The organism is Streptomyces sp. NPDC056161 (assembly GCF_042268025.1).
Lineage (GTDB): Bacteria > Actinomycetota > Actinomycetes > Streptomycetales > Streptomycetaceae > Streptomyces.
This window is the reverse complement of the sequence record NZ_JBHJUV010000017.1, coordinates 112539-169527: the sequence shown is the minus strand read 5'-3', so window position 1 is coordinate 169527 and position 56989 is coordinate 112539. Positions and strand designations below refer to the sequence as shown.

The following is a 56989-nucleotide window of genomic DNA, read 5'->3' as shown; positions in this document are numbered from 1 at the left end:
CGTCTGATGGATGCCGTGGCCCATGGCCGGGCCGCCGCCCTCGGTCGCCCAACGGCCCCGCCACGGTACGGCGTAGTAGGCGGCGTCCCGGTACCAGGTGGTCTGGCAGTGCGCCACCAGCGGCCTGCCGAACGCGCCGCCGTGCAGCAGGCGGCGCACGTGCCGGGCGCCCGAGCCGAAGCGGTGCTGGAAGACGATGGACGCGTACGGGTCCGCGTCGCCGCCCTTCTCCGCGGCCTCGACGGCGTCGTAGTCGGCCAGCGAGGGACACGGCGGTTTCTCGCACCAGACCCAGGCTCCGGCGCGGAGCGCGGCCACGGACTGCTCCCGGTGCACGGCGGGCGGCGTGCACAACACGACCAGGTCGGGACGTACTTGGGCCAGCATCCCGTCGAGGTCGGTGCTCGCATGGGGGATCCCGAACTCGTCGGCGAACGCGCGCACGGCACGGCCGTCCACGTCGACCGCGGCCACGACCTCCGTCTCCCCCTCCGCGGCCAGCGTCCGCAGGGCCGGGAGATGGCTGGAGCGGGCGATACCTCCTGTGCCGACCACGGCTGTGCGCAGCGGCGCGTTCGAACGATGCGGAGACATACGGTCCCTCTCGTGAGGCAGGCAAGGTGGAGAACGGCGGTTGGCACGACGGCGAGTGGCAGGCGGCCGTGCCCCGAGGACCCCGGCCGTCGTTCCGACTGCGACGGCGCCAGCAACCGCTTGCTAGCGGTTCCAACGTTGTAACTGCCGTGTATCCGGGCGGTCAACCCTCTGTCCGAAAACAGCGGAAGCTCGTCAAGATCGCTGACAGATGCGGCTCGGGCGTGCATAATCGCGGGAAAGGCGAGTGAGGGGACCGTTCGGTGGCAGCAGTGACACTCAAGGACGTGGCGGAGCGCGCGGGGGTGTCGATCAAGACCGTTTCCAACGTTGTACGCGATGCCCCGCGGGTGTCCCCCGCCACGCGGGAACGAGTGATGCGCGCCGTGCGGGAACTCGGCTACCGGCCCAACCCGTCGGCCCGCCGGCTGCGCACGGGGCGCAGCGGCCTGATCGCCCTCGCCGTCCCGGAGCTGACCACCCCCTACTTCGCGGACCTCGCCCACCACGTCCGGACGGAGGCCACCGCGCTCGGGCTGACCGTCCTCATCGAGGAGACGCTCCGGGACCCGGCGGAGGAACTGCGCCTGGCCACCGGCGTCGGCGCCTCCCTGCTCGACGGCGTGATCCTCTCGCCGCTGCACGTCACGACCGCCGAACTCGCCCCGGTCGCGGACGAGTTCCCCCTGGTCCTGCTCGGCGAACGCAGCTACGAACCCGCTGACCTGGTCGTCGACCACGTCCTCATCGACAACGTCGCCGCGGCGCGGGACGCCACCGCGCACCTGGCCGGTCTCGGCCGCACCCGGATCGCGGCCATCGGCGCGGACCGGAAGGCATCGGCGACCAGCCGGCAGCGCCTGGAGGGCTTCCAGCAGGCGCTGCACGCGGCCGGACTGTCCTTCGACCCGCGACTCGCCCCTCCCGTCAAGGAGTTCGACCGCCGCAACGGCCTGCTGGCGATGCGCGCGCTCATCGAGCTGCCCGCGCACGTACGGCCCGACGCGGTCTTCTGCTTCAGCGACACGCTGGCCGTCGGCGCACAGCGGGCCGTGCACGAGGCGGGCCTGGACGTCCCGGGTGACATCGCGCTGGCGGGCGTCGACGGGTCGCAGGAGGCGCTGTACAGCACGCCGTCCCTCACGACCGTGGTTCCCGATCTGACGGCCGTCGCCTCCCTGGCCGTGAAGTGTCTGGCGGCCCGCATCCGTTCGGAGAAACGCCTGCCGTTCGAGGTGCATGTGGCCCCGCACTGGCTGGAGGAGCGGGAGTCCACGGTCGGTGGCAGACGACCGCTGGCGCCTTGAGGCTGTTCCCCGGGGCGGGTCGGCGGCGTATACGCCCGGTCCGCCGCGCGTCGGGCGGACCCCCGGGAGGGTCCGCCCGACACGGGGCCGTTCGGGTCAGCCCACCAGGGGGAACTTCTGCGCCGCGGTCCCGTCGCAGTCGTGGATCTGCAACCGGGTGCCGTTGGCGGTGGCACCGCCCGTGGCGTCCAGGCAGCGTCCGGACTGCGGGTTGAGCAGGGAGCCGTCGGCCTGCTGCACCCAGACCTGGCCGCCCACCGCGGTGTCGCAGTCGTAGAGCTGTACGGGCGTGTTCTGCGCAGTGGCGTTGCCGGCCACGTCCAGGCAACGTCCCAGCGTGGTCAGCCTGTTGGTGGAGGTGTGCACCCAGTGCTGGTCCCGCGCGTAGGACTGGCAGTCCCACAGCTGCGCCGCGGTGCCGTTGCCGCCGCTGTCGTCGCCGCTCACGTCCACGCACTTCTTGGCCGGGCCCGTGATCATCGAGCCGCCGCCGACGGTGAATGCCTGGGCGGCACTTCCGTCGCAGTCGTGGATCTGCAACCGGGTGCCGTTGGCGGTGGCGCCGTCCGGCGCGTCCAGGCAGCGCCCGGACTGCGGGTTGAGCAGGGAGCCGTCGGCCTGCTGCACCCACTTCTGCCCGCCGACCCCGTTGCAGTCGTAGAGCTGGATCTGCGCGTCCTGCGTGGTGACGTTGCCGACGACGTCCATGCAGCGCCCCAGGGTGCGCAGGGAGCCGTCGGCGTCGTGGGTCCATCGCTGGTCGGTGGAGCCGCTCTGGCAGTCCCACAGTTGGACGGCCGCGGTCTTGCCGGCGACGTCGTTGCCGGTCACGTCGACGCACTTGCCGCCGGGCGCGGCGATCGTCGACGGTGCGACCCCGGCGGTGTCTCCGGAGTAGCCGGCGCCGACGATGCTCGACTGGACGGCGTCGTCGGCGGCGTCGGACGGGTAGCCCGCGGTGATCGCGCCCTCGAAGAAGGAGCCGACCGCCCTGTTGCTGTTGTCGCCCCCGGTGCCCAGCACGATGGAGCCCTCCTGCTGCATGGGCGCGTAGCCCGGGGGCAAGGGGCCGTTCCACCATGTCGTGAGGGAGCCGGACTGGGAGTTGCCGCCCTTGAGCGCGAAGGCCGTCTGGCCGTTGTTCTTCAGGAGCGCCGTGACGAAGGGGCTGGAGTTGCCGCCGTTGGTGCTGTGCGCGTTGGTGTCCGCCTGGAAGATGCCGTTCTCCAGGTCGGCCTGCACCCACGGTCCGGTGCCGGTGCAGGGACTGCAGGCGGGGATCGTGGACATGTTGAGCGCGTCCATGTGGCCGGCGCCGGTGTCGTTCGCGACCGCCTCGACGTTGCCGAAGTCGAAGCAGCAGTCACGGTCGACGTGCGTGCCGCTGGTCACCATGTACATGCCTTCGGGCTGCCCGTCCGTGGCGACGCCGGAGCCGACGGGATGGCGGTACCCCATCCCCGGCGCGATGTAGACGCCGTACGCCGAGTGGCCGTTCACGGTGACGTGCAGCGCGTTGGCCAGGGCACCGACGTCGGCGGCACCGGCGGTGCCCGCGCCGGCGATGGGCAGGTCGTTGTGGCGCGGTGACTGGTCGTAGATCTCGCTGATGACGCACGCGGCACCGGTGCAGAAGGCGTTCTGGGCCCCCGCGTCGGCGTAGCCGCCGGGCGCGAGCAGCCCGATGTCGAGCTTCGCGCCGTCCTGCACCCGGGTGACCTGGTACAGGCTGCCGTCGTAGGAGGCGTACAGCGCGCGGACGGTACTGAAGGCGCCCACGCAGGGCGTGCCCGCGTCGCCGTAGACGTCACAGGGCAGGGAGTCGGCGGCGGTCGCGGGTCCGGTGACGCCCAGCAGCAGGCCGACCGTCAGGGCCAGGGCCCCGCAGAGGGCGAGCAGGGCGCGCCGGGTTCGTCTCAGTGCCGAGCGCAGGCGGACTGGTGGTGGGTGTTCGGTCATCGTCGACCCTTTCTCCGTCGGGAGCCAGGCGGTACGGACGTCCGCGGTGCGGACGCGGACGTTCGGGCGCGGCGGGTGGGCGCCACGCACACGTGGTGGTGAGGAGCGGGCGATCTGCGACGAGCGCGCAAGCCGGCGGCGGCCTGTGCCGCGCGGGCGCCGAACCGGTGCTCATACGATTCAGCGGATCTGAAGCTAGAGACGCCGGATCGGGCCGTCAACCCCTCGTACCCGTCGGATCGTCCGCGAACTCCGCCCGGACAAAGGTGCGTCCAGAGGCTTGACGGGGTGTGCGCGGGCACCTACCGTCCAAGGCGCTGAAACGTTGCAGCACTTGATCGACCCCTTTCCTCCGGCCGCCGCCCGGATGCCGGGCCCTGCCGCGCCCACGATCGCCGCCCACGACGGGAGACGTGGCTGGAGACGTGGCAGGAGACGTGGCCGGAGACACGACGGGAGAGGCGGAAAGGGGCGCCCTACGACGGACACGGCCAGGAAACGACTCACCGGAGGCAGGACGACCATGACGGCAGCCGGACGGGCCAACGTCACACTCAGGGACGTGGCGACGGCCGTCGGGATCTCGCAGAGCGCGGTGTCCATGGCACTGGCCGACCACCCGCGCATCAGCGAGCCGACGAAGCAGGCCGTGCGCGCCGCCGCGGCCCGGCTCGGCTACGTGCCGAACTCCGCGGGCAGGACGCTGCGCGCGGGACGTTCGACATCCATCGCCATGGTCGTCCCGCAGACCGGCCAGCACGTCTTCGGGCACCCGTACTTCATGCACCTCCTGGTGGGGGTCACCGCCGAGGCCAACGCGCGGGACGCGACGCTGATGGTGTCGACCAACCCCGACGAGACCCACGGCGTGGCCGCCTACGAACGGGTGCTGCGCTCGCAGGCCGCGTCGGGGGCGATCGTCGCCTCGGCCTCGATCAGCGACCCGAACGTGAAGCGGATGGTGGACGCCACCCTGCCGGTGGTGCTCGTCGGACGGTTCGCGCAGCTGCCGCACGCGGCGAGCGTCGGCGTCGACGAGATCGCGGGCGCCGCCGCCATCACCCGCCACCTGGTGCGGGACCACGGGCTGACCCGTATCGCGCACATCAGCGGACCGCTCGACCACCAGACGGCCGTGGACCGCTACGAGGGCTTCCGGGGCGCGCTCGCCGACTCCGGGCGGCCCTGCACCCACACCCTCGCGGTGGGCGACTTCAACGAGGAGTCGGGGCGGGAGTGCGCGCGGCAGGTACTGGACAGCATGGCCGACCTCCAGGCGATCTTCGCCGCCAACGACGAGATGGCCTACGGCGCCATGCTGGAGATCCGCTCGCGCGGGCTGCGCATCCCCGAGGACATCGCGCTGGCCGGCTACGACGACTTCGGCGTCTCCCGGCTGACCACGCCCGGCATCACCACCGTCCGCGTACCGGCACAGGCCCTCGGACGCAAGGCCGCGACCGTCCTCTTCGACCTCCTCGGCGGCACGGCTCCCGACCCCGCCCACACCGTGCTGCCGTTCGACCTCGTGATCCGCGATTCCTGCGGCAGCCACCCCGACCGGACCGCCGCGGGAGACGGGCCCGTCGCCTCTCCCGCCCCGGACCACCGGTCACCGGACCGAGGGGAATGATCGGCATGAACGCCGGCAAGAGAAGGCATATCCGCGACAGAGAACACGTCAGTCACAAAGGACACCTCGGCCGTCGACGACACCGCGGTCGCGGCACAGCGGCCGCGGTGGTGGCCACGACCGGTGCGGTCGCACTGCTCCTCGCCGGCTGCGGCGACAACGGCGCGAGCGACGGTACGTCCGCCGACGGCGTGGTGAACCTGACGATGCTCACCGGGTTCACCGGGCCCGACGCACCGTCGTACCAGGCGCTGGTCAAACAGTTCAACGCCTCCCATCCCAAGATCCACGTCACCATGACGACCGAGCCCTGGGCCGCCATCGGCCAGAAACTGCCCGCCGCGTGGGCCACCGGTCAGGGCCCCGACCTCGCCACCCCCAGCTCCGACCCCGGCTCGATCTACACCTACGTCCGGACCAAGTCGGCGCTGCCGTTGGACTCCGCGGCCGGCACGGGCGCGCACGGAATCGACTCGGCGGCCTTCCCGCCGGCCGTGAAGTCGGCGTTCACCGTGGACGGCAGGCTCTACGCGGTGCCCGCCAACATGGCCACGCTGGTGCTCTACTACAACAAGCGCATGTTCTCCGCCGCGGGCATCACCGCGCCGCCCGCCACCGAGGCCGAGTTCGTCGCCGACGCCAGGAAGCTCACCACCGGGCCGGGCGACAGGCCCAGCCAGTACGGTCTCTCCCTGGCGGACAACAACACCATCCAGATGTGGCCCGTCCTCCAGTGGATGAACGGCGGCGACATCGTCGACGCGGACGGCTGCGCCGTGGTCAACAGCCCGGCGAGCATCGACGCGCTGACCAGGTGGAGCCGGCTGGTGCACGCGGACCACGTCAGCCCCGTCGGCCAGGCGGGCGCCGACGCCGACACACTGTTCGCCTCCCAGAAGGCCGCGATGGAGATCAACGGCCCCTGGGCCGCGGCCGGTTTCAAGGCGGCCGGTGTCGATCTCGGCATCGCGCAGCTGCCGGTCGGCCCGGCCGGGCCCGTCACCCTGGCCTCGACCGCCCCGCTGATGATCGAACGCACCACCAAGCACGCCGCGCAGGCGAAGGAGTTCCTCGCCTGGTACACCGGCAGGACCGCCCAGACGCGGTTCTCCGAGATCTCCGGGTTCCCGCCGGCCAGGACCGACCTCGGCGGCGCCGTCTCGGGCAACCCCACCACCGCCGAGTTCGTGAAGGCGCTGCCGCACGCCAAGCTCTACCTCGCCGGTCAGGCGAACGCCACCCGTATCGACACCGACGTCTACGTCCCGCTCATCCAGAGGATCGAGCGCGGCGCCGACGTCAAGTCCGCCGCCGCCTCGGCGGCGAAGACGATCGACTCGCTCACCGGATGCCACAAGGACTGAGCCCTACGATGTCGAGCCCTCCCCTCCTCCGCGCCCGCCCGCGCGCCCGCACCCGGCGCCCGCGCCTCAACAGCGCCTACCTCTTCGTCCTCCCGAGCGTCGTCCTCATCGGCGTCTTCATCGCCGAGCCGATCGTCCAGTCCGGCTGGATGAGCCTGCACGACTGGATGATCGGCGACTCCCACCACCCGTTCGTCGGCCTGGACAACTACACCGCCCTGTTCCATGACTCGCGGTTCTTCAACGCCCTGCGGGTGACGGTGGTCTACACCGTCGCCGTCACCGTCGGGCAGACGCTCATCGGTCTGGCGATCGCCTCCCGCCTGCGACGGACCACCTGGTACACCGCGCTGTTGCGCACGGCGTACTTCTTCCCGTTCATCGCGTCCCTGGTGGTGAGCGGAATCGTCTGGAAGTTCCTGCTCGACCCGCGGGTCGGGCTGGTCGACGCCTGGCTGGCCAAGGCGGGCGTCACACCCCCGGAGTGGCTCCAGTCGACCTCGCTCGCGCTGCCGACGGTGATCGCCGTGGGCATCTGGAAGAACGTCGGCTTCACCATGATCGTATTGCTGGCGAGCATGCAGCAGACCCCGCCGGAACTGTACGAGGCGGCGGCGATCGACGGCGCGGGCCCCTGGCGGCGCTTCTGGCACATCACCCTCCCCGCCCTGCGGCCGGCCCTGCTGTTCACCACGCTCATCGCCACGGTCATCGGACTGCAACTGTTCGACCTGGTCTTCGCCATGACCGGCGGCGGGCCGATCTTCCACACCGAATCGGTGGTCATGTACCTGTACCAGAAGGGTTTCGTCGAGTTCCAGATGGGCTACGCGAGCGCCATCGCGTGGGTCCTGCTCGCGGTCATCCTCGTGATCTCCGCGGTCCAGCTGCGACTGTCGAGGTACCGCGATGTCGACTGACGCCTTCCGGCCCCGTGCCTCCCTGCGCACCGGCGGCTTCCGCGCCGACGGCCCCGGCTCCCCGCGGACGGCCCGCCTGCTGTCCGCGGGCCGGTTCCTCGCCCGTGGCGGCGCGGCCGTCTCCTGGATCGTGGTCACCGTCGGCGCCCTCGCGACGATCGTGCCGTTCCTGTGGATGCTCGGCGTCGCGTTCCGCACCAGCGCCGATCTGTACGCGGACCCCGCACGCCTGGTGCCCGCGCACTGGACCCTGCACGGTGTCGATGCCGTGCTCCACCAACTCCCGTTCGGCCGGCTCCTCGTCAACACCTTCGTCTTCGCCGGCGGCTCGACCCTGCTCCTGCTGCTGTTCGACTCGATGACGGCGTTCGCACTGGCCCGGCTGCGGTTCCGCGGCAGCAACGCGCTGTTCCTGCTGATCCTGGCCACCTTGATGGTGCCCTTCCAGGTCACTCTGGTCCCGGTCTTCCTCACCCTGTTCCACCTCGGTTGGCTCAACTCCTACCAAGGGCTGATCGTGCCCCGCGCGACCAGCGCGCTCGGCATCTTCCTGCTGCGCCAGTTCTTCAGGCAACTCCCTCGTGAGCTGGACGACGCGGCGCGGATCGACGGGGCGAACGACTTCACCCTGTTCTGGCGGATCATCCTGCCCAACGCCAAGCCCGTCCTCGCCTCCTTGTTCATCATCCAGTTCGCCGCGCTGTGGAACGACTTCCTGTGGCCCCTGGTGGTGGCGAACAACATCAGCATGCAGACGCTGCCGGCCGCCCTGACGGTGTTCTCCAGCCAGTCGGGCGTGGACCACGCCGCCCTCATGGCGGGCGCCGCGATCTCCCTCAGCCCCCTCGCCGTCGCCTTCCTCGTCCTCCAGCGCCACTTCGTCCAGAGCGTCGCGACCACCGGTATCAAGTGACCTTCCGCCCGTTCGGAGAGAAATCGGAGCCAGGTGTGTTCACCTGCACTGCAACCATCGACCCCGCTTTCACCATCGCGCCGGTGCCGCCGCGCCTGTTCGGATCGTTCGTCGAGCACATGGGACGCTGCGTCTACGGAGGGGTCTACGAACCAGGCCACCCCGAGGCCGACGTGGACGGCCTGCGGCTCGACGTCATCAAACTGACCCGGGAGCTGGGCATCAGCACCGTGCGCTACCCCGGCGGCAACTTCGTGTCCGGCCACCGGTGGGAGGACGGCGTCGGTCCCCGCGCGGACCGCCCGGCCACCCTCGACCTGGCCTGGCGGTCCGTCGAACCGAACACGTTCGGCCTCAACGAGTTCATGGCGTGGGCACGGCAGACCGACATCGAACCGATCATGGCCGTCAACCTCGGCACCCGAGGCGTGCAGGACGCCTGCAACCTCCTGGAGTACGCCAACTTCCCGGGCGGAACCCACTATTCCGACCTGCGTATCTCCCACGGTGTGCGGGAGCCGCACCGCATCAAGACCTGGTGCCTGGGCAACGAGATGGACGGTCCCTGGCAGATCGGGCAGAAGACCGGCACCGAGTACGGCCGGCTGGCCGCCGAGACCGCCAAGGCCATGCGGCGTATCGACCCGACGATCGAACTCGTCGCCTGCGGCAGTTCCAACGTGCGGATGCCGACCTTCGGCACCTGGGAGGCCCAGGTCCTGGACGAGGCGTACGACGTGGTCGACTACATCTCCCTGCACGCCTACTTCGAACAGCACGGCGACGACCGGGTCGGCTTCCTCGCCTCCGCGCAGGTGATGGACTCCTTCATCGAGGGCGTCGTCGCGACCTGCGACCACATCGCGGCCAAGCGGCGCTCCCCGCGCAAGGTGAACCTCGCCTTCGACGAGTGGAACCTGTGGTACGAGAACCGGTTCACCGGCCAGGACGAACCGGAGTGGGCCCGCGCGCCGCGGCTGATCGAGGACGAGTACACCGTCGAGGACGCGGTCGTACTGGGCAACCTGCTGATGAGCCTGCTGCGGCACAGCGACCGGGTGACCATCGCCTGCCTCGCCCAACTCGTCAACGTCATCGCGCCGATCAGGACGGAGCCGGACACCGGGGCCTGGCGGCAGACCATCTTCCACCCCTTCGCCCTCACCGCCCGGCACGCCGTGGGCGAGGTCCTGCGGGTCGAGCCGGTCTCCCCGATGCTGCACTCCACCACGCTCGGCGACGTGGCCGCGGTCGACGTGACCGCCACCCGCAACCCCGAGACGGGCGAGACCACGATCTTCGCGGTCAACCGCGACGAACGGCAGCCGGCCACCCTGCGGCTGCGGATGGCGGGCGAGGAGCACGAGGTCGTCGAGCACGTCCTCCTGGGCGGGCAGGACCTCCTCGCGACGAACTCCAGGACCGCGCCGCGCCGGGTCGAACCGCGCAGCTCCACCCGTCACCAGGTGGAGCCCACCGGTCTGTCCGCGCAACTCCCGCCGGTCTCCTGGTCCATGATCCGCACAGCACCGCGCGCCGTCGCGGCACCGTAGCCGCGTACCGGGCCCCACGGCGGCCGGGCCGTACCGTGTCTGCCGGCGAGCAGCCCTCGCCGGCAGACACGATCCGCCGGGAGCACCACGGGGCCCGGTACGGCACGTGTTCCCGCTACCGACGAGCGCTACCGACCACCCCTACCGACCACTTCTACTGACAACACGGTTTCTACTGACAACAGGGTGTCCGCTGGTCAGCGACCGCGCCTCAGCCGGTCGACCCAGCGGCCCACGCCCCGTCGTGACCGGCGAGGACGCTGCTGAAAGGGTCGCCGATCCGCTGCCCCCGCATGACCACCCATTGACGTCCCGGCAGCGCAGCTGCCCCGGCCGGGCCGACGACGCCGGGGCGAGGGGCGTGACCACTCTGCGGACGGCGGTGGCGGCGGGAGTCAGCGCTCCGACAGCGTGGCGAGTCCGGCACGCAGGAAGGCCATCGCCGACTCGATGTCGGCTGTGTCGCGGGTGCGGAGCAACTCCGCGACAATGGCGGCCGCCGCCGCGGCGACCATGCGCGGCCCGAAGTCGTGGGGCGTGCGCCCCGTCTCCTCCGCGAGGCGGCGGGCTCCTTCCTCCACGACCTCACTCACCCGCGCGTTGGCGATGGCCTGGAGGTCCGGGTTCAGGTCGAGCATGCGCTTGCAGACCTCGTCGAGCGCGTTGCCGCTGGTGAGTTCCTCACGCAGCCAGTGTTCGAGCGTGTCGAGCGCCATCTGGTCGACATGCCGGACACGCAGAGCGGCGGCCAGACGCTCCGTCATCGATGTCACCTGGGTCAGCGCCAGGTCGAGTTTCGACGGGAAGTACAGCGTGACCGTGCGTGCGGACACTTCCGCGCGCTCCGCGATGTCCGCGATGGTCGTCGCCTCGAAGCCGCGCTCCGCGAACAGCGTGATCGCCGCCCGCAGAATCGCCTCTCTGCGCCGGGCCTTGCCCAGCTCTCTCACCCCGTCGCTCATGACCCAAAGTTTACCATCGAAAGCGAATTTACCATCGAGTGTAAAAATACCTTAGGGTGTAACCGGAGATGCTCGCACTAGACAAGGACGAGGACAGAACATGGCGTCACGCCTCTACACCTGGGCGCGCTGGGCGACACGGCGGCGCGGCCGGGTCATAGCCGTCTGGCTGCTGCTGCTCGCCGTGGTCGGTGGCCTGGGCATCACGCTGCACGGCAAGGTCACCACCGACTTCACCGTGCCGGGCATCGAGTCACAGCGTGCCCAGGACCTGCTCAAGGACAAGTTCCCCCAGGCAGCCGGCGGCACCGTCAGAGTCGTCTTCGCCGCGCCGAAGGGCACCGAACTCACCGGGTCCGGGCCCGAGAACGCCGTACGGGCCAGCCTGAAGAAGGCCGCCGGGGTCGGGGGCGTCGTACGCGTCACCGATCCGGTCGAGACCCGTACGATCTCGCCGGACGAGCGCATCGGCTACGCGGACGTCCTGTTCAAGGATCCGGCGCCCGACGTACCGCAGAGCGCCAAGGACTCCCTGTCCGACGCCATGACCGCGGCGCGCCAGGCCGGTGTCGAGGTCGAGTTCGGCGGCTCCGCGATGCAGCCCAAGACCGAGGTCGGCGGCCCCGCCGAGATCGTCGGCGTCGTCGTCGCCTTCGCCGTCCTGGCGCTCGCCCTCGGCTCGCTGATCGTCGCCGGACTGCCGCTGCTGACGGCGCTGGTCGGCGTGGCCGTCGGTGTGCTGGGCGTGCAGTTCGTCTCCCGCTTCGTCGAGATGACCGGCACCGCCACCGTGCTGGCGCTGATGATCGGCCTTGCCGTCGGCATCGACTACGCGCTGTTCATCATCTCCCGCCACCGCGAACAACTCGCCGACCCCGAGCAGGAGGTGGAGGACTCCATCGCACGAGCCGTGGCCACCGCCGGCAGCGCGGTCGTCTTCGCCGGTGCCACTGTGATCATCGCGCTCGCGGCCCTCGCCGTGACCGGCATCCCCTTCCTGACCGTGATGGGGCTGGCCGCCGCCGCGACCGTCCTGATCGCCGTCCTGGTGGCCGTCAGCCTCGTGCCAGCCGCGCTCGCCCTGTTCGGCGAGCGGCTGCGCCCGCGTCGTCGCCGCGACAAGGACCGTACCCGCGACTCCTGGGCCATGGCCTGGGCGCGGGCCGTCACACGCAAGCCCGTGATCGTCCTCGTCGTCGGCGTCATCGGGCTGCTGGCCCTCGCGGTACCCGCACGTGAGCTGCGCCTGGGCCTTCCGAGCTTCGCCTCCCAGCCGGCCGACAGCACCGAGCACAAGAGCTATGACCTGCTGACCGAAGGCTTCGGCCCCGGCTTCAACGCCACGCTCAGCGCCATCGTCGACACGGCCGCGATACCCGGCGCCGAACGCGAGTCCACCCTGACGCACCTGCACACGGCACTGGCCGCCGAGCCGGGCGTCGCCACCGTCTCCGCACCGGTCACCAACCCGGCGCACACCGTCGCGGTGATGGCCGTCGTGCCGAAGACCGGCCCCGACGCGCAGGCCACCACAGATCTTGTCCACCGCCTGCGCGACACCGCGCCCGACATCGCGAAAACGGGTGGCACCCTCTACATCGCCGGTTCCACCGCCGCCGGGATCGACGTCTCCGGCAAACTCTCCGGCGCACTGCCGCTGTTCGTGGCCATCGTGGTGATCCTCGCGCTGCTCCTGCTGGCCGTCGCGTTCCGTTCGTTGCTGGTCCCCGTCAAAGCCGCTCTCGGCTTCCTGCTCTCGGTCGCCGCGTCGCTCGGCGCCACCGTATGGGTCTTCCAGCAGGGCCACCTGAGCGGCCTGCTCGACATTCCGTCCGCGGGCCCGGTGACCAGCTTCCTGCCCGTCCTGCTGATCGGCGTCCTGTTCGGACTCGCCATGGACTACGAGGTCTTCCTCGTCAGCCGGATGCGCGAACACCATGAGCACACCGGCGACGCGGCCGACGCCGTCGTCCACGGGGTGGCCGCGAGCGGCAGGGTCGTCAGCGCGGCGGCCCTCATCATGGCCGCCGTCTTCGGCGGGTTCGTCTTCAACCACGATCCGATCATCAAGTCCATCGGCTTCGCCCTCGCGTTCGGTGTCGCGGTCGACGCGTTCGTGGTCCGTATGACCCTTGTCCCCGCCGCGATGGCGCTGCTCGGCCGGCACGCCTGGCGCCTCCCCCGTGCTCTGCGGGCCCTCCTCCCGCACGTCGACATCGAAGGCGCCAAGCTGCCCGCACGAAGCACGCCGAGGCGAACCGACACCGAAACGGCCGACATCGAAACGACCGACGCGAATGAGTTTGACCAGCAGCAGCATCCGACGATCGCCCGTTGAACCGCGGCCGTCCCGGGCGCAGTAGAAGGCAGGAGAAGGCAGTAGAAGGCAGGAGAAGAAGGCACCTGTGTCGTGGAACGGGGCTCACGGAACCCGGCACAGGTGCTCTACTCCTTGAACGCCCGCTGTCCACCAGGGACTTCGCGAAGTCCTCGCGCTTGGTACCCGATCGGGTCGTCCAGGAGCCGGCCGAAGACCCGGTCGCCGGTCTGGAACCGGGTGACGTCCTCCCCGACGGTGCTGACCGTTCCGGCGGCGTCGAACCCCAGGATCACCGGGAAGACGCGGGCACGGCCGTCCGCCCGCCCATGCTCCGTAGGAGATCCTCCAGCCCATCGGGTTGACGGAGGCGGCCTCCGCCTTGAGCTGGACCCGGCCCGCCGCGGGGCCGGGGTCACCGGCCGATGGCGTCCAGTTCCGCGACCGCGTCCGCGGGCAGGGTCAGCTCGGCGGCGGCGATGTTCTCGCGCAGGTGGGCCACCGACGACGTACCGGGGATCAGCACGATGGACGGCGAGCGGTGCAGGAGCCAGGCCAGGGCGACCTGCTGGCGGGAGGCTCCCAGGCGGTCGGCCACGTCGGTCAGGGTCCGCGACTGCAACGGATTGAAACCGCCCAGCGGGAAGAACGCGGCGTAGGCGATGTTCTCGGCGGCGCAGCGGTCCACCAGGGCGTCGTCGGCGCGGTGGGCCACGTTGTACAGGTTCTGCACGGTGACCACGGGGGCGATGCCCTGGGCCTCGGTGAGCTGGGCCTCGGTGACCCCGCTCAGCCCGAGGTGGCGGATCAGCCCCTGCTCGCGCAGCTCGGCCAGAGCGCCGAACTGCTCCGCGACGGAGTCGCCGTTGCCGCCGTCCAGAGCGGCGGTGCGCAGGTTGACCACGTCCAGGGTGTCCAGGCCGAGGTGCTGGAGGTTCTCGTGCACCTGGGCCTTGAGGTCGGCGGGCTCCAGCGAGGGGATCCAGCCGCCCTTCTCGTCCCGGCGGGCGCCGACCTTGGTGACGATGTGCAGGCCGGCGGGATAGGGGTGCAACGCCTCCTTGATCAGCTCGTTGACCACGGCCGGGCCGTAGAAGTCGCTGGTGTCGATGTGGGTGAGGCCGCGCTCGACCGCCTCGCGCAGTACGGCGACGGCCTGGTCGTGGTCCTTGGGCGGTCCGAAGACGCCCGGTCCGGCCAACTGCATGGCGCCGTAGCCCATACGTGTGATGGTCAGGTCGTCGGCGAGGGTCAACGTCTGAAAGGTCGGGTTCGTGGTCATCGCGGTGTCCTTAGAGGTCTGCCGTCCAGTCGTATCTAACTGGATAGATACACCGTAGGCCGGGTGGCCGTGCAAGTCAAAAACTAGTTACTTACGCTAGGTTGGAATCATGACGACGCGACCGAACGGCACGGACCGGCAGGCCCCCCGCCCGCGCGATTCCCGGGCGACCAAGGAACTGCTGCTCTCCGCCGCCACGGCCGAGTTCGCCCAGTACGGTCTGGCCGGGGCCCGGATCGATCGCATCGCGGAGCGGGCGGGAGCCAACAAGCGGCTGCTGTACGTGTACTTCGGGGACAAGCACCAGCTCTTCGACGCGGTGCTCCAGCACGAGGTCGGCAAGCTGGCCAAGGGGACACCGTTGGTCGACGGCGACCTCGTCGCCTTCGCGGCCACCCACTTCGACTACATGCTCGCCCACCCGCAGACCGCCCGGCTGGCCGCCTGGCGCCGCTTCGAGCGCGACTACCTCACCCCCTCCGAAATCGCTGGATACCAGGTCAAGGTGGACGCTGTCGCCGCCGCCCAGCGCGCGGGCCGCATGGACGACTCCCTTCCCGCGGTCGACCTGTTCGCCATGGTGCTGCGGATCACCGAGAGCTGGCTGGACGCCCCGCCCGGCCTCCAGGCCGTCGCCGGCCCGGAGCCGCGCGCGGCCGAACGCCTTGCGGAGCACCGTGCGGCACTGATCGAGGCCGTACGCCGCATCACCGCGCCCCACGGTCGCGCCGCGCCGGACGGCGCCCGAGGCGCCTGAGCGGCGCTGGTGCCGCGCCGGACGGCGTCCGAGGCGCGTGAGCCGTGCGGGTGCCCCCGCACTCCTGATGATCAGGAGCTGTCCTCCCGCCGGGCCGGGCTCTGCCAGATGCGCCGTGGTCACGTCACAGGGTGGGTCGAGAGACGGGTTCGCTTGCCGCCCCGATATGCCGGGTATGTGAAGTATGGGAGGCGAGATAGACCATGAGTGAGAACAGTAGAGCGTCGTCCACGTCCCGATCGGCGTCCCTGTCGCCGGCGGAGATGCTGCTGCGCCCGGTCGACATGGTGAAGACGACCGTGAGTCACGTGCCCGGCGCCGCCACGGTCAAGGGGGCTTTCGACAGTGTCCTGGACACGGTCGGCATCGTCTCGCCCCGCTCGCGCCGGATCGCGGCCTACGCGGGCGCGGGCGTGCTGGGCGCGGCGGGGGTGGTCGAGTGGCCGGTGGCGGCCACGGGCGCCGCAGTCGTGTGGCTGACCCAGTCCCGCCCGGGTACCGGCGGCAAGGACGCTCCGAAGGCCGGGGCCAGGGCGGCCGAGACCCGTCCCGCGGCGGCGAAGCCCTCAGCCGGGCGGCGTGCGGCGGCGAAACCGGGCGAGGCCCGGACGACGGCGGCCCGGACGACGGCGGCCAAGACGGCGACGACCAGGACGACGAGGCCGTAATGATCCCCCGCCTGCTCACCCGGCTGCCGGTGACGGGTCTCGACCTCGCGCTGGCGGCACCCGTACGGGTGACCCGGCGGGTCGTGCCGACGGCAGGGGCCGCCGTGCGAGGAGTGGTCGATGCCGCCGAGGCAGGCGTGCGGACGAGCACGCGCGGGGCGGCCGCGGTGTCGGCGTCGGCGGCGCGGGTGGGCCGTGTCGGCCTGAACGCGCTCACGCCCGGCCGCGGGTACTGGCACGCGGGTTCCCGGCTACAGCTTCCGTTGCGCCCATGCCGCGGCGCCACCGTCCAAAACGTGGAGACAGCGGCACGGCAGGTGGCGGCCGCGCTGGCCAGGCGCCCGGACGTGCTCGCCGCCTACTGGGACGGCGGCCTGGCCCGGCTGGTGGTGCAGACGACCCAGGACGCGGTCACCGACCGGGTGGTGGACCGGGCGACCGAGCTGGCGGCCCGGCAGAAACTGGAACGCCCGGACGAGGACGTGCTGGAACCCGTGCACCCCGGCCACACCGGCGGCATCCGCTCCGGTGCGCTCGCCGTGGTCTGCGACATGGTGGGCATCACGACAGCGGTCGCCGCGCGGACCGTCCGCCTCAAGAGCACGCCGCGCCTCGTCACCGCCGGTGTCACGCTGATGCGTGAAGACCCCCGGGTCCGGGCGGTGCTGCGACACCGGCTCGGCCGCTCCGCCACCGACCTGGTGCTCGCCGCCGCCAACGCCGCCGCGCACGGCATCGGGCAGTCGCCCACCTCCCTGGCGCTGGACGCCGTCCTGCGGGTGAGCCAGCTGACCGAGGCCATCGCACGGGCCGCCGCCTTCGACGCCGCGCACGACACGGTCTGCGCGGCCGGGCGGCTGAGCCTGGCCGGCCGACAGGTCGCCCGCCCGCCGATCCACCGCTACCCGGGCGAGCGGTACCGGGACCAGGCCATCACCGGCACCCTGCTCGGCGCGACCGGAACGCTGCTGCTCACACGCGATGTGCAGGAGACCGCGGAGGCACTGCTCGCAGGCAACCCGAAGGCCGCCCGCTACGGTCCGGCCGCCTTCGCCGCGGCGCTGTGCACCGTGCTGGCCCGCGAAGGCGTCCTGGTCCGCAACCTCGATCGGCTGAGGCAACTGGAGCTCGTCGACACGGTGGTGCTCCACCCGGAGGCGCTGCGCGGCACCCGCCGTACGGTCCTGGACGCCAACCCGAACGTGGCCGACTGGGACCACGACCGGCTGTGGCAGGCGGCGACGGCCGCGCTGGGGCAGGGCGGGGAACTCGACCTGCGCCCGGTACCGGACCGGGGCGAGCCGGACACCGGGCTGATGATCGCCTCGGACGCCGGGAGGGACATCGGCACCGTCCTGGTCGGATGGGAGATCGACCCGCTGGCCGAAGCCGCCCTGGACGCGGCCCGCCGGGCCGGCCTGTACGTGGTGGTGCTGGACGACGGCTCGCTCGGTGACTTCGGCGCGCTCGCGGACGAACTCGTCGGCGCCGAGGTCCCGTTGGCCGAGCTGGTCAGAGAACTCCAGCGAGACGGCCGCGTCGTACTGACGGTCGCGCATGTCCGCAGCGGGGACGCCAAGGTGGAGCAGCAACTGAGCGACGAGAGCCGCGAGGTGCTCACCGGCCTGCTGCGCAGCGACATCGCGGTCTCGCTCACCGACGACCGCAGCGCGGTGGTGTGGCCCGCGGACGTACTCCTGCTGCACGGGCTGCGGGGGGCATGGCGGCTGCTGGACGCGATCCCGGCGGCACGGACCGTCGGCAGGCACTCCAAGACCTTCGCCGAGGCGGGCGCGGCGCTCGCCGGGCTGCTGGTGGTCACCCGGGGGACCCGCGCGAAACGCCTCGCCTTCCCGCTCGGATTCCGGGTCAGCCCCGTCAACGCCGCCGCGGCGGCCGCGCTCCTGTCCGGCTGGCGCGCGGCCCTGCGCGTGAGCGCCGACCGCGCGCCGCACCCGCTGCCCCGGGTGGCCTGGCACGCCCTGCAACCGCAGGAGGTGCTGACCCGGCTCAAAGCCCGCGCACGGGCGGCGCATCCGGGCGCGCTCGAACCCGTCAGGGAGACCCTCGTGCGGGCATACCGCCTGCCGGTCCTCACCCCCGCCCGGCTGACGGTCCGGCTGTTCGCCGCGGTACGCGGCGAACTGCGCGATCCGCTCACTCCGCTGCTCCTGGTCGGGGCGATGGCCTCCGCGCTGCTCGGGTCCCCCGTCGACGCGCTGATGGTGCTCGGGGCGATGGGCATGAACGCGCTCGTGGGCGGGCTGCAACGGCTGCGCGCCGAGCGAGCGCTCTCCGGGCTCAGGGTGGGGCAGCGCCAACAAGCCCGCCGGATGGACGACTTGGGCGCGGACGAGGCCCGCCTGGTGGAGGCCCGACGGCTGGCGGCGGGTGACCTGATCGAGCTTTACACGGGCGACGTGGTACCGGCCGATGCCCGGCTGCTGGCAGCGGACGATCTTGAGGTCGACGAGTCCTCGCTGACCGGCGAGTCGCTGCCGACCGCCAAACAGGTCGATCCCACTCCCCAGGCTCCGGTGCCCGATCGCCGCTGCATGGTCTTCGAAGGTACGACGGTGGTGGCCGGCCACGGCCAGGCGGTGATCGTGGGGACCGGCGACGAGACCGAAGCGGGCCGGGCGGCGCATCTGGCCTCGCGCGCCCAGCCGGCGCCCGGCGTGCAGGCCCGGCTGCACGAACTGACCAGCCGCATGCTGCCGTTCACCCTGCTGGGCGGCGCCGCCGTGACCGGTCTGTCGCTGCTGCGCGGTCGACCGGTACGGCAGGCGGTCCGCGGTGGGCTGGCGGTCGCGGTGGCGGCCGTACCCGAGGGCCTGCCGCTGGTCGCCACCGTCGCGCAACTGGCGGCGGCCCGCCGGCTCAGCCGGATCGGCATCCTGGTCCGCACCCCCCGTGCGCTGGAGGCGCTCGGCCGGATGGACACCATCTGCTTCGACAAGACCGGCACACTGACCGAGAACCGGCTCCGGGTGGTGCGGGTCGTCGCCGGCGACGGCACCGAGCACCCGGCCGACGCCGCCGAGGCGGCACCGCTGCTCCACGCCGCCGCGCTGACCTGCCCGACCCACGGCCAGAACGCGGGCATCCACACCCACTCCACCGACGAGGCGGTACTCGTCGCGAGCCCGCCGGGGTCACCCTGGACACCCGAGGAGATGCAGCCCTTCGAGGCCAGCCGCGGATACGCCGCCGCCGTCGGCGCCGACGCGGACGGCGAGCGTTTCCGGGTGGTCAAGGGCGCGCCGGAGGTCGTGCTCGCGGGCTGCCGGGACATCGACGGCGACAGTACCGTGCGGACCCTGGCCGCCGAGGGACTGCGGGTACTGGCCGTGGCCCGTGACCGGCTGAAGCCCCACGAGGAGCCCGACGAGGTACTCGGCCGGCCACTCGCGGACATGGACCTGCTCGGTTTCATCGCCCTGGCCGACACTCCGCGCCCCAGCTCCGCGCCGCTGGTGGCCGACCTGCGCGAGGCCGGCGTACGCCCCGTCATGCTCACCGGCGACCACCCGGAGACCGCCCGCGCGGTCGCCGTACAACTCGGCTGGCCCGATGACGTTGCCGTGGTCACCGGTGAGGAACTGGCCGCCCAGGACCGGTCCGGGCGGGCCCGCCTGCTGCGCGACTGCGGCGTGGTGGCCCGGGTCGCGCCGGAGCAGAAACTGCACGTGGTGGAGGCGCTCCAGGAGGCCGGTCAGGTGGTCGCCATGGTCGGGGACGGCGCCAACGACGCCGCCGCCATCCGCGCCGCCGACATCGGGATCGGTATCGCGGCACGCGGTTCGGCCGCCGCCCGCAACGCGGCCGATCTGGTGATCACCAGCGACGACCTGTCGATGCTCGTCGCCGCCGTCGCCGAGGGCCGCGCGCTGTGGCGCAGCGTCGCGGACGCGATCAGCGTGCTGATCGGCGGCAACACCGGCGAGATCGGCTTCTCGGTGCTCGGCACACTGCTGTCCGGCTCCTCGCCGCTCTCCACCCGCCAGATCCTGCTGGTCAACCTGCTCACCGACATGTTCCCCGCGATGGCGGTCTCGGTGACCCCGCGGGACGAGACGGCCGACGCGCGGGCGGGCGACGAATCCGCCCTGGCCGACAGCATCCCCGTGGGCCTCGCCGCGCTGGGCGATCCGCTGAGCCGGCAGATCAGGAACCGGGGCGTCGTCACCGCACTCGGCGCGAGCACGGCCTGGCTGATCGGCACGGTCACACCGGGCTCCGCGCGCAGAACGAGCACGATGGCCCTGTGCGGGGTGGTCGGCGCCCAGCTCACCCAGACCGTGACCGGCCGTCGGCACAGCCCGCTGGTGCTGCTGACCGCCCTCGGCTCAGCCGCCGTCCTGGCCGCCCTGATCGAGACACCGCTGGTCAGCCAGTTCTTCGGCTGCACTCCGCTCGGCCCGGTCGCCTGGGCCGGCGTCGCCACCGCGCTGGTCGTCGCCGTACTGGCACCGCGCGTGATGCCGTCGATCGAGCGGAAGCTGTCGGGGCTCGGCGTGCGGCTGGGCGCGTAGTCAGGCATCCGCACCGCCTCATCGGGGGGCATCCGCGCCGCCTCATCGGCCCACACCTTCCGTGGTCTCCCTCTACAATCAAATTGAAGAGTTTTTCAATTGGTAAGTTGCTGTGGTCCCTAGATCCACTGTCCGGAGGTCGGAGTGAACGAGGTCGCCGAGGCGTTGCTGGCGCGGGTTCGTGTGGCGCGGGCGGCCCTGACGGCCGCCATGAGCGCCGGGGACGCGTATGAGGTCGCCGTGGCCCAGGACGAGTTGGAGGACGCGGTGCGGCTGGCGCGGCGGCACGGGCTGGACGTCGATGAGCCAGAAAGGGAAGAGGGGTGATCGGGATGCCGGTTCCGCTGTACGAGGCGAAGGCGGAGTTGTTCCGGATGCTGGGCCACCCGGTGCGCATCCGGGTACTTGAGCTGTTGCAGGACGGGCCGAAGCCGGTGCGTGACCTGCTGGCCTCGATCGAGGTCGAGCCGTCGAACCTGTCCCAGCAACTGGCGGTGCTGCGCCGCTCGGGCATCGTGACCGCGACGCGTACCGGGTCGACGGTGGTGTACGAGCTGGCCGGGGGCGATGTGGCCGAACTGCTCGCCGCCGCCCGTCGGATCCTGGCCACCCTTCTGACCGGCCGGCAGGACCTGCTGGACGAACTGCGTGCCGCGGGGCCCGCGCGTTGAACGGCGGCGGAGAGCCGTGATCATGACGGCCCGTTCGGGTGGGTGCGGTTCGGCATGCCGTCGTAGGGGCGGGGGACATCAGCGGATTTCATGGGAGAGCAGGGAGACGACACGGTGACCGACCAGGCATCGGACCAGGCATCCGACCAGGCGCCGGACCAGGCATCGGACCCGTCCGCGGGTAGGAGGCGGAAACCGAAGACCAGGGACAGGGAGCAGTGGATCGAGCGGGGCGTCGCGATCCGGGCGGGCTTCTACATCTTCGGTACGCATCTGCTCGCCGGGTTCGTGTGGCTCTTGTTCCACCTGGGCGAGCACGCACAGAAATGACCCGACGTGAAGGCGCGCGCACCGTACCGCGGGCTTCACCGTCCGGGCGGGGCCGGGCGGGTGCAGCCCCCGCCCGGTGGTGCGGACTTCGCGCAACAGGCCCCTGAGTTCCCTCCCCGCCACGGTGAGGACCTGCCCGCGGACTGACCAACGAGCCGTCCTGTGACCGGAGTTACGACGTTGTCGCCGGCTCCGCCACTGCGGCGTACCCGCGCCGACCGGGGAGGCGGCCGTCCCCCCATGCCGTAGGGCCCTGTCCGGTTCCGGGGGAGACGGCCGCCGGTCACGAGGCCGTCGCTACGACGGCGGCTTCGCCTCTCCCTGCGCGGCCCGCAGATCGGCGAGAAGCTCGGCCTGCCCGGCCAGCACACCGGACAGGATGGTGCGGGCCACCCGCAGCAGCTCGGCGACGTGCGGGCTGGTCAGCGAGTAGTACACGGTCGAGCCCTCCTTGCGGCTCACCACGAGGTTGGCCCGGCGCAGCACGGCCAACTGCTGCGAGAGGTGCGCGGCCTCGATGCCCACCTCGGGCAGCATCTCCGCGACCGCGTGTTCGCGCTCGCTCAGCAGCTCCAGGACCCGGATGCGGGCCGGGTGGCCGAGGGTTTTGAAGAACTCGGCCTTCAGCTGGTACAGCGGCGTACTCACCGTGCCGTCCCCTTCCCGATACAGCGGCACGGCACTACCGGCCGGGCCTCGGCGCCTCGCATCCACCCACTCGTCAAGAACATGCGCCCCATCCTCGCCCGTGGCACCGGCCAGGCCGAATCCGTACCGGGAAAGTGGCCCGCCGAATCCAGCGGTGACGACCCGGCCGACCTCGGATTCCGTCGGCCGGCGGGACCCGGGGGAGGGGAGTCCCAGGCGCTCGGGTCAGAGGGGGAGAGTGATCCAGACGGCCTTGCCCTGACCGTCGGCGTCGGCGCGGACCACCGCCGTGCCGTCCGCCGCGAGTACGAGTTCCATGACGGTGGCCAGGCCGCCCGTACCGGTGCGGGCGACCGCCTCGTACAGCGCGGGCCGGTAGGGGTGGCGGTCGTGGACGGCGAGGGCCAGACGGTCCGGGCTCGCCGCGTAGACCACGGTGACCTGCGGGGAGAGGACGGCGGTGTGGCGGACGGCATTGGTCACCAGTTCACTGAGGATCAGCAGGGCCGGGCCCACCACGGGGTGGCGCAGGCTGATCCCCCACTCGACGAGTGCCTGCTCGGCCGTCTCGCGGGCTGTCCGTACCGCGGACGGCTCGGTGGGCATGGTGAGCACGTGCCGGTAGGGCAGGGCCCCCAACTGCGTGAACATCAAGCCTCCGCCCCGGAGACCTCGACCATGCGCGGGACGGCGGCCGGAGTACTCATCGCGGTGCCTGCTGGACGGAGGCGCGGGGCTCGGGCGCGGGAAGGGCGGACCAGACTCCGGCCGTCTCCAGGTGATCGCGGGCGGCCCGGATCGCCTCGGGGGTGGTGGCGTACTCCCGGCCCTCGTCCCGCAGCAGGTCCAGCGCGCCCACGGAGTCCAGGACCCGGCGCTGACCCGCTCGTACGCCCGAGGCCAGGACGACGATGCCGCGGCGGTGCAGCTTCGCCACCGCGTCCTTCAGGACCAGGGCGCCGGTGGCGTCCATGGTCGACACCCGGGACATGCGCAGGATGACGACACGGACGTCGGCGACCTCGGTCAGCTCCAGCAGGAAGCGGTGGGCGGCGGCGAAGAACAGCGGGCCGTCGATGCGGTAGGCCACGATGTGCTCGGCCAGCAGCGCCTGTTCCTCCATGCTGTGGTCGCCCCGGTCCAGGGGCACCTGGTCGAGCCGGGCCTGCTTCGCGACGGCGCGCAGGGCGAGGGCACCGGCGGCGGCCAGGCCGATGATCACGGCGTGGACCAGGTCCAGAGCCAGGGTCGCCCCGGCGGTGAGGACCAGGATCAGCGCGTCGGAGCGCGTCGCCTTCACCATGGCCCTCAGCGAGCCGACCTCGACCATGCGGACCGCGGTGGCCAGCAGGACCCCGGCGAGGGCGGCCAGCGGGATCCGGGAGACGAGGGGTGCCGCCGCGAAGACGATCACGGCGAGGACGGCGGCGTGGACGAGCGCGGCGAGGCGGGAACTCGCGCCGGTGCGGACGTTGACCGCGGTGCGGGCGATCGCGCCTGTCGCCGGGACCCCGCCGAACAGCGGGGCGGCGATGTTCGCCAACCCCTGCCCGAACAGTTCCCGGTCGGGATCATGCTGCTGACCCACCGTCATACCGTCCGCGACCGAGGCGGACAGCAGCGACTCCAGGGCCGCCAGGGCGGCGACCGCCACCGCGGGGGCGAGCAGGGAGCCGAGCGAGCCGAGGTCGAGGAACGACCACGACGGCACGGGCAGCCCGGCCGGCAGGTCGCCGATCGGCTGCGCCGCGTCCAGGTGGGCCAGCCGGGCCACGGCCGTCGCGGCGATCACGGCGACGATCGAGAACGGCACGCTCGGCCGCCACCGCGCCCCGACCAGCATGACCGAGGCCACCGCGACCGCGAAGCCGACGGCCGTCCAGTTCGGGGACTTCACGAACTCCTCGGCCGCCCGCCAGGCCACCACCAGGACCCGGTCGCCCGTCGGCTTGGGCACGCCGAGCGCGTTCGGGACCTGCTGGAGGCCGATCACGCAGGCGATGCCGAGGGTGAAGCCCTCGACGACCGGGGCGGGCACGTACCGCATGTACTTCCCGGCACGCAGTACGGCCAGCGCGACGAGCAGGACGCCCGCCAGCAGACCGACGGTGAGCACACCGGTCGGCCCGTACTCGCCCACGAGGGGGACGAGGACCACCGTCATGGCGCCGGTCGGGCCGGACACCTGCAAGTTCGATCCGCCGAAGACCGCTGCGAGGGCGCCCGCGACCACGGCGGTCGCCAGTCCGGCCTCGGCACCCAGCCCCGAGGAGACGCCGAAGCCGAGCGCCAGCGGCAGCGCCACGATCGCCACCGTGAGGCCCGCGAGCAGATCTCGGCGCGGATCGCGCCGGATCTCCGCGAGATCGGCGCGAGCGGGCAGCAACGCGCCGACGCGAGCCCGCACCCGGCTCAATGGCATGGTCATCGCGCCGTGACCTCGGCTTCCCGTAGCTCGGTCAGCAACTCGTTGCGCCCTGCCGTCAGCCCGGTGAGGATGCGCCGCGCGGCCTTCATCAGGTCGGCCACGTCCCCGCCGGCCGGCGCGTGGACGACCGTCGAGCCCTCCCGCGTCGAGGTGACGATCCCCGAGCGGCGCGGCACGGCCAACTGCTGGGAGAGGCGGGAGGGTTCCACCTCGACGGCCGCCGGCAGCTCCCGTACCGGCAGCGGCCCGTCCTGTAGCAGTTCCAGCACCCGTATCCGTACGGGATGCCCCGGCATCCGGAAGAACTCGGCCTTCGCCTCGTACAGCGGAACGGACACGATCCCTCGGCTTCCCCTACGAGCCCCACCCGGGGCGGACACCAAAGGCCGTGCCCACGACTACCTACAAGCACGGCCAATACAGCATCTAACCAATTGCGAAATTTTGCAATTCGGCATCAGTGCCTGCCGCAGTCAGCGCCGCCGCCTCCTGCGGCCCCACACGGTGGTCCGTCAGAGTCGGTACGCCGCCGCGATCCGCTCCCGGAACGGGCGGCGGCGTACCGCCTCCGCCACCTCCGTCAGTAGATCCGCCAGCGGCATGGAGAGCTCCGCGTCCAGCTCCACCATCGCCGCCACTGTCGCGTCCCACTCCGCCTCGATCTGCGGCAGCAGGGCATGGGCCTTCGGCGTGAGCGCGATCAACCGGCGGCGGGCGTCCCGCGGGTCGGGGGTGTGGGTGACCAGGCCCGCACGGGCCATCTCGGCCGCCGTCTGGCTCGCGGCGGAGTGCGTGACACCCACCGCCGCTGCCAAGTCGCGGACCGGGAGCGGGCCTTCGGCCAGGAGGGCCCGTACGACCGGAGAGAAGCGGGGCCGGTACTCGGCGATGTCCTGCTCCTGGTAGACCTTGGCCACGTCGCCGTCGAGCAGTTCGAGGACGTGGCGGAGCAGGGTGCCTACGGCGGCCGGGTCTGGATGATGGCTCACGCTGTTAATGTAACAGCGCTGTCATATTCACGGGAGGCGCGTCTCACATGGCCGAGTTGTATCCGCCCATCGAGCCCTACGAGCACGGCATGCTCGACGTCGGCGACGGCAACAGCGTGTACTGGGAGACCTGCGGGAATCCCGCGGGCAAGCCCGCCCTCGTCCTGCACGGCGGGCCGGGTTCCGGCGCGGGGCCGTTCTGGCGCCGCCTGTTCGACCCCGCGGCGTACCGCGTCGTGCTCCTCGACCAGCGCGGATGCGGGCGGAGCACGCCCGACGCCGCCGATCCGCGGACTTCGCTCGCCGCCAACACCACTCCTCATCTGATCGCCGACATCGAGCTGTTGCGGCAGCACCTCGGCATCGAGAAGTGGCTGGTCATCGGCGGCTCCTGGGGAGTGAGCCTGGCGCTGGCGTACGCCGAGCAGCACCCCGGACGCGTATCCGAGTTGGTCCTCTTCAGCGTCACCAACAGCACCCGCCGCGAGGTGGAGTGGGTGACCCGGGACATGGGGCGGATCTTCCCCGAGGAATGGGCCCGGTTCCGCGAAGCCGTGCCGGAACCGGAGCGCGACGGCAGCCTGGTGGACGCCTACGCCCGGATGCTCGCCGACCCCGATCCGGCCGTACGGGAGCGGGCGGCGCGGGAGTGGTGCCGGTGGGAGGACGTGCACGTGTCCACCCACCGGGGATACAGGCCGGATCCCCGCTACGAGGACCCCCGCTTCCGGCTGCGCTTCGCCCGCCTCGTCACGCACTACTGGCGGCACGCCGGCTTCCTGGAGGACGGGGCGCTGCTGCGCGACGCCGGGAAGCTCGCCGGCATCCCCGGCGTGATGGTCCACGGGCGGATGGACATCAGCGGGCCCCCGGACGTCGCGTGGCGGCTGGCCCAGGTATGGCCGGACGCGAAGCTGGTACTGATCGGCGAGGAGGGGCACGGGCTGTCGGGGGACGCCACGACGAAGGCCGTCCTGGCGGCTACGGACCGGTTCCGGCCGGTCCAGGAAGGGACGGCCGGCGTGGTCTGAGTCATCGATTCGGACCGGGGGAGCATGGGTCAAGTCCTGTGGAGCAGTCGGGCTGCGTGGGCTTCGGGGCGTTCGACGAGCTGTCCGTGTTCGAGGCGGGCTCCGGTGCGGTGGAGGGCGGCCACGCGTACGGTGCTCAGTGCGCCGGGGTCGGCGTCCTTCGGCGCGGTGCCGAGCAGGGCCGGGTGGGGGGCGCGCAACTCGGCCCAGCCGGCGTCCCCGAGGGTGACACCCTGAGGGTGACACCCCTCTCTCCCCGGGATCAGTGCCGTGGCCGGCCGGTGGCATGGGCGTCGGCGAAGTCCCAGAGGATCGGCAGGAGTTTCTCGGGCGTCTCGCTCTGCGGCAGGTGACCGGTGCCCTCCACCAGACGGAACTCCGCGTCCGGGACGGCCTGTGCGTACGCGCGTCCGTAGTCGGCGTCCACGACCTGGTCGCTCGCGCCCCACACGACCTGGACCGGGTGGGTGACCTTGGCGAGACGCTCGGGCAGGGTGGGGTCGGCCATGGCGTGCGGGCCCGCATACACCAGCAGGGCGGTTCGGTTGGCGGCCATGACCGCGCGCTGCGCGTCGGTCAGCGTGCCGGGGTCGAAGCGGAACTTCGCGGGATCGTGGAAGGAGAGGCGGGACAGTTCGAGGGGTGTCAGGGAGAAGGTGTCGGCTATGGGGTGGCCGGGGACGGGGATGCCGACCGCGTTGACGAGGGTGACGCTGCTGATCCGGTCGCTGCCCACCGCCGCCAGTTCCGCGGCGGTCCAACCGCCGAGTGAGTTCCCGACGACGGCGACGTCCTCCAGACCGAGCGCGTCGAGCAGGTGCGCGTACACCTGGGCCAGGGTCGTGACGTCGGTCAGCCATTCGGGGCGGACCGTGCCGTCGAAGCCGGGATGGACGGGGGTGAACACCCTGGCCGGGCGCTGTCCGGCGAGGAGACCGGCGAACGGGGTGACGGTCTGCGGGCCGCCACCTCCGTGCAGGAGCAGGAAGGGGTGCCCCTGCTCGCCGTGGACGTCGACGGCGATGTCGAGGGCGCCCTGGTCGAGCGTGAGGGTGTGGGTGCTGCGAGTCATTTCCGTGCTCCTTGAGCGGATGGTCCGAGCGGAAGTCGGGCCGCGGTCACGCGAAGTCGGTCGCGGGGACGGTGGCGTAGCGGCTCATGATCGCGACTGTCGACTCAGGGGTCGGTTCCCGGCCGTCCGCGATCATGTTCCGCAGGTCGCGGAAGTACTGCACGTACAGGTCCGGCGTGAAGGTGTTGACCATCACCGCCGGCTCGTCGCCGAGGTTGGCGAAGGTGTGCGGGGCGCCGGGCGGGATCATCGCGAGGGTGCCGGCCGGCGCCGCGTGGACGGTCTCCCCGACGGTGAAGTGGACGGTGCCGGAGACGACGTAGAAGCCCTCGTCGTGCTGGGCGTGCCGGTGCTGCGGCGGGCCCTGGGTGTGCGGGGCGAGGGTGATCTCTGCGATGCCGAGGCGGTGCGCGGTGGTGCCGCCGTCCTCAAGGATGCGTATCTGTGTCGGTCCCAGCCGGATGGTCTCGCCGTCGTCCGGGCCGACCATGGACACCGTGGTCATTGCTCCTCCTTCGTGAGAGCTGACTCTCACGACATTAGATAGTTCGATCTCGTCATGCAAGTGAACTCTCATAAGGAGAGATTGCTGCTATTCTGCCGGGAGTCGACAGGAGGGGTCGCGCGATGACGGCGCAGACAGGTGCCGGCCGCACCAACCAGAAGCAGCGCACCCGGATGGCGATCGTGGCCGCCGCCCGTGAACTCATCGGCACGGGTGCCGAGGTGGCCATGCCCGCGATCGCCCGCGCGGCCCTGGTCTCCGAGGCCACCGCCTACCGGTACTTCCCGGACCTGCCCTCTCTGATAGCGGAGGCGCTGGCCGGTGTCTGGCCGCCCCCCGCCGAGGCGCTCGCACCGGTGGCGGACTCCGCCGACCCCGTCGAACGCGTCGCCTTCGCCTGCGAGTTCCTGCTGCGCGGCGTCCTCGCCCGCCAGGGCTCGGTGCGGGCGATGATCGCCGCCACCATCACCCGGCCCGAGGCGGTGCCCATGCGTCCCGGTATCCGCTTCGGGCTCATCGAGCACGCGCTCCTCCCCCTGGAGGAGACGCTCGGCGTGACGGACCCGGACGCCTTCACCCGACTGAAGCGTGACCTCGCGGTGGTCGTGAGCGCCGAGGCGCTCTTCACCCTCACCGATCTGTGCGGGCTGGGCCCCGACGAGGCTGTCTCCAGCGCCGTACGGACCGCGTCCACCCTCACCGCAGCCGCGGTGCGGTCGGCCAGGTAGCGAACCAGGAGGGCGGTTGGTCTCTCGATCGAGGGACGGTCGTCCTCTCGGTCGAGAAGAACGGCTGGTCACTGACAACAACGCCGGATGCGAAGTGGTCTTTCCAGCAGGAACGACTCTTCAGGAAAGCCTTTGCGCGGGTCGCCGTCCGGATGATGGGGTGGCACGGTGTTCAACCACGATGAGGCTGCGACTGTCCGACCGCTGACCCTGGCCTGGGTGGGCCGCCACCTGGAGGTCGGCGAACGGATCGTCAGGATCGAGGCGCTGCACGGCGGCCTCGCCGCCGAAATGCGGCGGCTGACCATCGGCACGCGGGACGGAGACACCCGTGACCTGGTGCTGCGGACCTTCGTCGGCGTCGAGCACGCCGAGGACTGGCTGAACAGGGAGGCCGGCGCCCTTGCCCTGCTCACCGGGACCGACGTGTCGGCCCCCGGACTGGTCGCGGTCGATCCGACCGCCGAGCACTGCGAGTATCCCTCGCTCCTCATGACACACCTGGCGGGCCGGACGGTCCTCGCCGACGAGGGAGTGGAGACACGCGTCCCGCTGCTGGCCCGTCAACTCGTGGCGATCCACGCGCTCAGACCCGTCGAACGGCCCCGGGCGTACGTGGCGTTGACGACCGCCGACACCGTCGTGACCCCGAAAGGCGCCGACGCGGCGGCGTGGGCCGCCGCGATCGACATGATCCGCAAGCCCCCGCCGCCCTATGAAGGGCGGTTCCTGCACCGGGACTTCCACCCCGGCAACGTGCTGTTCGACGTGCCGTCCCCAAGTCCGGCAGATGCCCGGATCACCGGCGTCGTCGACTGGGCGGCGACCTCCTGGGGTCCGACGGATCTCGATGTGGCGCACTGCTGCACCACCCTCGCGCTGCTGCACGGCCCGGCGTGGGGTCTGCGGCTCGCCGAGGAGTACGAGGCGGCGGGCGGGGTGCTGGCCGCGACCGCGAGCGAACGGCTGTACTGGCGGGTGCGGGACGGGCTGGCGTTCTCGGAGGAAGTGCGGTTGGTGTCGCGGCCATGGCGGGAGGCGGGCAGGACGGAGCTGACGACACGAGCCGTGGAGGAGCGGCTCGATGCCTATGTCACCGCGCTGATGGACGCGCTGGGCTGAGCCGAGGCGGCCCGGGGCGCGGGCCCGGCGGCCGAACAGACGGCGCCGTCAGGCGGGTGTGGGGACCGGGATCGCGTTGGTGTGCACCAGATGCAGCGTCTCGCGCGCGATGTCGCCCACATCGACGGTGCCGCCGCTGTCGACCCACTTCTGCAGGATCACCTCGATGACGTTCATGGTCCCCGCGGCGGCCAGCGCGGCGACCACGTCGGATCCGGTGTCGCCGATCCGGCGCAGGATCTCCCGGGTCAGTTCCTGACGCCAGCGCCAGTTCTGGTTGGCGAGGCCCGCCCGCAGCACGGCGGTCCGGTTGGTGATCTCGTACAGCGCGATCAGCCGTCCGGAATGGGCCGTGATGGTGTGCTGGACGCTGTCGATCACCGCGTGGAGCGCCTGCGGCAGTGGCAGGTCGTCGGGCTGTTCGAGGAACACCGCAAGCGCTGTGTTCAGGCCCTCCTCCACGAAGTTGATGACCAGCGATTCCTTCGTCGGGTAGTACCGGTAGAGCGTGCGGGTGCCGACTTCGGCCGCGGCGGCGATCTGCTCGACCGTCGTGTTGTCGTAGCCCTGCGTGACGAACAGCTCGAACGCCTTGTCCGCGATGAACTGCCGGGTGCGTTCCATCTTGGTTTCGCGCAGTCCCATGTCCCCCACCTCCGCCCGCGACGACCGCGGCGATCCTAGCACTGTCAAGTGGCAGTCGCTGTCACCTGACAGTGGCGTGAAATGCTTCCTTGCGGCAGTGTCTGCCCCCTGACAGTCTTGGCCGTATGGCAATCACTGCCACTTTCGGCCGAGGAGCTGGGCACCATGAGTGAGACGACCACCGACATCCCCGCTGCCGTGGGCAGCTTCCCGGTCACGCGGGACGGGACGTGTCCGTTCGACCCGCCCGCCGAGTACGCCGAGCTGCGTAGCCAGGACGGCCCCATGGATCTGCTCTCCTGCCCGGCGGGGATCAACGCCCGGGTCGTCAGCACGTACGACGACGTACGGTCGGCGCTGATCGACCCCAGGCTCAGTTCGCACGCCGCCCCGTCCACACACGTGGTGGTCGGCGGCGACGTCGACAGGCCGGTGGCTCCCGGCTCGATCCTGAACATGGACGGTGCGGAGCACGCGAGGCTGCGCAGGCTGCTGACGCCGGAGTTCACCGTCAAGCGCATCGAGGCCATGCGCCCCTACATCCGGCGTCTGGTCGACGAGCACATCGACGGGATGCTGGCCGGCACCGGGCCGGTCGACCTGTATCACGACTTCGCGCTGCCCATCCCCTCGATGGTGATCTGCGAGCTGCTGGGCGTCGCCTACGCCGACCGGGACCGGTTCCAGCGGCAGACCGGCGTGATGCTCTCCGTGGACCGCGACCCGGCCGAGCTGGAGCAGGCGTCCGCCGAGGTCGTGCAGTTCATGGAGCAGCTGGTGGCGGCCAAGGCGGCCGAGCCCACCGACGACCTGCTGGGCAGGCTGATCGTGCGCGCCAGGAAGACCGGCCAGGAACTGACCATCGAGGAACTGACCACGCTGAGCATCTCGCTGCTGGTCGCCGGGCACGAGACGACCGCGAACATGATCGGACTGAGCACGCTGGCCCTGCTGCGCCAGCCCGACCAACTCGAAGCGCTGCGGGCGGATCCGGGGCTGGCCGGCACCGCCGTCAACGAGATGCTGCGCTACATCTCGCCCGTGCAGTTCGGGCTGCTGCGCCACGCCACCGAGGACGCGCAGGTCGGTGAGGGGACACTCAGGGCCGGGGAGTGGCTGGTGGCCGCTCTGGCCTCGGGCAACCGGGACGAGTCGGTGTTCCCCGACCCCGACCGGATCGACCTCGGGCGCCACGCCACCGCACACCTGGCCTTCGGCTACGGCATCCACCAGTGCCTCGGCCAGCAGCTGGCCAGGGTCGAGCTGCAGGAGGTCTTCGCCCGGCTGTACCGGCGGATCCCCACGCTACGGCTGGCCGTGCCGTTCGAGGACATCCAGTTCAAGGACAACGCGCTGGTCTACGGCGTGCGCGCGTTGCCGGTCACCTGGGACAAGCCGGGTGTTGCGGAGGGCGACGCATGATGCGGGTCAGTGTCGACGTGGAGGTGTGCGTCGGAGCCGGGCAGTGTGTGCTGGCCGCCCCGGACGTCTTCGACCAGCGTGACGAGGACGGCATGGTGGTCCTGTTGCTGGAGAACCCGCCCGCCTCCTTGGCAGCGGCCACGAAGCAGGCCGCGCTGCTCTGCCCGGCGCTGGCCATCCGGACGTCGGACGAGTAGGCGTCCGTGGACAAGATCGTCATCGTGGGCGCCTCGGCGGCCGGTCTGACCACCGCCGAGGCCCTGCGCCGAGAGGGTTGCACCGGGCAGCTCATCCTGGTCGGCGACGAACAGCAACTCCCCTACGACCGGCCGCCGCTGTCCAAGCAGGTGCTGGCGGGCACGTGGAAACAGGGCAGGACACGGCTGCGCCCGGACACCGTCTACCGCGACCAGAACATCGAGTTGCGGCTGGGCACCCGGGCGATCGGCGTGGACCTGGACAGCCGCACGGTGGAGCTGTCCTGCGGGAAGGAACTCGGCTTCGACCGCCTGGTCATCGCCACCGGGGTGACCCCGCGCAGGCTGCCGTTCGGCCATGACCTGGCCGGTGTGCACGTGCTGCGCACCCTCGACGACACCCTGGCGCTGCGCGCCGATCTGCTGCGCTCGTCCTCGCTGGTGGTCGTCGGCGCCGGGTTCCTCGGCTCCGAGGCCGCTGCCTCGGCCCGCCGACTGGGGCTGGACGTGACCCTGGTCGATCCGCTGCCGCTGCCCCTGGTCCGCCAGTTCGGCGACCGCATCGGCCGACTGGTCGCCGATCTGCACCAGGAGCAGGGGGTGCGGGTGCGCACCGGCGTCGGAGTGGCCGCGTTGCTCGGCGAGGACAAGGTGTCCGGAGTCGAGCTGACCGACGGCACGGTGGTGCCCACCGAGGCGGTGCTGGTGGCGATCGGCTCGACACCGGCGACCGACTGGCTGACCGGCAGCGGGATCCCGGTGGAGGACGGCGTGCTGTGCGACGCCACCTGCCGGGCCGTCGAGGGGGTGTACGCGGCGGGCGACGTGGCCCGCTGGTTCAATCCGCACTTCGGCACGCGCATGCGGGTCGAGCACCGGATGAACGCCACTGAGCAGGGCATCGCGGTGGCCCGCAACCTGCTCGGCGCGAGTGTCCCGTTCGCGCCGGTGCCGTACTTCTGGACCGACCAGTTCGACGCGAAGATCCAGGCGTACGGCATCTTCCCGGCAGGCGGCGAGATGGAGATCGCGCACGGTGAACCGGCTGACCGGCAGTTCGTGGCGCACTACCGCGTGCGGGAGCGGATCACCGGGGTACTGGGGTGGAACATGGCCAGGCAACTGCGCCAGGACCGGCTCCTGATCACAGCACCGGACGGCGGATCCGCCGGAGGCCGTCCGCTCCGTGGCCTTTGACCCCCAGGCCCAGCGGGCGCGGGGGGCCCGGGCCCCCCCCCCGGCGGGGGGGGCCGTGAGGGTGGCCGGCGCTAAGATTTAGGACGGGGTACCGGGCGGGGGGCCCGGCGGGGGGCCGCCCCGCGGGCGGCGTGCCCCCCCCCCCCCGGGGGGGGGGGGCCCCCGGCCCCCCCGGGGCGGGGGGGCCCCCGATTCCGTGTCCCGGCCGATACGTTCTCGACGGCGTACCGGTGTGGACCGCCGTGAAGGAGGACGCAGAGGGTGAAGACAAAGGTGTGGCTGCAACGGCCGTTCTGGACGAGCGAGGGCGAGGCGTCGGAGCCGGACGACGGGGGAATACGCCTGAAGATATACGTAGCCGACGCCACTCTCCGTGCCCGCGAAGCCCGCGAACAGGCCACCGCGTTGGCGTATCCCGAGCGGGTGCTGCCACCCGGCGGTGCGGAGGAGTACTGCAAAGCCCGCGAAGAGGGCGTTCGGACCTTCGTCCTCTGGGCGGACCGTCACCGGCAGGGTGTCCACGCCCGTGTCGTCACCAGATCCGCCGCGAAGGGCAGGGCGGCGACGTACGAAGTCCTCGGCACGACCGGTGAGTCGGTGGCGCTGATCGTCCGCGAACGGGCACTGAACGGTGGATTCAGGACACGCTGGACCGTGCAGCCGACCGGAGGCCCCACCGCCGTCGGACGCAAGGGCAACCCCTTCTGGTGGGGCATGTGGTGGCTGCTCCTGCCCCTGCAAGCCGTCTTCTTCGTCGGCATCGCCCTCGCGGGCCAGGGTGACCTGATGGGAACGCCGCGCCGCACCAAATGGCGGGCCGGCGGCAGGACCGTGCTCGACTGGGCGAGCGGGGCCGGCGCCTTCCAGCTCACCGTGGCCGACGACCGATGGGACCCCCGGGTCACCGCGGCGTTGGTGCTCCTCCTCGACAGCCACAGCGGCCCCTTCGGCAGCTCCTGGGACGGCGGTCTGCGGGACTGACCCGCCCCCGGGTCCGGTCGCGCCCGACGGGCGCCGACGCGTGGGTCGTGCCGCCGGGTCTCGTGCACGTCCGGTCCTGGCGGCGAGCATGCGTCAGGTGGCTGCTCCCGCGGCCGGGCCCGCCCTCATTCCAGGTGGTCGGCCGTCGCGAGGGTGCCCTCGATGAGGTCGCGGAGCTGGGAGCGGGCGGTGATGCCCAACTTGGGGAAGCTGCGGTAGAGGTGCGAGCCGACCGTGCGCGGAGAGAGGAAGAGTTTCTCGCCGATCTCGCGGTTGGTCAGTCCACGGGCGGCGAGCCTGATGATCTGCTGCTGTTGCGGGGAGAGTGCGGCGAGCGCGTCGGGAGCCGTGTCCGTGACGCCGAGGCCGGCGGCACGTGATTCGGTTCGGGCGCGCTCGATCCACGGACGTGCGCCCAGGCGGCGGAAGGTCTCCAGGGCCTCGGTGAGCGGCGCCCGCGCCTCGGCGATGCGCCGCCGGCGTCGCAGCCGTTCGGCGAGGTCGAGGAGGGTCTGGGCGCGTTCGAAGGGCCAGTGCTCAAGGGCCGGGTCGGCCAGGGCGGCCCGGAAGTGCGGCTCGGCGTCCTCCGGGTCGGCCAGCAGACCTCGGGCCCGGCTGATCAGCGCACGCAGCCGGGGCGAGGCGTTCTCCGCGAGCGTGCGTGCGCAACGCTCGACGATCGTGGCGGCCTCCTCACGACGGCCGCAGCGGACAGCGGCGGCGGCCAGATCTGCGAGGGCCGGGTAGGAGGCGTGGTAGTGCACGGGCGCGCCGTCCGCCGTGAAGGCCATGCGGAGGTGCTCGTACGCGGTCTCGTACGCGCCTTCCGCGGCTGCCGCGGCACCGAGCGCACGACGGGCATAGACACGGACCGAGCGGCTCTCCAGCGGATCGATCAGGGCGAACGCCTCCTCGGCACGGGCGCGGGCCGCGGTCGCGTCACCCCGGTAGGCCAGCAGAGTGGCGTCCACGGTGGCCGCACAGGCCACGGCGTGGTCGAGGCCGGCTGCCCGGCCGACCGCGATGACGCGGGCGCAGGCAGCACGGGCCTGGTCCCACCGTCCTCGTTCCACATAGGCCCAGGCGACCGCGCCGCTCAGCCCCTCCGGCAGGGTTCCCCGCGCCGCCCAGCGGTCGAACGCCGCGTCGAAGGCGCGGACGGCCCGCGGGGTCTCGTCCAGCAGCCACGCCATGATCCCGACGGTGGTGAGCAGCTCCGGCCGGGCTTCCGCCGCGGAGAGCGACTGGGGGAGCAGGGAGAGGAATTCGGCCCGGTCGTGGAACGGGTCGGACACGGCCCTCACCCAGGTGCGCAAGCCGGCGGTCGAGGTGTCCTCGGGAAGGCGCCCCAGGATGTCGAGGACGCGGTGGCGCCGGCTGTCCTGTCCGGAGTAGAAGCGGACCACGGCGGCGCTCGCCAGGAGGTCCAGTGCGGCGGCGGGCCGGACGGCCGCCAACTCCTCGGCGGCGTCGGTCAGCCGGGAGAAGACCACGGTGTGGCGCACGGTCAGGACCGCCAGCCGTCCCGCCTGCACGGTGGCGGACGCCAGCAGCGAGGTGTCGTCCGTGCGCGCACGCGCCGCGGCGGTCAGTTCCTCGACCCAGGCGAGGTCTCCGGTGAGCACGGCCGCCGCGGCGGCCTCGACCAGCAGCCGTGCGCTGTCCTCGCGTCGCGGCGCGAGTTCCGCCGCGCGCTGGAGGGCCTTGGCCGCGGCCGCGTGGCCGCCGCGGCGGCGGGCCCGTTCGGCGGTCCGCTCCAGCTCCGCCGACACGGCCGCGTCCGGCCCCGGACACGCGGCGGCCAGGTGCCAGGCACGCCGGTCCGGTTCGTCCCGCAGCAGCTCGGCGAGTGTGAGGTGGGCTTCGCGCCGCGTCGCGAAGGGCGCGGAGTGGTATACGGCGGACCTGATCAGCGGGTGGCGGAACCGGAGGTCCCGGCCGGTCCGCCGGACCAGCCCGGCCTGCTCGGCGGGCCGCCAGGGGTCGTCCTCGGCGTTCTCGGCGTTCTCGGCGTTCTCGGTGTTCGCAGGCCCGGCCGGGACGGCGATCGGGGAGTCGACGCTGTCCATCGCGGCCAGGAGCAGCAGGGCCGAAGCCGTGGCGGCGGGAAGGCCGTGCAGGCGGGCGGCGAAGACCCGCTCCAGATGGTCGCTGAGGGGGAGCGGGCCTTCGGACCCCGACCACACGGCCGCGTCGTGGGCGGTGGCCGCTCTCGTCAGTTCCACCAGTGCCAGCGGGTTGCCGCCTGCCTGGTCGAGGATCCGCGCCCTGGTGCGGCCGGTGGGGCGCTTCGGCTGCCGGTCCAGCAGCCGGCCGGCCGCGGCCTCGTCGAGCGGTCCCAGGGTGAGCGTGGGCACGTGCCGGTCGAATCCCGGCAGGTGATCGCCGGCACGTGCCGCGATCAGCATCGTGATCGGTTCGCCCGCCAGCCGTCTGGCGGCGAAGGACAGCGCGTCCAGGGAAGCACGGTCGAACCACTGCGCGTCGTCCAGCACCACGAGCACGGGACGCCGGTCGCCCAGGGCCGACAGCAGACTCAGGACGGCGACCCCGACCAGCATCAGGTCGGGTGCGCTCGCCTGCCGGGGGACGGCCGGTCCCGTGCCGAAGGCGGTGTGCAGGGCCGCCCGCTGTCGCTCCGGCAACCCCTCCACCTCGGCTGGCAGCGGGCGCAGCAGCTGATGCAGCGCGGAGTACGCGAGGCTCGACTCCGACTCGCTGCCCTCGGCGCGCAGCACGCGAGCACCGCCGGCCGCGGCCCGGCGCACCGCACGGTCCAGCAGCGCGCTCTTCCCCGTGCCCATGTCACCGACCAGCATCACCACCGGGTCGGCCGACGCCGGGTCCACCGCGCGAAACAGGCTCGCCAGCTCCGTGTCCCGGCCGACGAGCGGCTCTCCCGGATCCGGTCCCGTGACCGGGCCGAGGTCGCCTGCCTGCTCGTCCACGGGGTCTCCAGGAGGTGTGGTTCTTCGCACGGGAGCCGTCTGCCCCGCCCACCCAGGCTACAAGCGGCCGGACGCGGTGCCCGGAGCGCGCGCGGGTGCAGTCACGTTACGGATACCGCCCTCACCAGGGCCGCTCGTACGGTTCCAGGAAATCCGCCACATTCCCAAGGACGCGCCATGGACCACATCACGCTCGGCGACATCAGCATCATCCGGGTCTGGGAATACTTCGGCTCCGTCGACATGACACCCGACACCTTCTTCCCGGAGAGCCCGAAGCACGTGTGGGACGACGGCGCCTCCTGGCTGACCCCGCATTTCCTGGACGCCGGGACCAACACCGTGAATTCCGCGATCCAGACCTGGCTGCTGCGCAGCGAGGGCAGGACCATCCTCGTCGACACCGGCGTCGGCAACCACAAGGAGCGCCCGTACGCACCGGTCTGGAGCCACCTCAAGACGGATTTCCTGTCGAATCTCGCCCGGACCGGGGTCGAGCCCGAGGACGTGGACATAGTGATCAACACACATCTCCACATCGATCACGTCGGCTGGAACACGTATCTGGACGGCCGGCAATGGGTGCCGACTTTCCCCAACGCCACCTATCTGATGCCGAAGGACGACTTCGACTTCTGGAACCCGGAGAACGGCCACGAGCCGCTGCTGGGCCGCGGCAACCAGAACGTCTTCGAGGACAGCGTGGCCCCGGTGCACCAGGCCGGCCGGACACGGTTGTGGGAGAACAGCCACCGGATCGACGCCGGCCTGCGCCTGGACGCGGCTCCCGGACACACCCCCGGCTCCTCCGTGCTGACCCTCACCTCCGGGACGGACCGCGCCGTGTTCGTCGGCGACCTGCTGCACAGCCCGGTGCAGATCCTCGAACCCGACGCCAACAGCTGCTTCTGCGAGGACCCCGCCGGTGCCCGCGCCACCCGCCGCAAGGTGCTGGGCTGGGCCGCCGACAACAACGCACTCGTGATCCCCGCACACCTGGGCGGCCACGGTGGGGCCGAAGTGGTGCGCGAGGGAAGCAAGTTCGCCGTCAAGGGCTGGGCGCCCTTCGCCCCGTACACCGAGCGTGCCTGAGGCCCGCGGAAGGACACGAGACATGAGCAGCCACTGTGACCCCGTCGTGACCACGGCGCAGGGAGCCGTCCGCGGCCTGCGCCGGGGCGACACCGCCGTCTTCCTGAACATCCCCTACGCCGCCCCGCCCCGGGGCGCCGCCCGGTTCGCGGCGCCGCGGCCGCACCAGCCGTGGGACGGCGTACGAGACGCCACCGTGCCAGGACCCACCGCGCCGCAGTCCGAACGCAGACTCGGCAGCATCGACATGTCCCCCTACTTCGGGGCCGGTTGGAGCCGCGGCGAGGACCACCTCACGGTCGACGTCTGGACGCCTGCGGCCCCCGAACCCGGCCGGCCCGTCATGGTGTTCGTCCACGGCGGCGGATTCGTCGCCGGATCGACGCGGTCCGCGCTGTACGACGGCTCCGCCTTCGCCCGCGACGGCGTCGTCCTCGTCACCCTCAACTACCGGCTCGGCATCGCCGGTTTCCTCGATCTCCCCGGCGCGCCCGCCAACCGCGGCCTGCTCGACGTCGTCGCCGCGCTGCGCTGGGTCCGGGAGAACATCGCTGCCTTCGGCGGTGATCCGCACAACGTCACCCTCTTCGGCCAGTCGGCCGGGGCGACCGTCGTCGGCGGCGTCCTCGCCGCCGCGCAGGCTACGGGCCTGTTCCGCAGGGCGATCGTGCAGAGCGGCAGCGGCCTGGGCGCGTTCACCACCGAGCAGGCCGCCCGCGTCACCCGTGCGGCGGCCGGGATCCTGGGCATCGAACCCCACGCCGACGCCTTCGCGGAGATCTCCGACGAGCGCCTGGTGGCGGCGGCCTCCCGGCTCGCGGGCATCGACCTGCGGACCGAGACGCACCACGACCCGCTGATCGGACTCAGCCCCTTCAGCCTGGTCCTCGACACCCAGCCCGCCCACTCCGTCACCGCGGGCGCCGGCGCCGATGTCGACCTGCTCATCGGGACCAACACCGAGGAAGGGAACCTCTACCTGGTCCCCGTGGACAAGTACGCCACCTCGACCGCCGAGGACGTCGAGGACACGGCGGCGCGCTCGCACCCGAATCCCGCGCGGCTCGTCGAGACCTACCGGAAGACCCGCCCCGGCGCGTCCTTCGGCGCGCTGCGCTCCGCCATCATGGGCGACGCGCTGTTCGGCGCGGGCAGCTGGGCCCTGGCCGACGCCCATGCCGCGCATCCCCGGTCCGCTACCTACGCCTACCGGTTCGCCTGGCGCTCCCACGCCCTGGACGGGGAACTCGGCGCCACCCACGCGGTCGAGCTGCCCTTCGTCTTCGACGTCGCGCACCAGCCCCGGCTCCACGGTCCCGCCGCCCTGCTCGGCCCGGACGAACCCCCCGCCGGTCTTGCCGCCCGGATGCACGAGACCTGGGTCCGGTTCGCCAGGACCGGCGACCCCGGCTGGGCCCCGTACGACACCGAGCGCAGGCCCACCATGCGCATCGATGCCGAGTGGACCCAGGAGGACGACCCCCGCGGCCAGGAACGGCAGGCATGGAACTGACCCCCGTACACGCCCGCCCACACCCCCTCAAAGGACAGACCGTGCCCAGAACCGTCATCACCACCGAGCACGCACCCGCCCTGCCGGCCCCGCTGTCCCAAGGCATCCGCAAGGGGCCCGTCCTACAGGTCTCCGGGCAGCTCCCGCTCCACCCCGTCACGGGCGAGGTCGTCGGCACCACGGTCGCCGAGCAGACCACACAGACCCTGCGCAACGTCACCGCCGTACTCGACGCGGGCGGCGCGGGCCCGCAGGACCTCGTGATGCTGCGCGTGTACCTCACCGATCCCGCCCACCTGGCCGAGATGAACGAGGCATACGCCGCGGCCGTCAGCGAGCCCTTCCCCGCCCGCACCACCGTCTACATGCGGCTCCCGCCGGGACTGCTCGTGGAGATCGACGCCCTGGCAGTGCTGGAGGACTGACAGTGCGCTCCGCCAGTTGCCGTGGCCGGCGGGACCCTCTCGTACGCGTCCGGACCGGCGGGCTCGGCTGCGGTCACCGGCTACGCCCGCGGGTGCCTGCCGGTCGGGTCGGCGGAGCGGGCGTAATCGGTGGGGGTCTGGCCGTAGTGCGCCTTGAAGGCCCGGGTGAAATGGCTGCTGTCCGCGAACTGCCAGTAGGCGGCGAGTTCCGTGACGGTCGCGCCATTGGACGGTGCGGCGAGTGTGAGCCGCGCCTCTTCCAACCGCCGGTGCCGGATGTACGCGGCCACGGACTCTCCCCCCGCGGCGAACGCCCTGTGCAGAGTGCGCACCGAGACGTGGAGCTCACGGGCCAGCATCGCCGGCGACAGTTCGGGATCGGCAAGCCGGCGCTGGGCGAGATCCTTCGCGGCCTGGGCCAGTGCGGGCGCCAGCAGAGGCTCCGCGCCGTCGAACCGGCCCCCGGCCACTCCTTTGGCCAACTCGATCAAAGTGCTGTGCGCGGCCTGCACACCGGCCGGGCCGAGATCGTTCACGGTGGAGTTGACCATTTTGGTGTGGGCCACCAGCAGCCGCACCTCGGCCGCGTCCGCCGACCCGGTCGCCGTCCGGTTCCCGAGCAGCGGCACCAGTGGGGGCGCGGGCAGCACCGCGACCAGCGCCGCCGTGTGCGGCACCGTCTCGAACGGCGACGACCGTCCGACATGCCGGAGCAGGAACTGCCCGGCCGACACGGTCTGTTCGGCGTGGTCCCGCGAAGCGCCCAACGTCCACGAGCCGCGTCGCACCACGTACAGCCGTACCCGGTCCTCAACACCGTGCGGAGTGTCCGCGGTCCGCATCGGCGACTCGCTGTGGGCCTGGACGATCGCCACATCGCGCACCCGGGCGGCACGGGCCCTGACCCGGTAGTCCCCTGCCATGGCCGGGCTGAAGGCCGGCATCGGGAAATCATCGCCGATCTGCGTCTCCCACGCGTACAGGAACGCGTCGAATCCCTGCGGCACGGCACGCCGGGCCATGGTGTCCAGGGAGAATGCGCCACGCGACTCGTCTGCCTGCTGCCTCGTGCTGGTCATCGGCGGGCCACACTCCTCACGCTCGCGTCACACGCGTTTCGTACTCGTTGCTCCGGCGCCAACGGGTGGCACTGATCTTCCGACCCTATGACGCTGTCGTCCAAGTGTGCCGCCGGCCGGACGTCCTACGCTGCTCGGAAAGGGATGGTGCCGGACCGTCCGGCACCACCGCGAAGAACCGGAATCAACCGGAACTAGCCGGAATCAACCGAAAAGAACCGGAAAGAACCGGGAAAGAAAAGGGAATAATGGACCTGCACTCCTCCGATCACGCGAGCACCGGCGAGGGCGTCGCGTCCGGGACGATCGAGATCGCCGGGAAGACCGTCCACCGGCTCGGCTTCGGAGCCATGCGGCTGACCGGCCCCGGCGTCTGGGGCGAGCCGGCCGACCGCGGCCCGTTCATCCAGCTCATGAGGCGCGTGATCGACTTGGGCGTCGACTTCATCGACACCGCCAGCGTCTACGGGCCCCACGTCAGCGAGGAGATCATCCGCGCGGCGCTGCACCCCTATCCGGCGCACGTGCTGATCACCACCAAGGGCGGCCAGACGCAGTCCGGCCCCGGCTCCTACGCCACGCTCGGCCGCCCGGAATACCTGCGGCAGGAATGCGTACTGAGCCTGCGCCGCCTCGGCGTCGACCACATCGACCTGTACCAGCTGCACCAGGTCGACCCCACCGTCCCGTTCGAGGACCAGATCGGCGTGATGAAGGAACTCAAGGACGAGGGCAAGATCGCCGCGATCGGCCTCAACGAGGTCACGGTCGACCAGATCGTCGCCGCCCGCCAGATCGTCGACATCGCCTCCGTCCAGAACCAGTACAGCGTCACGACACGCAAGCACGAGAACGTGCTCGACCACTGCACGCGTGAAGGCATCCCCTTCATCTCCTGGTTCCCCCTCGACATCGGCGCGCTCGCCCAACCCGGCAGCCCCCTCGACGCCATCGGCGCGCAGACCGGCGCCACACCGGCCCAGATCGCACTGGCCTGGCAACTGGCCCACTCCGAGAACCTGGTACCCATCCCCGGCACCGCCTCGATGGCCCACCTCGAAGAGAACGTCGCCGCGGCGACCGTCCGGCTGAGCCCGCAGCAGATCGCGGAACTCGACGCCCTGGCCGGCTGATCCCTGACCGCCTCGACGCAACCAAGGAATCCAGTGGCGGCGACGCGGCGGCGGTGGGGCCCGGCCGGCCACGTCGCCGTGCCGAGGGTCAGCCCACGGGGTGACCCCGCACCGCTTCGCTCAGGAGCCGGACACGACCGTCACCGGCCCGGACTCGACGGTGCTCGACGTGCTGTCGGCCCACGTGCCGGTCACCCGGACGGTCACCGTGTCGTGGAGGTACTTTCCCACGAGGTGGAACCGGGCCCGGTTCGCGCCCGCCACCGGCTCGCCGTTCACGAGCCACTGGTAGCTGAACCTCGCGTCCGGCACCCACCTGCCCGGGTCGGCCGTCACGTACCCGCCGACCTTCGGCGAGCCCTTGATGACCGGCGTGCCCGTCACCTTCAGCCGGTAGTGATAGAAGGTGACGTTGCCGGGACCGTTCGGATCCGGCTGCTCCCGGTTGAGGATGTTGAGGGTCAGACCGTCCCGTGTCTCCAGGAACGACAGGCCCTCGACCTCTTGGTCGTAGGGAACCTTGAGGTCGAAGAGGACCTGGACCTCGCCGGTCGTCAGGTTGGCGCGGGAAATGTGCTTCCCCTCGTCGTCCGAGGCGAAGTACATCCAACCGTCGTGGATCTTGCCGCCCTGGGCCTGGTCGATCGTCTGCGACAGCGGGATGTATCTGTTGAACGTCCAGTCGCGCAGGTTGTAGACGGCGATCTCCGTCGCGTTGTCGTAGGCCATGCCGTAGGCGAGGCCCTTGCGCGCGTCGACGGCCACCCAGCTTGCGATGTCCTGCACGCCATGCGGTGGGTTCAGGGCGGCGGCCTGGCCGGTGAAGCTCAGATCGGCCGCGTTGTAGACGGCGAACACGGGCGTGTCGTAACGGCTGCCGGTAACCGCATCGCGCGTGCTGGTGTCCAGCGAGATGTAGAGCTTGCCGTCGGCGTAGTCGATGTCGCCGATGTGGTTCAGGCCCTTGTGGGCGAGCGGCGAGGGGTCGGCCAATGCGGACGGAATGGCCGGCGAGCTCTTGAAGAGGGTGTTGTACTGCATGTCCGTGATCTCCAGCCCGTTGGTGCTGGAGAAGTACCAGTGGGTGCCGTCAGTGGTGACGCCCTGGCCGCGCGAGCTCTCGGCATCGCCGGTGAACACGTCCTTGCCGATGAACTCCCACGTCTCGACCTGCGCGGGTGTCGCCGCTGCCACCGATGCCACCGCCACCGGTCCCGCCGCCACGGCAGCGCCGACCAGGGCGAGTCGGCCGATGAACTTCCGTCTGGTGAAACTTCCCATGATGGCTCCATGTGATCCGAGGGCGGACGACTCGTGTCCGCCGTGTCGGCCTCAAGTCGTATGAGGGCGAGTTTGCGCCGCCGCGGCGGCAGCATGACCACGCGCTGAACCTCGATTCGCCGGCGGCCGCGCGTGCGTGGCGCGTCCCGTCGTGCTACCTCTGATGAAGCCCGAGTTGACAGCGGAACGCGCTCAGGGACGGCTTCCAGCCGGCTTCCGGTGTGGAGAAGGCGAACTCGTACGGAGCCCAGTCGGCGATCCGGCGGTACCCGAGGCGCTGGTAGAGGGCGTTGCTGGTGGGGTTGCCCGCGTCCGTGAACAGCACGACCTCCGTGGCGCCCGCAGCGAGCGCGGCCCGGCTCACCGCTGTGGTGACGGCGGCCGCGTAGCCGCGCCCCCTGAGGTGGGCCGGGGTGTAGACGGGGTCCACCCGGACCATACCGGCGGTCATCGGGTTGAGCCCTGCCATGGAGACGGGGGTGCCGTCGGGGGTCTGCCAGAAGGTGTAGCGCTTCTCGGCGAAGCGTGTGCCGGCCCAGGACTCGGCGTTGATGGTGACGATCTCGCCGAGGTCTGCGGCGAGTTCACGGCACCAGCGCATGAGGTGCTCGTGATCCTGCTCGCCCACGGGGCGGCTGTGGCCGTCCGGGTGCGGCGTCGCAGGGGTGAGTGCGTCCAGGCGGTACAGGTGCATCCGGACGGGGAGCGTCGGCGTCGCGCCGGTGTACCCCTGCCAGGCTTCGGCGAACGCGGTCGCGGTGTCGTGGTCCGCGGTGACGCCGGTGAGGGTGTGGCCGAGGCCGGCGAGTTGGGCGGCGAGGGAGTCGGCCCGCTCGGGAGAGAGCGGGGTGAGGGTCAGCCGACGGGACGCAGGGCGGTAAAAGATCGCCTGGGTATCGCCATCAGACTCCAGTCGGCCGAAGAGGACGGTTCCGGGAACGAACGCGCCGGGGTGGGTTCGCCACTTCTCCAGCACGGTGAGCGGCGTGTTGTGCAGGGCGGGGCGGGAGCGCAGGAAGTCTGCGGCACGGGCGTGGAAGTCGTCGATGTCTTCGGTGAGGTGCCAGGTATCTGGGCGCATGGCTCATGATCCCGTGATTCCCTGAGCCCGCACAGGCGTCCGCGGACGGTCCCGCCGTCGACGGCCGGTCGGGGAGGAAGGAGCCGGCTTCCTCTCGTGGGAGCGGGGTCGGGGTAGCGCCGGCCTGCCGAGTCGAAGCGTCGTCGGGCGACGCGGACCCGGGGGCGCGCATGCTGAAGAACGCCCCGTCCCTGATCCCGGCGGAGCAAGGACCGCGCGGTCCGCCGGAAATCAGAACTGTGTGCCGGTGGCCCAGATCGGCTGTTGGTCCAAGGAGATGACGACGTTGCCGTCGGATTGCAGGGTGAGGACGGCGCCATAGTGTCCAGCGGTGTCGGTGGCCCATACCGGCGTGTCGTCCTTGTCGTAGACGACAAGGTTGCCGTCCTCCTGGAAGACGGCGTACGAGCCGGACCCGCTGGTGTTGCTGGCCCACACCGGCTGGTTGCCGTTGTCGTAGACGACCAGGTTCCCGTCCTCCTGCATGATCAGCTTCTCTTTGGTGTTCTCGACGGACTCGCTTCCCTTCAGGGTCGTCGGCCCGTTGACCACGGTGACGTCCCCGGTTTCGTCCGGGCCGTCCTGGCCCTCGACGGGCGGGGATGCGTCGGGATCCTCGTCCGGGGTCGCGGACGGCGCGCCGTCCGGCCCCTCGGCCGTCGTACTGTCCGGCTGAGGGGTGTTGACGTGGCCGCTGTCCGTGGGGGCAGAGCGTGCGAGGGAGACGCCCTTGGCGTGTGTGTCGCCCTGCCCGGAGTCCTGCGTGACGATCACCACGGCCGTGACGGCGACCACGGCCGCCGTGGCCGCGGCCAGGAGGTAGCGGCGGCCACGGCGCTGACGGGCGGGGCCTGCGGGCGCACCCTGCTCGGGGAGATTCGGGTCTCCGCCTGGAACCGCGAGGACCGCTGTGGCCGGCAGGGGGCCGGCGGGCGGTACGGCGGCGGGCAGCACCGTGGTTGCCGCGTCGGGTCCCGACGGTGTCTGTGGCGGTATCGGGGTGTGCTGGAGCACGGTCGGATCTTCGCCGGGGACGACCGGTACCGACGGTGGCGTGGACAAGGGTGTCGTGGTGGGGAAGGACGTGAGGACGTGTTCGTAGGCGGGATGCTCCACGAGAGACGCCTGCGCCGGGCAGCGTGCGACGATCTGGTCCGGACGCGGGCGTTCCCGCGGGTCACGCGCGACGCAGGCGGAGATCAGTTCCGCGAGGGCTGGATCCACGCCCTGAAGGTCGATGTCGCCATGGACCGTGCGGTAGGCGATGGCGGTGGGGATGCCTTCGCCGTACGGGGCTCGTCCGGTGGCGGCGAAGGCGAGGGTCGCACCGAGGGCGAACACATCGCTGTCCGCGCCGACCTGATTGTGCGTCAGGGTCTCCGGCGCGGTGTAGCCGGGGGTGCCCATCGCATGGCCGGCCTGCGTCAGAGCGCTCTGCTGCGAGCTGCGGGAGATGCCGAAGTCGATGAGCTGCGGGCCGGTCGGGGAGAGGATGACGTTCTGCGGCTTGACGTCCCGGTGCCAGATCCCGAGGTCGTGGATGTCGCCCAGTCCCTCGGCCAGGGCGGCCAGCAGCGCCCAGCACAGATCGGTGGGCAGCGCGCCGCCCCCGGCGACCACCCGGTCGAGGGTCGGCCCCGGCACGTATTCGGTGGCCAGCCAGTAGGGCGGAGTGGTGATACTGGCGTCGATGAGGGCCGCCGTGTAGGCGCTGCGGACCCTCCGCAGCGTCTCCGCCTCGCGCCGGAACCGCTCCAAGGCCGCTGGATCGGCACGGAAGTGATCGCTGATCACCTTGACGGCGGCGGGACGCCCTCCCGGTGTCCGGCCGAGGTAGACACTGCCCATCCCACCCGCGCCCAGGCGGCCGACGAGACGGTAGCGGCCGATCTCCCGGGGATCGGACTCATCGAGCGGCTGCATGCGGCGACCTCCAAGTCGCTGTCACAGGTCGCCCGGCTCCGCACGTGCCACGACCCATCGATTCTCCGACGACGCTGGTCGCATCAGGTGCGGCACCCGCGGAACATGCAGCGTCGAGTGACGGATCTGCATGGTCTGATCATAGTCACCTCGCGTGCCGGCCGTACGACGGCTCCGGCGCCCCAAGTCGCCTGCGGCTGGGCGGAGTTCGCGCGCGCGGACCACGTCCATTCGGGCCGTACCTGTACCGGCGGGGGTCAGCTTCCTCGCCGGGGTCGTGCGAGGAGGCGGGTCAGCCACTGGGTGCGGGCGTGACGGGCCTGGTGCGTGAGGGCCGCGGTGGGGGCGAAGGAGTCGAAGCCGTGGAAGGCACCGGGCCAGACGTGGAGTTCGGCGTCGCCACCGGCACGCCAGATCGCGTGCGCGTAGGCGATGTCCTCGTCCCGGAAGGTCTCCGCCGAACCGACGTCGAGATAGGTGGGAGGCAGACCGCTCAGGTCGGTGGCACGGCCGGGTGCGGCATACGGCGACAGGTCGGGGGCCGCGTAGCGCTCGCCCAGGTACGCCTGCCAGCAGACGCTGGTCGAGGACCTGTCCCACAGGCCGATCCCCTCCAACTGGTACGCGGAGGGGGTGTCGAGGCGGTCGTCGAGCATCGGGCACAGCAGGAACTGCCCGGCAGGCGTCGGCCCGTCGTTCCGGTCCCGGTTGAGCAGGGTCAGAGCCGCGGCGAGCCCCCCGCCCGCACTCTTGCCCCCGATGATCACACGCTCCGCGTCCAGACCGAGTTCGTCCGCGTGGGCGACGGTCCACAGGAGTCCCGCGTGGCAGTCGTCCAGCGGTCCCGGATAACGCGTCTCCGGCGCCAGCCGGTACTCGACCGACACCACGGCCATGCCGAGGGGAGCGGACCAGTCGCGGAGGATCTTGGGCAGGACGGACCAGGCATTTCCCATGATCAGCCCGCCACCGTGCAGGTAGTACAGCACCGGCAGCTGACCGGTCGCACCGGCGGGCCGCGCGTACACCAGGGTGACGTCCGGGCCGCCCCCGGCGCCGGGCACGCTCAGTTCCTCGACGGCGAAGAGACCCTCCGCACGAAGCTCGGCCACCGTCGGCCGGGGTCGGCTCGCGACGTCCCGCCGCCGATGCACAGCGAGGTTCTCAGGAGTGAGCCGTTCCCGAGCCAGGTCATTGAGGGCCGCCAAAGCGGCACCCAGCTCCAGGTCGAACGGTGGAGGCGTCCGTACCGCGGCTCTCCGGGAGACCGCGGAGTCCCGGCTGCCGCTCACGAAGCGCCCCCCTGACAAGCAGTCACACAGCCACGGCCGCCACCCGGCTCCCGCCTTCCGAGGGACACGGCCGCGACACCGGGTATCGATGTCGTCGAGATCATGAACTCAGCAAACCACAGCCGGCGCGGGGAAGTTGGTGCGACCGCGCCGCGGACGTCACCGTCGCGGTCCCGCGACGGCGTAGGCCGCGGTACCGGCGACCGCGAGGACCAGGGCCGTCCAGGTGCCCACCGCCGTACCGGCCGGCAGCAGCATCCAGCTCGCCACCCGCGTCGCCGCACTCGTCGGGGGCGGGGCGATGAACGAGAACGACAGCCAGGCGAACGGCAGCGTCCAGGCGTACTGGCCGCCCCAGAGCGCCGCGCCCAGGGCGACGAGTCCCATCAGGCCCGCGCTGTCCCGGACGACGAACGCCGTGCTCGCCCTGTCCTCGCCCAGCGCCTGCGTCGCCAGCAGCACCGTGCCGACGACCGCCCCGCCGAGCAGCACGTGTGCCGCTCTGCGGGGCGCCCAGCGGATCGCGGCCGTCCGGTCCAGCGCGAGGTCCTGCCCGCTGAGCCCGACCGAGGCCGCCATCGCCCCCGTGGCGAGGACGAGTACGGGCAGCCGCGGATCACCGGGCCCCCCGCCGCCGTCCCGGGCGAGCGCGCAGACCGCCACGGCGCTGATCACCACCGCGGCGAGCGACGCGGGTACCTGACGTGAGCGCGCGTACAGCGTCAGCCACCTCATCGGGACGCCCCGCGCTTCAGTACGTCGAACGGGTCGCCCTTGCAGGAGATCGCGGCGGCGCGCATCGCGTTGATCCGCGAGAGCTGCTCGGCCCGCGGCAGCGCCGTGAGTTGCTTCCACACCGGGCGGGTCTCGGCCTCGGCCTCGCGGCGCAGACCTGCCGACAAGGCGGTGGGAAGCGGCTTGAGGTCCCCGAGGACCCAGCCCGCCGCGACGGCCTGCGCGAATTCGTCCACCCCGAAGCTGCTCCAGCCGGCGGGGGCGCACCCCGGCACCATGCCCTTGGCGATCAGCACCCGGGTCAGCTCGTCGCCCTTCGCGGCGGCGATGATGTCGTCGTCGAAGTCGAAGAGCACGGTCGTGCGGGACCACCGCGGCGTGGCGCCGTCCGGCAGCATGGTGGCGTTCTCCCGGACCGAGACCGGCGCCTGGCTGCCCAGGGCACCGCGCAGCAGGCGCAGCGCCTCCTTACCGGGGCCCGCGAGGTCGGCGAGTCGCGCCTGCTGGGTCTTCGTCACGCACACCGGGCCGTCGCAGACCAGCTTCGCGGCGGCCTCGTCGACGACATAGATCCGGCGTGGGTCGGAGGGAAGGACGAGCAGGGCGATCACCGCGCCCGCCAGCAGGGGCACCAGGGCGATCAGCCGGGTGCGCGGGGTCGCCGCGACCAGCAGCGCGAAGCCCGTCGCGGCCATGGCGAGCAGCCAGATCGTCTGCCCGACGTGTACGGAGGCGGAGAGCGTGACGAACGCGTCGCGCACGTCCGACAGCGCCGGTGACAGCAGGGAGATCCGGTTCGGTTCCGTGCTCGGGAGCCCCGTCGCCGAGGACGTCTCCGTCCGGCCCAACGACATCTGCATGAGGGCCGTGAACACGAAGGCGCCCATGGCCAGCGCGGGCGGGGTGAGCACGGACGGCAGGGCCCGCCCGGCCCCCATGCCCAGCACGGCCCCCGCGACCAGGGAGAGCGCCCCTACCAGCGAGATCGGCAGCCACCCGAGGTGCGTGTACTCGGTGTTGGCGACCACCTGGACCGCGCCCACGAGGACGAGGAGCGCGAAGGCCGCGGCCAGCGTGATCGCCGTGGCGCCCGCCAGCGCGGCCGCGCGGTGCCGGGCCGGCCGCGGCGTGCTCGTCAGCAGCTCGGCCATCTTCGAGCGGCGGTCGCGCAGACCTTGCAGCGCCCCGAGCCCCACGGCGAGCGGCCACAGGTAGAACAGCACGGAGCGGGTCCACAGGGCCATGGTCGTCCACTGGGCCGTCCACGCCGTGGTGCCCGTCCACCACGATCCGGAGATCAGGTACAGGAACGCCAGCGCCGTCGTCAGGACCACGGCGCCCGCCCACGGGGCGACGGAGCGTTTCAGCTCGATGTGCAGGACGCGGACGTTCACCAGGTGCCCCTTCCCTGCGCGGGGTTGAGCAGCAGCGCCGAGTAGCCGCGCTCCAGCGGGCTGTCACCCGCGTCCTCGGGGCCGCCCATCGAGGCCAGTTCGTCCGGAGCGCCCTGGAAGACCAGCCGCCCCTCCGCGAAGACCATCACGTCGGTGCAGGCGGCGGCGACGTCCTCCACCAGATGGGTCGAGACGAGCACGCAGGTGTCCGTACCCAACTCCTGCACCAGCTCACGGAAGCGCAGCCGCTGCGCCGGGTCCAGGCCGACCGTCGGCTCGTCCAGCAGCAGGATCGCCGGGTCGTTGACGATGGCCTGGGCGATGCCGACCCTGCGCACCATGCCGCCCGACAGGGCCTTCATCCTCTCGTCGGCGCGGTCCGCCAGACCCACCCTCTCCACGGCGCGCTGCACGGCGGCGGGGATGTCCGCCTTGGGTACCTCCTTCAGCCACGCCATGTACTCGACGAACTCGCGCACCGTGAAGCGCTTGTAGTAGCCGAACTCCTGCGGCAGGTAGCCGATCCGGCGGCGCACCGCCCGGTGCTCGCCCACGCCGCCCGCGGACTCGCCGAACAGCTCCAGGCTGCCCTCGGTGGGGCGCAGTACGGTGGCCAGTGTCCGGATGAGGGTGGTCTTGCCCGCCCCGTTGGGGCCGAGGAGTCCGTGGACGCCGGTGCCCAGCGACAGGTCGAGTCCGTTGACGGCCATCCGGTTCCTGCCGACCCTGACCTTCAGCCCGGTTGCCTGGATCTGCCAGGCGTAGGCCGTCGGTGCGAGGTCGGCCGCGTTTACCGCGGACATGTCGTGGTGTTCCTTTCCGATGGTCATCGATGGGCTCCCAGCACGGAGTAGGCGCCCCTGCGTGCGATCACGACGGCGGTACCGAGCGCGAGGACCAGTCCCCACACGGGCAGGCTGCCCGTCTGGAGGGCGTAGGCCGTACGGCTGGTGACCAGGGTCGGCGCCGGGACCGCGGCGGCCCACACGGCCGTCAGCGCGACGGCGGCGCGGGTCACGCCGACGACGCCGCCGAGCGCCAGGGTCGTCGAGGTGAAGGCCAGCGAGGGCAGCAGCCACTGCGCGGCCGTCACACCGGTCACCCATCCGGCCACCAGCAACGCGGGGACGACCACGGCGAGTACGGACGCGGTGCGCCGCAGTACCAGGTACAGCCCCGCTCGCGGCGCGGCGGCCGTCAGTTCGTATGCCGGGTCCAGGCCGCGCGACCACGACGCCGCGACGCCGAGGACGGGCAGGATCGGGGCGAGCAGCAGCACCAGCGACACCTCCCCCGGGCCGGTGCCGACCAGGTCGAGCAGGAGCGCGAGCAGCGTCACGCCCACGACCATGGCCAGCCACGGCACCATCGTGGGTGTCATCCACCTCGACAGCCACGCCGACCAGCGCCGTCGGCGGGGCATCGTGGCGGTGGCGGCCAGTCGGGGTTCGAGGCCGGACCACACGGTGCCGACCAGCGCCGCCACGGCGGGCGCCTCGGCGGTGACGGCGGCCGACAGCCGGTCACGGCACACCCCGCACGCCTCCAGATGGGCCTCCAGGGCCCACACCTCGTCGGCGGCGATGTCCGTGTCGCCGCGTGCGTAACCGTCGATGATCCGCATCGACGCGTGTTCCACGCTCATGCCAGCGCCTCCCGCATCGCGATCCGGGCCCGGCGGGCACGGGTCTTGACCGTGCCCTCGGGCAGCCCGAGCAGGACCGAGGTCTCCCGGACGGACAGCCCGTCGAGCACCATGGCCTGTAGTACCTGTCTGAGTTCCGGCGCGAGGCGCCGCAGCGCGTCGCCGACGTCACCGTCGACGGTCGTCGCGAGCGCCTCCTCCTCGGCGGCGGGCGCCGCGTCGGGGAGAGCGGCGGCCGTCGGCGGCTCGGCGTGGTGGGCCCTGCGCCGGAAGGCGTCCACGAGGCGGCGTGCCGCGATCGTCCACAGCCAGCCGGCGGCCGTCCCGCCCGCCGAGGCCCCCGCGAACGCGCCCGCCGCGCGCCACACCGCCAGATACGTCTCCTGCATGACCTCGGCGACGATCTGCTCGTCGGCGCAGCGTCGGCGCAGCCGCAACGCCATCCACGGCGCGGTGCGCCGGTACAACTCTTCGAACGCCGCGCGGTCGCCCTTGGCCACCAGCTGGACGAGACGCTCCTCGTCCAGCTCGCGCGGTGCCTTCCTGACTGATCTCACACCGGCTAGACGCCCGGGTCGGGCCGCAGGTTTTCCTCCCCATGTGATCCCCATCACATGGGGGGAGAACTCGTGGGCCCCCCGACAGACGTTTCGCCGCAACGCAGGGGTGGGCGGGCCCAGGTGGGGGACCGGCTGCGGAACGCGTGGTGGGCCGGCGCCAGGCGCCGGCCCACCATCGGACACCGGCGTCAGCCGGTGCCGCAGATCGCTGCCGTCAGTGAAGATCAGATCGACGGCGAGGCAGATGCTGTCGTCCGTCGAAGCCCGCAGCGGGCGAACCGGTCGTCGAAGCCTTGGCCGGCTGGGCCAGTTCACGGTGGATGGCGGCCAGGCCGGTGCCGGCCGGGGCGAGGTCGATCGTCTCGCCGACGGAGGTGTCCAGCTTGATCGTGGTGCCCGAGAGCGTCCCCCTGCGGACACCGTCGGCGTAGTACGCCACGGACCGGCCGGGCCACGGGTTGGTGACCGTGAGCTGCCCGCCGGACCGGCTGGTGATCCGGACGTACTCGACGGTGTTGTCCCGGATGCTGCTGGAGACCTGGAAGTTGCCGTAGGCGAGCAGGCCGCCGAACTTGGCGTCGGAGTCGGCGGGCCAGTTCGGGAAGACCTTGATGTCGTGCTGGAACGACTGGAGGAGCATCTCGTCGAGCCCCGAGGTGGTCACGTTGAGGTTCTCGACCCCGCCGCCGTAGTGGTGCACCGCCATGTTCGGGTACGAGTAGGAGGTGGCCTCGGCGTGCAACTCCTTCATCAGCGTGCCCGGGTCGTACCCCACCATCGCCGCGGCCGCGTACAGGGTGGCGGGGGAGTTGTCGCTGTGCCAGTTGTTCAACTGCGTGACGGTGTTCCGTGCCGTCTCCAGCAGGTCGGCGCCACTGTTCAGCCCGACCTGTAGACCGGGGTACACGGCCTGGACCGCGATGTCGTTGCCGTCGCTGACCCAGCCGGAGCCTTCGGAGGTCTGCCGGAAGACGGTCTGCCCGTTCCTCGTCATCGTGGGCAGCGGTGCCAGGTTGCCGTCGATGTGCTGCCAGGTGGGGAGGAGCGACTGGTTGACGCCCAGGTCGCGGCTGATGTCGATCAGCCCCTGGAACAGCAGGTGCACCAGACCGAGCGAGAGGATGCTGTTGGTCTGCGGATAGACACCGCCCTCCTGCGGCGCGTCGTTGTGGATGTTGTACGTGTGCGTGGCCTCGTCCCAGGTCAGGTAGTCCTGCCAGAACAGCCCGACCTGTTCGAGGTAGGGAAGGACCTTGCGCGCGTAGGAGGCACTGCGGGTGTACTCGTACTTCATGACCATGTCGCTGGCCAGGTTCACGGCGTTGGACTTCTGGTTGTACAGGTCGTCGGCGGCGCTGGTGCCGTTGGGCGAGATCCCCACCGGGTACAGAACGCCCTTGTAGCCGCCTGCCGCGGCCTTCGCCCTGCCCCTGGGCATCCAGTCCAGAACGGGATCGTCGTAGGAACCCATCTGGGCGATGTGGTTGGTCGACAGCGCCGGGTAGAACGCCGCCTCGTAGTTGTAGTTGGCGTGGTAGTCGCCGTACCAGTTCATGTTCCCGGTGATCCAGTTGCCCCACAGGCCGGGGGCGTACTTCCCGGCGCGGGAGGCCGAGCCGAGCAGATAGAGCGAGCCGTACCAACTCTTCTCGACGGCCTGGTCGGGGATCTGGACGAAGGACCGGGACCAGTACTCCCGCCACCAGGACTCGTGGGCCGCGTACAGCCCCGCCAGCGCACCACCGGTCAGCGAGGAGGCCGCCGCGTGCGCGACGGACTGGTAGCGGGGTGTGTCATGGCTGCTCCGTATCGCCGCGGCGACGGTGTAGGTCACTCCCGGCTTGAGGGTCAGGCTGATCCGGTTGCCCGACACCCGCGCGGATCCGCCCCGCACGGTCGTGGCGATCCGCGCCTGGGGGTTCCCGGGGGCGGCGGCGGTGCCGGCCTGCACATCGGCGTCGAGTACGGCGCCCCCGCCCGACGCCGCCGGGGTCTTCCCGAGCCCGTCCTGCACGGTGAGGGTCGCGTCCTGCGAGCGCGAGCCGGAAAGCCGCAGGGTGGTGACGAACAGGTTCTGGGTCGCCGCGACAAAGCTCCTGGACGAGAGTTGCTCGCCCCCCAGGGTGTAGGTGCCCTCGACCTGCGCCCGAGCGATGTTCTGTACGACGTGATGACCGGCGCCGGCCAGGCCCGGCACGGACAGCACGATCCGGCCCAGCGGTTCGATGCCGTTGGTGGCGGTGGAGAAGAAGTCGTTCTTGCCGATGTAGAAGGTCTGGTCGTCGACGGAGCCACCGACCGCGACACCGACGTCGCCGTTGCCCATCAGCGGGGCGTCGACCGTCCCGCCGTTCGCCAAGGTGGTGGGCGGGGAGTCCCACACGCCCTGGAACTGCGCCACGGTGCGCAGGGCCTGGGCCGGGGTGGCGTCGCTGACGGTCTGTGCGACGGCGGACGAGCCGCCCTGGACGGTGGTCAGGCCGAGGGCCACGAGGGCCGAGGCCAGCAGGGTGCTGATGCGTCTTTGGTGCCGGAGTGAGGATGCCACTGCGGTGTGACCTTTCTTCTCGTCTTCTCGATGGGCGTTTCAGAGGGGTCCGGGAAGGCCGTGCGGCCGACCGCACGCCGTGGCCAGGTAGGCCGCGCCGAGCAGCGGTGCCTCGGCCGGCTGTTGCGCCGCTGTGATGACGATGCGTCCGTTGCGCGCCCGATCGGCCGCCGTGAGCCCGGCTCGCAGGGGTTCGGCCACCAGATCCCAGGCCCCCGCGATGGCGCCCCCGACCACCAGGACCGTCGGTTCGAAGGCCGCGAGCAGCGGTCCCAGCACGCTCCCCAGGGCAGTGAACGCCTCGGCGAACACACCGACCGCGGCCCGGTCGCCGCCCTGCCGTGCCCGCCGGGCGATCTCCTGGACGTCGGGCGGGGACGCGCCGGTCGCCCGCGCGTAGGCCCGCCGCAGGGCACGCCTGGACACCGTCTCCTCAAGCGGCTCGCCCGCGTACCGCAGGACGTGGACCCGCCCGTCCGGCGGGACTCCCGGCCCGTGCCGCAGGATCCGGCCGTCCCGCAGGAAGCAGGAGCCGACGCCGCTACCGAGGGTGATCCCGACGACGGACCGGTGCCCGCGCGCCGCCCCGGCCCACCACTCACCGAGTACGAACGAATCCGCGTCGTTCCAGAAGCTGACCGCGGCGGCACCGGGCAGCGACGCCGTCAGGGCGGCCCGGAGATCGAACCCCCGCAGCGCGTCGAACTTGCCGACCCCTTCGTACTGTCCGATCCCGCGCGCGTAGTCGAAGGGACCGGGCAGCGCCACGGCCCATCGCACCGGACCCCGCGCGGGCACGTGGGCGGCGGCGCGGACGAGGGCCGACACGAAGTCCCCGGTACTGCCGTCGCCGTCCACCACCTCGCGGAAGGACCGGCCGAACCGGAGGCCGCGGGTACCGAGGTCCACGCTCGCCGCGGTCACATGGGTGCCGCCGACCTCCATCACCGGCACGACGCTCCCGTCGCCCGGACTCATCGCACCAGCGCCTTCACGTAGCGCACCGGCCCCGCGCCGAGGGCTCGCACGCGGTAGGCGCCGACCGACGCGGGCAGCGTCAGGGTCTCGGCGTAGGCCAGCACCTGACCTTGTCCGCCGCTCGTCTCCCACCGGATTCCGTCGCCCTCCACCACGTTGATGACGTGGAAGCGGTGGTCCGTGTCGTCGTCCACGACGGAGTCCGGTGCCAGTTCCAGGCGCCGGACCTCGAAGAACATCTCCGGGAGCCGGCCGAGAAGGTCCTCGCGCCAGCCCTCGCCCGAGCGCAGGGTCCGCGGCTGCTGGACCAGTTCCCTGGCCACGGTCTCCCCCGACCTGGCGGGGTCGAGGTTCTCGAACGCGTGGCCCACGTGGACCGGCCGCGGCTTGCCTGCGCGGTCCTTGCGCAGCCAGTCGTAGAAGCGAAGGCTGTACAGGTACGGCGTCGCACTGATCTCCAGTACGACATTGCCCTCGCCGCTGCCGTGCGGGGTGCCGCCCGGGATGAGGAAGAGTTGGTGCTGCTCGGCCGGGAAGGTCTGGACGTAGCGCTCGATGTCGAACGGCACCCCGTCATGGACCGCCCGGTCCGCCTCCCGCCGGAACGCCGTGAGGTCGGCGTCGTCGCGCAG

52 protein-coding genes (2 of these 52 only partly in view) are annotated in these 56989 nt (G+C 71.6%); 24 read left to right on the top strand and 28 right to left on the bottom strand.

Annotated elements, in window-relative coordinates; translation table 11 throughout:
- Positions 1-594: the 5' portion of a Gfo/Idh/MocA family protein gene (locus ACFC09_RS18320; RefSeq protein ID WP_376529156.1), read on the bottom strand. It extends 555 nt beyond the left edge of the window; only the first 594 of its 1149 coding nucleotides appear in the window; its start codon is at positions 592-594; its stop codon lies beyond the left edge, outside the window.
- A 263-nt stretch (positions 595-857) separates the two neighbouring features.
- On the opposite strand from ACFC09_RS18320, the gene ACFC09_RS18315 reads away from it, so the two are divergent.
- Positions 858-1901 carry a LacI family DNA-binding transcriptional regulator gene (locus tag ACFC09_RS18315; RefSeq protein ID WP_376529154.1) on the top strand — a complete coding sequence of 348 codons (1044 nt, stop codon included), beginning with the start codon at positions 858-860 and terminating at the stop codon, positions 1899-1901.
- Between the two features lie 96 nt (positions 1902-1997).
- On the opposite strand, the gene ACFC09_RS18310 is transcribed toward ACFC09_RS18315, so the two are convergent.
- Positions 1998-3860: an arabinofuranosidase catalytic domain-containing protein gene (locus tag ACFC09_RS18310; protein WP_376529151.1), complete on the bottom strand. Its 1863-nt coding sequence runs from the start codon at positions 3858-3860 to the stop codon at positions 1998-2000.
- Positions 3861-4383: 523 nt separating this feature from the next.
- Here ACFC09_RS18310 and ACFC09_RS18305 point away from each other — a divergent pair.
- The 5 genes from ACFC09_RS18305 to ACFC09_RS18285 all read left to right on the top strand — a co-directional run bounded on the left by ACFC09_RS18305 (position 4384) and on the right by ACFC09_RS18285 (position 10243).
- Entirely contained in the window at positions 4384-5493 is a 1110-nt protein-coding gene (locus tag ACFC09_RS18305) for a LacI family DNA-binding transcriptional regulator (RefSeq protein WP_376529148.1), read from the top strand.
- Positions 5494-5600: 107 nt separating this feature from the next.
- Positions 5601-6857 (top strand): ABC transporter substrate-binding protein, encoded by a 1257-nt coding sequence (locus tag ACFC09_RS18300; protein WP_376529145.1) that lies wholly within the window; start codon positions 5601-5603, stop codon positions 6855-6857.
- Positions 6858-6865: 8 nt separating this feature from the next.
- On the top strand, positions 6866-7777 hold the full coding sequence (locus ACFC09_RS18295; protein WP_376529143.1) for a carbohydrate ABC transporter permease: 912 nt from the start codon (positions 6866-6868) through the stop codon (positions 7775-7777).
- On the top strand, positions 7767-8690 hold the full coding sequence (locus ACFC09_RS18290; protein ID WP_376529141.1) for a carbohydrate ABC transporter permease: 924 nt from the start codon (positions 7767-7769) through the stop codon (positions 8688-8690). Before ACFC09_RS18295 ends, ACFC09_RS18290 begins: the two co-directional genes overlap by 11 nt.
- A 35-nt stretch (positions 8691-8725) precedes the next feature.
- Positions 8726-10243 carry an alpha-N-arabinofuranosidase gene (locus ACFC09_RS18285; RefSeq protein WP_376529139.1) on the top strand — a complete coding sequence of 506 codons (1518 nt, stop codon included), beginning with the start codon at positions 8726-8728 and terminating at the stop codon, positions 10241-10243.
- A 395-nt stretch (positions 10244-10638) separates the two neighbouring features.
- On the opposite strand, the gene ACFC09_RS18280 is transcribed toward ACFC09_RS18285, so the two are convergent.
- Positions 10639-11205: a TetR/AcrR family transcriptional regulator gene (locus ACFC09_RS18280; protein ID WP_376529136.1), complete on the bottom strand. Its 567-nt coding sequence runs from the start codon at positions 11203-11205 to the stop codon at positions 10639-10641.
- Between the two features lie 100 nt (positions 11206-11305).
- On the opposite strand from ACFC09_RS18280, the gene ACFC09_RS18275 reads away from it, so the two are divergent.
- Positions 11306-13543: an MMPL family transporter gene (locus tag ACFC09_RS18275; protein WP_376529133.1), complete on the top strand. Its 2238-nt coding sequence runs from the start codon at positions 11306-11308 to the stop codon at positions 13541-13543.
- A 107-nt stretch (positions 13544-13650) separates the two neighbouring features.
- Here ACFC09_RS18275 and ACFC09_RS18270 read toward each other — a convergent pair whose 3' ends face one another.
- Complete coding sequence (locus tag ACFC09_RS18270; RefSeq protein WP_376529131.1) at positions 13651-13941, bottom strand: alcohol dehydrogenase catalytic domain-containing protein; 291 nt, start codon at positions 13939-13941, stop codon at positions 13651-13653.
- Positions 13938-14804 (bottom strand): oxidoreductase, encoded by an 867-nt coding sequence (locus ACFC09_RS18265; protein ID WP_376529128.1) that lies wholly within the window; start codon positions 14802-14804, stop codon positions 13938-13940. The genes ACFC09_RS18270 and ACFC09_RS18265 overlap by 4 nt, the downstream gene beginning before the upstream one ends.
- 109 nt (positions 14805-14913) lie before the next feature.
- Between ACFC09_RS18265 and ACFC09_RS18260 the strand changes: the two genes are divergently transcribed.
- The 6 genes from ACFC09_RS18260 to ACFC09_RS18235 all read left to right on the top strand — a co-directional run bounded on the left by ACFC09_RS18260 (position 14914) and on the right by ACFC09_RS18235 (position 21765).
- Positions 14914-15561: a TetR family transcriptional regulator gene (locus ACFC09_RS18260; protein WP_376529125.1), complete on the top strand. Its 648-nt coding sequence runs from the start codon at positions 14914-14916 to the stop codon at positions 15559-15561.
- Between the two features lie 203 nt (positions 15562-15764).
- On the top strand, positions 15765-16229 hold the full coding sequence (locus tag ACFC09_RS18255) for a hypothetical protein (protein WP_376529122.1): 465 nt from the start codon (positions 15765-15767) through the stop codon (positions 16227-16229).
- Complete coding sequence (locus ACFC09_RS18250; RefSeq protein ID WP_376529121.1) at positions 16229-20764, top strand: HAD-IC family P-type ATPase; 4536 nt, start codon at positions 16229-16231, stop codon at positions 20762-20764. The genes ACFC09_RS18255 and ACFC09_RS18250 overlap by 1 nt, the downstream gene beginning before the upstream one ends.
- A 144-nt stretch (positions 20765-20908) precedes the next feature.
- Positions 20909-21091 carry a hypothetical protein gene (locus ACFC09_RS18245; protein ID WP_376529120.1) on the top strand — a complete coding sequence of 61 codons (183 nt, stop codon included), beginning with the start codon at positions 20909-20911 and terminating at the stop codon, positions 21089-21091.
- Positions 21092-21096: 5 nt separating this feature from the next.
- Positions 21097-21435, top strand: a complete 339-nt coding sequence (locus tag ACFC09_RS18240; protein ID WP_376529117.1) for an ArsR/SmtB family transcription factor — start codon at positions 21097-21099, stop codon at positions 21433-21435.
- A gap of 90 nt (positions 21436-21525) precedes the next feature.
- A complete protein-coding gene (locus ACFC09_RS18235; protein WP_376529115.1) occupies positions 21526-21765 on the top strand; it encodes a DUF6126 family protein in 240 nt (79 codons plus the stop codon).
- Between the two features lie 297 nt (positions 21766-22062).
- Here the strand turns inward: ACFC09_RS18235 and ACFC09_RS18230 are convergent, their stop codons facing one another.
- The 5 genes from ACFC09_RS18230 to ACFC09_RS18210 all read right to left on the bottom strand — a co-directional run bounded on the left by ACFC09_RS18230 (position 22063) and on the right by ACFC09_RS18210 (position 25830).
- The gene (locus tag ACFC09_RS18230) at positions 22063-22413 is read right to left on the bottom strand and encodes an ArsR/SmtB family transcription factor (RefSeq protein ID WP_376529112.1); all 351 of its coding nucleotides are present in this window, start codon (positions 22411-22413) and stop codon (positions 22063-22065) included.
- A 225-nt stretch (positions 22414-22638) separates the two neighbouring features.
- Positions 22639-23064, bottom strand: coding sequence for an ATP-binding protein (locus ACFC09_RS18225; protein WP_376529109.1), 426 nt, complete (start codon positions 23062-23064; stop codon positions 22639-22641).
- A 52-nt stretch (positions 23065-23116) separates the two neighbouring features.
- Positions 23117-24841, bottom strand: a complete 1725-nt coding sequence (locus tag ACFC09_RS18220; RefSeq protein ID WP_376529105.1) for a SulP family inorganic anion transporter — start codon at positions 24839-24841, stop codon at positions 23117-23119.
- Positions 24838-25179 carry an ArsR/SmtB family transcription factor gene (locus ACFC09_RS18215; protein ID WP_376529102.1) on the bottom strand — a complete coding sequence of 114 codons (342 nt, stop codon included), beginning with the start codon at positions 25177-25179 and terminating at the stop codon, positions 24838-24840. The genes ACFC09_RS18220 and ACFC09_RS18215 overlap by 4 nt, the downstream gene beginning before the upstream one ends.
- Before the next feature lie 174 nt (positions 25180-25353).
- Positions 25354-25830, bottom strand: coding sequence for a MarR family winged helix-turn-helix transcriptional regulator (locus tag ACFC09_RS18210; protein ID WP_376529098.1), 477 nt, complete (start codon positions 25828-25830; stop codon positions 25354-25356).
- 47 nt (positions 25831-25877) lie between these two features.
- Between ACFC09_RS18210 and pip the strand changes: the two genes are divergently transcribed.
- Positions 25878-26861 (top strand): prolyl aminopeptidase, encoded by a 984-nt coding sequence (gene pip, locus ACFC09_RS18205; protein WP_376529096.1) that lies wholly within the window; start codon positions 25878-25880, stop codon positions 26859-26861.
- Positions 26862-26890: 29 nt separating this feature from the next.
- On the opposite strand, the gene ACFC09_RS18200 is transcribed toward pip, so the two are convergent.
- From ACFC09_RS18200 to ACFC09_RS18190, 3 genes are all read right to left on the bottom strand, one after another.
- On the bottom strand, positions 26891-27061 hold the full coding sequence (locus ACFC09_RS18200) for a hypothetical protein (protein WP_376529093.1): 171 nt from the start codon (positions 27059-27061) through the stop codon (positions 26891-26893).
- Positions 27062-27123: 62 nt separating this feature from the next.
- Positions 27124-27933 (bottom strand): alpha/beta fold hydrolase, encoded by an 810-nt coding sequence (locus tag ACFC09_RS18195; protein ID WP_376529090.1) that lies wholly within the window; start codon positions 27931-27933, stop codon positions 27124-27126.
- Positions 27934-27979: 46 nt separating this feature from the next.
- Positions 27980-28438: a cupin domain-containing protein gene (locus ACFC09_RS18190; protein WP_376529088.1), complete on the bottom strand. Its 459-nt coding sequence runs from the start codon at positions 28436-28438 to the stop codon at positions 27980-27982.
- Between the two features lie 122 nt (positions 28439-28560).
- Here ACFC09_RS18190 and ACFC09_RS18185 point away from each other — a divergent pair, with 122 nt between their 5' ends.
- Positions 28561-29166 (top strand): TetR/AcrR family transcriptional regulator, encoded by a 606-nt coding sequence (locus ACFC09_RS18185; protein ID WP_376529085.1) that lies wholly within the window; start codon positions 28561-28563, stop codon positions 29164-29166.
- Positions 29167-29334: 168 nt separating this feature from the next.
- Positions 29335-30288 (top strand): phosphotransferase family protein, encoded by a 954-nt coding sequence (locus tag ACFC09_RS18180; protein ID WP_376529082.1) that lies wholly within the window; start codon positions 29335-29337, stop codon positions 30286-30288.
- Between the two features lie 48 nt (positions 30289-30336).
- On the opposite strand, the gene ACFC09_RS18175 is transcribed toward ACFC09_RS18180, so the two are convergent.
- The gene (locus tag ACFC09_RS18175; protein WP_376529080.1) at positions 30337-30933 is read right to left on the bottom strand and encodes a TetR/AcrR family transcriptional regulator; all 597 of its coding nucleotides are present in this window, start codon (positions 30931-30933) and stop codon (positions 30337-30339) included.
- Positions 30934-31098: 165 nt separating this feature from the next.
- Between ACFC09_RS18175 and ACFC09_RS18170 the strand changes: the two genes are divergently transcribed.
- The 4 genes from ACFC09_RS18170 to ACFC09_RS18155 all read left to right on the top strand — a co-directional run bounded on the left by ACFC09_RS18170 (position 31099) and on the right by ACFC09_RS18155 (position 34730).
- Entirely contained in the window at positions 31099-32355 is a 1257-nt protein-coding gene (locus ACFC09_RS18170) for a cytochrome P450 (protein WP_376529077.1), read from the top strand.
- Complete coding sequence (locus ACFC09_RS18165) at positions 32355-32552, top strand: ferredoxin (RefSeq protein WP_376529201.1); 198 nt, start codon at positions 32355-32357, stop codon at positions 32550-32552. Before ACFC09_RS18170 ends, ACFC09_RS18165 begins: the two co-directional genes overlap by 1 nt.
- A gap of 6 nt (positions 32553-32558) precedes the next feature.
- Positions 32559-33749, top strand: a complete 1191-nt coding sequence (locus ACFC09_RS18160) for an NAD(P)/FAD-dependent oxidoreductase (RefSeq protein ID WP_376529074.1) — start codon at positions 32559-32561, stop codon at positions 33747-33749.
- Between the two features lie 261 nt (positions 33750-34010).
- Complete coding sequence (locus tag ACFC09_RS18155; protein ID WP_376529073.1) at positions 34011-34730, top strand: hypothetical protein; 720 nt, start codon at positions 34011-34013, stop codon at positions 34728-34730.
- Positions 34731-34855: 125 nt separating this feature from the next.
- Here the strand turns inward: ACFC09_RS18155 and ACFC09_RS18150 are convergent, their stop codons facing one another.
- Positions 34856-37678 (bottom strand): AAA family ATPase, encoded by a 2823-nt coding sequence (locus tag ACFC09_RS18150; protein WP_376529071.1) that lies wholly within the window; start codon positions 37676-37678, stop codon positions 34856-34858.
- Positions 37679-37855: 177 nt separating this feature from the next.
- On the opposite strand from ACFC09_RS18150, the gene ACFC09_RS18145 reads away from it, so the two are divergent.
- Genes ACFC09_RS18145 through ACFC09_RS18135 form a run of 3 tightly spaced genes read left to right on the top strand, consistent with a single transcriptional unit; the run spans position 37856 to position 40708 of the window.
- Positions 37856-38770, top strand: coding sequence for an MBL fold metallo-hydrolase (locus ACFC09_RS18145; RefSeq protein ID WP_376529069.1), 915 nt, complete (start codon positions 37856-37858; stop codon positions 38768-38770).
- A gap of 22 nt (positions 38771-38792) precedes the next feature.
- Positions 38793-40283 carry a carboxylesterase/lipase family protein gene (locus ACFC09_RS18140; protein ID WP_376529067.1) on the top strand — a complete coding sequence of 497 codons (1491 nt, stop codon included), beginning with the start codon at positions 38793-38795 and terminating at the stop codon, positions 40281-40283.
- Positions 40284-40324: 41 nt separating this feature from the next.
- Complete coding sequence (locus ACFC09_RS18135) at positions 40325-40708, top strand: RidA family protein (protein WP_376529064.1); 384 nt, start codon at positions 40325-40327, stop codon at positions 40706-40708.
- A gap of 80 nt (positions 40709-40788) precedes the next feature.
- Here the strand turns inward: ACFC09_RS18135 and ACFC09_RS18130 are convergent, their stop codons facing one another.
- Positions 40789-41787 carry a helix-turn-helix domain-containing protein gene (locus ACFC09_RS18130; RefSeq protein ID WP_376529062.1) on the bottom strand — a complete coding sequence of 333 codons (999 nt, stop codon included), beginning with the start codon at positions 41785-41787 and terminating at the stop codon, positions 40789-40791.
- Between the two features lie 248 nt (positions 41788-42035).
- Between ACFC09_RS18130 and ACFC09_RS18125 the strand changes: the two genes are divergently transcribed.
- Positions 42036-42920 carry an aldo/keto reductase gene (locus ACFC09_RS18125; protein WP_376529060.1) on the top strand — a complete coding sequence of 295 codons (885 nt, stop codon included), beginning with the start codon at positions 42036-42038 and terminating at the stop codon, positions 42918-42920.
- Between the two features lie 120 nt (positions 42921-43040).
- On the opposite strand, the gene ACFC09_RS18120 is transcribed toward ACFC09_RS18125, so the two are convergent.
- The 12 genes from ACFC09_RS18120 to ACFC09_RS18065 form a co-directional block, all read right to left on the bottom strand.
- Positions 43041-44201, bottom strand: a complete 1161-nt coding sequence (locus ACFC09_RS18120) for a hypothetical protein (protein ID WP_376529058.1) — start codon at positions 44199-44201, stop codon at positions 43041-43043.
- Between the two features lie 154 nt (positions 44202-44355).
- Positions 44356-45282, bottom strand: a complete 927-nt coding sequence (locus ACFC09_RS18115) for a GNAT family N-acetyltransferase (RefSeq protein ID WP_376529056.1) — start codon at positions 45280-45282, stop codon at positions 44356-44358.
- A gap of 231 nt (positions 45283-45513) precedes the next feature.
- Positions 45514-47205, bottom strand: a complete 1692-nt coding sequence (locus ACFC09_RS18110; RefSeq protein WP_376529054.1) for a protein kinase — start codon at positions 47203-47205, stop codon at positions 45514-45516.
- 257 nt (positions 47206-47462) lie between these two features.
- Positions 47463-48317, bottom strand: coding sequence for an alpha/beta hydrolase (locus ACFC09_RS18105; RefSeq protein ID WP_376529052.1), 855 nt, complete (start codon positions 48315-48317; stop codon positions 47463-47465).
- A 339-nt stretch (positions 48318-48656) separates the two neighbouring features.
- A complete protein-coding gene (locus tag ACFC09_RS18100; protein ID WP_376529050.1) occupies positions 48657-49232 on the bottom strand; it encodes a hypothetical protein in 576 nt (191 codons plus the stop codon).
- On the bottom strand, positions 49229-50626 hold the full coding sequence (locus ACFC09_RS18095; RefSeq protein ID WP_376529047.1) for a hypothetical protein: 1398 nt from the start codon (positions 50624-50626) through the stop codon (positions 49229-49231). The genes ACFC09_RS18100 and ACFC09_RS18095 overlap by 4 nt, the downstream gene beginning before the upstream one ends.
- Positions 50623-51456 carry an ABC transporter ATP-binding protein gene (locus ACFC09_RS18090; protein ID WP_376529044.1) on the bottom strand — a complete coding sequence of 278 codons (834 nt, stop codon included), beginning with the start codon at positions 51454-51456 and terminating at the stop codon, positions 50623-50625. The genes ACFC09_RS18095 and ACFC09_RS18090 overlap by 4 nt, the downstream gene beginning before the upstream one ends.
- Positions 51453-52271 (bottom strand): zf-HC2 domain-containing protein, encoded by an 819-nt coding sequence (locus ACFC09_RS18085; protein WP_376529042.1) that lies wholly within the window; start codon positions 52269-52271, stop codon positions 51453-51455. Before ACFC09_RS18085 ends, ACFC09_RS18090 begins: the two co-directional genes overlap by 4 nt.
- Positions 52268-52828, bottom strand: coding sequence for an RNA polymerase sigma factor (locus ACFC09_RS18080; RefSeq protein ID WP_376529039.1), 561 nt, complete (start codon positions 52826-52828; stop codon positions 52268-52270). Before ACFC09_RS18080 ends, ACFC09_RS18085 begins: the two co-directional genes overlap by 4 nt.
- A 217-nt stretch (positions 52829-53045) precedes the next feature.
- The gene (locus ACFC09_RS18075) at positions 53046-55379 is read right to left on the bottom strand and encodes a hypothetical protein (RefSeq protein WP_376529036.1); all 2334 of its coding nucleotides are present in this window, start codon (positions 55377-55379) and stop codon (positions 53046-53048) included.
- A gap of 39 nt (positions 55380-55418) precedes the next feature.
- The gene (locus ACFC09_RS18070) at positions 55419-56357 is read right to left on the bottom strand and encodes an ROK family protein (protein ID WP_376529033.1); all 939 of its coding nucleotides are present in this window, start codon (positions 56355-56357) and stop codon (positions 55419-55421) included.
- Positions 56354-56989, bottom strand: the 3' end of a protein-coding gene (locus ACFC09_RS18065; protein ID WP_376529031.1) for a class I mannose-6-phosphate isomerase. The gene runs 1068 nt beyond the window's last position; only the last 636 of its 1704 coding nucleotides appear in the window; its start codon lies beyond the right edge, outside the window — the gene reads right to left on this strand; its stop codon occupies positions 56354-56356. The genes ACFC09_RS18070 and ACFC09_RS18065 overlap by 4 nt, the downstream gene beginning before the upstream one ends.

Excerpts from the sequence above, each read along its gene's own strand:
- ACFC09_RS18100 (WP_376529050.1), bottom strand. The coding sequence starts at position 49,232 with ATGAGGTGGCTGACGCTGTACGCGCGCTCACGTCAGGTACCCGCGTCG.
- ACFC09_RS18225 (WP_376529109.1), bottom strand. The coding sequence starts at position 23,064 with ATGTTCACGCAGTTGGGGGCCCTGCCCTACCGGCACGTGCTCACCATG.
- ACFC09_RS18085 (WP_376529042.1), bottom strand. The coding sequence starts at position 52,271 with ATGAGCGTGGAACACGCGTCGATGCGGATCATCGACGGTTACGCACGC.
- ACFC09_RS18235 (WP_376529115.1), top strand. The coding sequence starts at position 21,526 with ATGGGAGAGCAGGGAGACGACACGGTGACCGACCAGGCATCGGACCAG.
- ACFC09_RS18130 (WP_376529062.1), bottom strand. The coding sequence starts at position 41,787 with ATGACCAGCACGAGGCAGCAGGCAGACGAGTCGCGTGGCGCATTCTCC.
- ACFC09_RS18165 (WP_376529201.1), top strand. The coding sequence starts at position 32,355 with ATGCGGGTCAGTGTCGACGTGGAGGTGTGCGTCGGAGCCGGGCAGTGT.
- ACFC09_RS18140 (WP_376529067.1), top strand. The coding sequence starts at position 38,793 with ATGAGCAGCCACTGTGACCCCGTCGTGACCACGGCGCAGGGAGCCGTC.
- ACFC09_RS18125 (WP_376529060.1), top strand. The coding sequence starts at position 42,036 with ATGGACCTGCACTCCTCCGATCACGCGAGCACCGGCGAGGGCGTCGCG.
- ACFC09_RS18110 (WP_376529054.1), bottom strand. The coding sequence starts at position 47,205 with ATGCAGCCGCTCGATGAGTCCGATCCCCGGGAGATCGGCCGCTACCGT.
- ACFC09_RS18195 (WP_376529090.1), bottom strand. The coding sequence starts at position 27,933 with ATGACTCGCAGCACCCACACCCTCACGCTCGACCAGGGCGCCCTCGAC.
- ACFC09_RS18185 (WP_376529085.1), top strand. The coding sequence starts at position 28,561 with ATGACGGCGCAGACAGGTGCCGGCCGCACCAACCAGAAGCAGCGCACC.
- ACFC09_RS18250 (WP_376529121.1), top strand. The coding sequence starts at position 16,229 with ATGATCCCCCGCCTGCTCACCCGGCTGCCGGTGACGGGTCTCGACCTC.
- ACFC09_RS18090 (WP_376529044.1), bottom strand. The coding sequence starts at position 51,456 with ATGACCATCGGAAAGGAACACCACGACATGTCCGCGGTAAACGCGGCC.
- ACFC09_RS18255 (WP_376529122.1), top strand. The coding sequence starts at position 15,765 with ATGAGTGAGAACAGTAGAGCGTCGTCCACGTCCCGATCGGCGTCCCTG.
- ACFC09_RS18070 (WP_376529033.1), bottom strand. The coding sequence starts at position 56,357 with ATGAGTCCGGGCGACGGGAGCGTCGTGCCGGTGATGGAGGTCGGCGGC.
- ACFC09_RS18145 (WP_376529069.1), top strand. The coding sequence starts at position 37,856 with ATGGACCACATCACGCTCGGCGACATCAGCATCATCCGGGTCTGGGAA.
- ACFC09_RS18295 (WP_376529143.1), top strand. The coding sequence starts at position 6,866 with ATGTCGAGCCCTCCCCTCCTCCGCGCCCGCCCGCGCGCCCGCACCCGG.
- ACFC09_RS18305 (WP_376529148.1), top strand. The coding sequence starts at position 4,384 with ATGACGGCAGCCGGACGGGCCAACGTCACACTCAGGGACGTGGCGACG.
- ACFC09_RS18290 (WP_376529141.1), top strand. The coding sequence starts at position 7,767 with ATGTCGACTGACGCCTTCCGGCCCCGTGCCTCCCTGCGCACCGGCGGC.
- ACFC09_RS18310 (WP_376529151.1), bottom strand. The coding sequence starts at position 3,860 with ATGACCGAACACCCACCACCAGTCCGCCTGCGCTCGGCACTGAGACGA.
- ACFC09_RS18240 (WP_376529117.1), top strand. The coding sequence starts at position 21,097 with ATGCCGGTTCCGCTGTACGAGGCGAAGGCGGAGTTGTTCCGGATGCTG.
- ACFC09_RS18280 (WP_376529136.1), bottom strand. The coding sequence starts at position 11,205 with ATGAGCGACGGGGTGAGAGAGCTGGGCAAGGCCCGGCGCAGAGAGGCG.
- ACFC09_RS18115 (WP_376529056.1), bottom strand. The coding sequence starts at position 45,282 with ATGCGCCCAGATACCTGGCACCTCACCGAAGACATCGACGACTTCCAC.
- ACFC09_RS18260 (WP_376529125.1), top strand. The coding sequence starts at position 14,914 with ATGACGACGCGACCGAACGGCACGGACCGGCAGGCCCCCCGCCCGCGC.
- ACFC09_RS18220 (WP_376529105.1), bottom strand. The coding sequence starts at position 24,841 with ATGACCATGCCATTGAGCCGGGTGCGGGCTCGCGTCGGCGCGTTGCTG.
- ACFC09_RS18190 (WP_376529088.1), bottom strand. The coding sequence starts at position 28,438 with ATGACCACGGTGTCCATGGTCGGCCCGGACGACGGCGAGACCATCCGG.
- ACFC09_RS18275 (WP_376529133.1), top strand. The coding sequence starts at position 11,306 with ATGGCGTCACGCCTCTACACCTGGGCGCGCTGGGCGACACGGCGGCGC.
- pip (WP_376529096.1), top strand. The coding sequence starts at position 25,878 with ATGGCCGAGTTGTATCCGCCCATCGAGCCCTACGAGCACGGCATGCTC.
- ACFC09_RS18265 (WP_376529128.1), bottom strand. The coding sequence starts at position 14,804 with ATGACCACGAACCCGACCTTTCAGACGTTGACCCTCGCCGACGACCTG.
- ACFC09_RS18120 (WP_376529058.1), bottom strand. The coding sequence starts at position 44,201 with ATGGGAAGTTTCACCAGACGGAAGTTCATCGGCCGACTCGCCCTGGTC.
- ACFC09_RS18170 (WP_376529077.1), top strand. The coding sequence starts at position 31,099 with ATGAGTGAGACGACCACCGACATCCCCGCTGCCGTGGGCAGCTTCCCG.
- ACFC09_RS18175 (WP_376529080.1), bottom strand. The coding sequence starts at position 30,933 with ATGGGACTGCGCGAAACCAAGATGGAACGCACCCGGCAGTTCATCGCG.